47 protein-coding genes and 1 riboswitch (1 of these 48 running past the window's edge) are annotated in these 57,671 nt (G+C 61.2%); of the genes, 22 read left to right on the forward strand and 25 right to left on the reverse strand.

Annotated elements, in window-relative coordinates; all coding sequences use genetic code 11:
* The 9 genes from NX775_RS22400 to NX775_RS22440 all read left to right on the forward strand — a co-directional run.
* The coding region (locus tag NX775_RS22400) for a DUF305 domain-containing protein (protein WP_258837995.1) at positions 1-427 on the forward strand (427 nt) is incomplete at its 5' end.
* Between the two features lie 91 nt (positions 428-518).
* Positions 519-947, forward strand: a complete 429-nt coding sequence (locus NX775_RS22405) for a YybH family protein (RefSeq protein WP_258837996.1) — start codon at positions 519-521, stop codon at positions 945-947.
* 23 nt (positions 948-970) lie between these two features.
* Positions 971-1,339, forward strand: a complete 369-nt coding sequence (gene copC / locus NX775_RS22410; RefSeq protein WP_258837997.1) for a copper homeostasis periplasmic binding protein CopC — start codon at positions 971-973, stop codon at positions 1,337-1,339.
* Entirely contained in the window at positions 1,340-2,239 is a 900-nt protein-coding gene (locus NX775_RS24215; RefSeq protein ID WP_258837998.1) for a CopD family protein, read from the forward strand.
* Between the two features lie 700 nt (positions 2,240-2,939).
* Positions 2,940-3,656, forward strand: a complete 717-nt coding sequence (locus NX775_RS22420) for a DUF305 domain-containing protein (protein WP_258837999.1) — start codon at positions 2,940-2,942, stop codon at positions 3,654-3,656.
* A gap of 86 nt (positions 3,657-3,742) precedes the next feature.
* A complete protein-coding gene (locus tag NX775_RS24280) occupies positions 3,743-4,066 on the forward strand; it encodes a four-helix bundle copper-binding protein (protein WP_502572609.1) in 324 nt (107 codons plus the stop codon).
* A gap of 239 nt (positions 4,067-4,305) precedes the next feature.
* Positions 4,306-6,651, forward strand: coding sequence for a heavy metal translocating P-type ATPase (locus tag NX775_RS22430; protein WP_258838001.1), 2,346 nt, complete (start codon positions 4,306-4,308; stop codon positions 6,649-6,651).
* Positions 6,652-6,658: 7 nt separating this feature from the next.
* Complete coding sequence (locus tag NX775_RS22435) at positions 6,659-8,053, forward strand: hypothetical protein (protein WP_258838002.1); 1,395 nt, start codon at positions 6,659-6,661, stop codon at positions 8,051-8,053.
* Between the two features lie 360 nt (positions 8,054-8,413).
* Positions 8,414-8,830, forward strand: a complete 417-nt coding sequence (locus NX775_RS22440; RefSeq protein ID WP_258838003.1) for a hypothetical protein — start codon at positions 8,414-8,416, stop codon at positions 8,828-8,830.
* Between the two features lie 1,007 nt (positions 8,831-9,837).
* Here the strand turns inward: NX775_RS22440 and NX775_RS22445 are convergent.
* Positions 9,838-10,131, reverse strand: coding sequence for an H-NS histone family protein (locus NX775_RS22445; protein WP_258838004.1), 294 nt, complete (start codon positions 10,129-10,131; stop codon positions 9,838-9,840).
* Positions 10,132-10,731: 600 nt separating this feature from the next.
* Here NX775_RS22445 and NX775_RS22450 point away from each other — a divergent pair.
* Both NX775_RS22450 and NX775_RS22455 read left to right on the forward strand, forming a co-directional pair.
* Positions 10,732-11,262: an HAD domain-containing protein gene (locus NX775_RS22450; protein WP_258838005.1), complete on the forward strand. Its 531-nt coding sequence runs from the start codon at positions 10,732-10,734 to the stop codon at positions 11,260-11,262.
* Positions 11,263-12,203: 941 nt separating this feature from the next.
* Positions 12,204-12,788, forward strand: a complete 585-nt coding sequence (locus NX775_RS22455; RefSeq protein WP_258838006.1) for a recombinase family protein — start codon at positions 12,204-12,206, stop codon at positions 12,786-12,788.
* Between the two features lie 131 nt (positions 12,789-12,919).
* On the opposite strand, the gene NX775_RS22460 is transcribed toward NX775_RS22455, so the two are convergent.
* From NX775_RS22460 to NX775_RS22470, 3 genes are all read right to left on the reverse strand, one after another.
* Positions 12,920-13,222, reverse strand: a complete 303-nt coding sequence (locus tag NX775_RS22460) for a hypothetical protein (protein ID WP_258838007.1) — start codon at positions 13,220-13,222, stop codon at positions 12,920-12,922.
* Between the two features lie 78 nt (positions 13,223-13,300).
* Positions 13,301-15,055 (reverse strand): hypothetical protein, encoded by a 1,755-nt coding sequence (locus tag NX775_RS22465; RefSeq protein WP_258838008.1) that lies wholly within the window; start codon positions 15,053-15,055, stop codon positions 13,301-13,303.
* Entirely contained in the window at positions 15,052-16,227 is a 1,176-nt protein-coding gene (locus tag NX775_RS22470; protein WP_258838009.1) for a dsDNA nuclease domain-containing protein, read from the reverse strand. The genes NX775_RS22465 and NX775_RS22470 overlap by 4 nt, the downstream gene beginning before the upstream one ends.
* Positions 16,228-17,296: 1,069 nt before the next feature.
* Here NX775_RS22470 and NX775_RS22475 point away from each other — a divergent pair.
* On the forward strand, positions 17,297-17,578 hold the full coding sequence (locus tag NX775_RS22475) for a helix-turn-helix domain-containing protein (RefSeq protein ID WP_258838010.1): 282 nt from the start codon (positions 17,297-17,299) through the stop codon (positions 17,576-17,578).
* A 154-nt stretch (positions 17,579-17,732) separates the two neighbouring features.
* Here the strand turns inward: NX775_RS22475 and NX775_RS22480 are convergent, their stop codons facing one another.
* Genes NX775_RS22480 through kynU form a run of 3 tightly spaced genes read right to left on the reverse strand, consistent with a single transcriptional unit; the run spans position 17,733 to position 20,323 of the window.
* The gene (locus NX775_RS22480; RefSeq protein ID WP_258838011.1) at positions 17,733-18,113 is read right to left on the reverse strand and encodes a VOC family protein; all 381 of its coding nucleotides are present in this window, start codon (positions 18,111-18,113) and stop codon (positions 17,733-17,735) included.
* Between the two features lie 26 nt (positions 18,114-18,139).
* On the reverse strand, positions 18,140-19,027 hold the full coding sequence (gene kynA / locus NX775_RS22485; RefSeq protein WP_258838012.1) for a tryptophan 2,3-dioxygenase: 888 nt from the start codon (positions 19,025-19,027) through the stop codon (positions 18,140-18,142).
* 33 nt (positions 19,028-19,060) lie between these two features.
* Positions 19,061-20,323: a kynureninase gene (gene kynU / locus NX775_RS22490; RefSeq protein ID WP_258838013.1), complete on the reverse strand. Its 1,263-nt coding sequence runs from the start codon at positions 20,321-20,323 to the stop codon at positions 19,061-19,063.
* 272 nt (positions 20,324-20,595) lie between these two features.
* Positions 20,596-20,814: riboswitch (cobalamin riboswitch) on the forward strand.
* A gap of 176 nt (positions 20,815-20,990) precedes the next feature.
* Between kynU and NX775_RS22495 the strand changes: the two genes are divergently transcribed.
* The 5 genes from NX775_RS22495 to NX775_RS22515 are packed head-to-tail and all read left to right on the forward strand — an operon-like array spanning position 20,991 to position 29,689.
* The gene (locus NX775_RS22495) at positions 20,991-25,376 is read left to right on the forward strand and encodes a cobaltochelatase subunit CobN (protein WP_258838014.1); all 4,386 of its coding nucleotides are present in this window, start codon (positions 20,991-20,993) and stop codon (positions 25,374-25,376) included.
* Entirely contained in the window at positions 25,373-25,816 is a 444-nt protein-coding gene (locus tag NX775_RS22500; protein WP_258838015.1) for a MotA/TolQ/ExbB proton channel family protein, read from the forward strand. The genes NX775_RS22495 and NX775_RS22500 overlap by 4 nt, the downstream gene beginning before the upstream one ends.
* The gene (locus NX775_RS22505; RefSeq protein WP_258838016.1) at positions 25,813-26,139 is read left to right on the forward strand and encodes a DUF2149 domain-containing protein; all 327 of its coding nucleotides are present in this window, start codon (positions 25,813-25,815) and stop codon (positions 26,137-26,139) included. Before NX775_RS22500 ends, NX775_RS22505 begins: the two co-directional genes overlap by 4 nt.
* Before the next feature lie 5 nt (positions 26,140-26,144).
* On the forward strand, positions 26,145-28,241 hold the full coding sequence (locus NX775_RS22510; RefSeq protein ID WP_258838017.1) for a TonB-dependent receptor: 2,097 nt from the start codon (positions 26,145-26,147) through the stop codon (positions 28,239-28,241).
* Between the two features lie 11 nt (positions 28,242-28,252).
* The gene (locus NX775_RS22515) at positions 28,253-29,689 is read left to right on the forward strand and encodes a PepSY domain-containing protein (RefSeq protein WP_258838018.1); all 1,437 of its coding nucleotides are present in this window, start codon (positions 28,253-28,255) and stop codon (positions 29,687-29,689) included.
* Positions 29,690-29,945: 256 nt separating this feature from the next.
* Here the strand turns inward: NX775_RS22515 and NX775_RS22520 are convergent, their stop codons facing one another.
* From NX775_RS22520 to NX775_RS22580, 13 genes are all read right to left on the reverse strand, one after another.
* The gene (locus NX775_RS22520; protein WP_258838019.1) at positions 29,946-30,713 is read right to left on the reverse strand and encodes a ThuA domain-containing protein; all 768 of its coding nucleotides are present in this window, start codon (positions 30,711-30,713) and stop codon (positions 29,946-29,948) included.
* 10 nt (positions 30,714-30,723) lie between these two features.
* The gene (locus NX775_RS22525) at positions 30,724-33,771 is read right to left on the reverse strand and encodes a glycosyl hydrolase family 28-related protein (RefSeq protein ID WP_258838020.1); all 3,048 of its coding nucleotides are present in this window, start codon (positions 33,769-33,771) and stop codon (positions 30,724-30,726) included.
* 20 nt (positions 33,772-33,791) lie between these two features.
* Complete coding sequence (locus NX775_RS22530; RefSeq protein WP_258838021.1) at positions 33,792-35,108, reverse strand: gluconate:H+ symporter; 1,317 nt, start codon at positions 35,106-35,108, stop codon at positions 33,792-33,794.
* 12 nt (positions 35,109-35,120) lie between these two features.
* Complete coding sequence (locus NX775_RS22535) at positions 35,121-38,084, reverse strand: TonB-dependent receptor domain-containing protein (RefSeq protein ID WP_258838022.1); 2,964 nt, start codon at positions 38,082-38,084, stop codon at positions 35,121-35,123.
* A gap of 97 nt (positions 38,085-38,181) precedes the next feature.
* Entirely contained in the window at positions 38,182-38,697 is a 516-nt protein-coding gene (locus NX775_RS22540; RefSeq protein WP_258838023.1) for a gluconokinase, read from the reverse strand.
* Between the two features lie 285 nt (positions 38,698-38,982).
* Complete coding sequence (gene mnhG / locus NX775_RS22545) at positions 38,983-39,357, reverse strand: monovalent cation/H(+) antiporter subunit G (RefSeq protein ID WP_183555196.1); 375 nt, start codon at positions 39,355-39,357, stop codon at positions 38,983-38,985.
* Positions 39,354-39,632: a K+/H+ antiporter subunit F gene (locus tag NX775_RS22550; RefSeq protein ID WP_183555197.1), complete on the reverse strand. Its 279-nt coding sequence runs from the start codon at positions 39,630-39,632 to the stop codon at positions 39,354-39,356. Before NX775_RS22550 ends, mnhG begins: the two co-directional genes overlap by 4 nt.
* Positions 39,616-40,134: a Na+/H+ antiporter subunit E gene (locus tag NX775_RS22555; RefSeq protein WP_183555198.1), complete on the reverse strand. Its 519-nt coding sequence runs from the start codon at positions 40,132-40,134 to the stop codon at positions 39,616-39,618. The genes NX775_RS22550 and NX775_RS22555 overlap by 17 nt, the downstream gene beginning before the upstream one ends.
* Entirely contained in the window at positions 40,131-41,813 is a 1,683-nt protein-coding gene (locus NX775_RS22560; protein ID WP_258838024.1) for a monovalent cation/H+ antiporter subunit D, read from the reverse strand. Before NX775_RS22560 ends, NX775_RS22555 begins: the two co-directional genes overlap by 4 nt.
* On the reverse strand, positions 41,810-42,154 hold the full coding sequence (locus tag NX775_RS22565; protein WP_183555200.1) for a Na+/H+ antiporter subunit C: 345 nt from the start codon (positions 42,152-42,154) through the stop codon (positions 41,810-41,812). The genes NX775_RS22560 and NX775_RS22565 overlap by 4 nt, the downstream gene beginning before the upstream one ends.
* Entirely contained in the window at positions 42,154-45,069 is a 2,916-nt protein-coding gene (locus NX775_RS22570) for a monovalent cation/H+ antiporter subunit A (protein ID WP_258838025.1), read from the reverse strand. Before NX775_RS22570 ends, NX775_RS22565 begins: the two co-directional genes overlap by 1 nt.
* Before the next feature lie 5 nt (positions 45,070-45,074).
* Entirely contained in the window at positions 45,075-45,356 is a 282-nt protein-coding gene (locus NX775_RS22575) for a hypothetical protein (protein ID WP_258838026.1), read from the reverse strand.
* A gap of 130 nt (positions 45,357-45,486) precedes the next feature.
* Positions 45,487-46,074, reverse strand: a complete 588-nt coding sequence (locus NX775_RS22580; RefSeq protein WP_258838027.1) for a hypothetical protein — start codon at positions 46,072-46,074, stop codon at positions 45,487-45,489.
* A 158-nt stretch (positions 46,075-46,232) separates the two neighbouring features.
* On the opposite strand from NX775_RS22580, the gene NX775_RS22585 reads away from it, so the two are divergent.
* Complete coding sequence (locus tag NX775_RS22585) at positions 46,233-46,517, forward strand: hypothetical protein (RefSeq protein WP_258838028.1); 285 nt, start codon at positions 46,233-46,235, stop codon at positions 46,515-46,517.
* Here the strand turns inward: NX775_RS22585 and NX775_RS22590 are convergent.
* From NX775_RS22590 to NX775_RS22605, 4 genes are all read right to left on the reverse strand, one after another.
* Entirely contained in the window at positions 46,493-48,670 is a 2,178-nt protein-coding gene (locus NX775_RS22590) for a heme-degrading domain-containing protein (protein ID WP_258838029.1), read from the reverse strand. The genes NX775_RS22585 and NX775_RS22590 overlap by 25 nt on opposite strands.
* Positions 48,667-50,007 carry an MFS transporter gene (locus tag NX775_RS22595; RefSeq protein WP_258838030.1) on the reverse strand — a complete coding sequence of 447 codons (1,341 nt, stop codon included), beginning with the start codon at positions 50,005-50,007 and terminating at the stop codon, positions 48,667-48,669. Before NX775_RS22595 ends, NX775_RS22590 begins: the two co-directional genes overlap by 4 nt.
* Before the next feature lie 15 nt (positions 50,008-50,022).
* The gene (locus NX775_RS22600) at positions 50,023-51,366 is read right to left on the reverse strand and encodes a GH1 family beta-glucosidase (RefSeq protein ID WP_258838031.1); all 1,344 of its coding nucleotides are present in this window, start codon (positions 51,364-51,366) and stop codon (positions 50,023-50,025) included.
* Positions 51,367-51,452: 86 nt separating this feature from the next.
* Positions 51,453-53,876, reverse strand: coding sequence for a TonB-dependent receptor (locus tag NX775_RS22605; RefSeq protein WP_258838032.1), 2,424 nt, complete (start codon positions 53,874-53,876; stop codon positions 51,453-51,455).
* Between the two features lie 268 nt (positions 53,877-54,144).
* Between NX775_RS22605 and NX775_RS22610 the strand changes: the two genes are divergently transcribed.
* The 4 genes from NX775_RS22610 to NX775_RS22625 all read left to right on the forward strand — a co-directional run bounded on the left by NX775_RS22610 (position 54,145) and on the right by NX775_RS22625 (position 57,542).
* Positions 54,145-55,155, forward strand: coding sequence for a LacI family DNA-binding transcriptional regulator (locus NX775_RS22610; RefSeq protein WP_258838033.1), 1,011 nt, complete (start codon positions 54,145-54,147; stop codon positions 55,153-55,155).
* Between the two features lie 213 nt (positions 55,156-55,368).
* Positions 55,369-55,794, forward strand: a complete 426-nt coding sequence (locus NX775_RS22615) for an organic hydroperoxide resistance protein (protein ID WP_183555210.1) — start codon at positions 55,369-55,371, stop codon at positions 55,792-55,794.
* A 3-nt stretch (positions 55,795-55,797) separates the two neighbouring features.
* Complete coding sequence (locus tag NX775_RS22620; protein ID WP_258838034.1) at positions 55,798-55,941, forward strand: hypothetical protein; 144 nt, start codon at positions 55,798-55,800, stop codon at positions 55,939-55,941.
* A gap of 440 nt (positions 55,942-56,381) precedes the next feature.
* The gene (locus NX775_RS22625) at positions 56,382-57,542 is read left to right on the forward strand and encodes an MFS transporter (protein WP_258838035.1); all 1,161 of its coding nucleotides are present in this window, start codon (positions 56,382-56,384) and stop codon (positions 57,540-57,542) included.
* 94 nt (positions 57,543-57,636) lie between these two features.
* On the opposite strand, the gene NX775_RS22630 is transcribed toward NX775_RS22625, so the two are convergent.
* On the reverse strand, positions 57,637-57,671 hold the final stretch of the coding sequence (locus NX775_RS22630; protein WP_183555212.1) for an AraC family transcriptional regulator. The gene runs 790 nt beyond the window's last position; only the last 35 of its 825 coding nucleotides appear in the window; its start codon lies off the right edge, out of view — the gene reads right to left on this strand; its stop codon occupies positions 57,637-57,639.

Genomic DNA, 57,671 nt, shown 5'->3' on the forward strand with positions numbered 1-57,671 from the left:
CCATCAGATGGCAATGCATATGGCCAGCTTGGTTGAAAGTCGCTCAGCCAACCAAGAACTTAAGGACATGGCCAAGAAGATGATGGCCGAGCAGGAAAAAGAGATTGCCCAGCTCAAAGGGTGGAAAGAACAGTGGTATCCCGGGAAGCCAGAAGCGATGAACATGAAGATGCCTGGTATGCCCGAGTCAATGAAAGGCATGAGCGGTGACAAGCTGATGTCAGCCAAGGGTGAGCAGTTTGACCGCATGTTTGTAGACATGATGAGCCAGCACCACAAAGGCGCCATCAAGATGGCGCAGACCGAAGCTCCAAAGCTCCAGCACGCCGACGTTAAGGAGTTCGCGAACAGACTCGTCGAAATGCAGAAGAAGGAAGTGGCGCACATGGCCGAGATGAAAAAATCTTGGGCAGCGCCGACGAAGTAAGTAGTTCGAGAGCAGTTAAGAGCACGACAAGTCTAGTAATCGAAAATCGGCTTGTCGGCTGTCCCCGACCATCACAGACATATAAAAATCTATGCGCCAAACACTTTTTGCCATTGCGCTCTCTGCCGCGTCCTTCCAGGCACTCGCTGCGACCCCACTTGAAACCGTCTCTGCGTTTCATGAAGCGTTGTCAGCGGGGAAGGCCGACACGGCTACCGTCTTCCTTTCCCCAACTATCCAGATTTTCGAGTCTGGTTATGTTGAGCGCTCACGCGATGAATATGCTGGTCACCATCTCCCAAGTGACATGGCCTTTGCTAAAGCGACGAGCCAGACGGTCATTCGCCAGAACGAGCGAGTGGAAGGAAATATCGCCATCGTCACACGCGAAACGGAGACAAAGGGCAAGTTCAAAGGAACGAGCGTCCACTCGTTTGGAACAGAGACTGCCGTACTAGAAAAGCAGGGCGACAAGTGGCTCATCACGCACGTCCACTGGTCCTCCCGTAAAGCTAAGTAATCAATAACTACTAGAGGTTGAACATGAAAACTATCCAAAAAATCGTCGCAGCCTGCGTTTTTTCAGCAGCTACCATCGCAGCCCCACTCGCGATGGCACACGCGAAGCTCGCAGCTTCGAACCCGACACCAGGAGCTGTTTTGGAAGCGGCGCCGGCCGAAATTTCCCTGACCTTCAACGAGAAAGTCGAGCAAGCGTTTAGCACCGTTACGTTGACTTACACCGACGGTAAGGTCGTCGAGACCGAGAAGGCGAAGGTCGATGCCGCCAACCCGACAATAGTACGCCTCCAAACCAGAGGCCTGTCCACAGGCACTTATACCGTTAAATGGGCCGTTGCCGGCCATGACGGTCACCGCCGTACGGGCACGTTCTCATTCTCGGTGAAATAAGTGGATAGCGTCCTGAGCCTTCAGGTTGGGTCAGTCGTCGCCTTGAACGCCGCGTTCGCGTGGCTTGTTGGCTCATGGCTTGCCCGCCGTTGGTTTTCGGCATCCGGGGTTCCGCGCGCTGACGCTGAAGCTTTACTGCGGTCCGGAGATATTGCCGCCGCTGTACTTGGGGTATTAGCGACTGGCGCCATGGTGTGGGTGTCCGCTGCGGTTATGGGCGGTGTTGGCTTACAGGAAGCCAAGGACGTCGTCTGGCAGATGTTGACCATGACGAGCATTGGACGCGCCGGCTATATCTCGTTTTTTGCGATTAGCCTGGTACTGGTCTTTCGACTACTTCATTCGACAGCGAAGTGGCGTGAGTTGACAGTACTTGCCGCCTTAGGTCTCTTCGCGTTTGTACGCGCATCAATGGGGCATGCCGGTGAAAACGGTTTCTGGACGCTTCCTTTCGCAGTTGAGGTAATCCACCTCACTGCTATGGGCGCATGGACGGGCTTAGTAGCTGTCTCAGCGTGGAAAGCGATGGGCAGCGGCGCAGGGCAACCTGACTTGAACCGAATAGCTCACTATCTGGAATCGATGTCTGCAGCAGCTATGGTCGCAGTCGTAGCAGTGTTCGTAACTGGGCTGCTCAACGCTTGGAACAGGGTTGGGACCGTGGACAATCTGCTTGCCAGTAGTCTGTACACGACTGCACTCTTAGTGAAGCTTTGCTTTGTAAGCGTGGCACTTGTCCTCGGTGGATATAACAAGGTGTTCGGGCTTGCACGTGCACGGCACTCTACGCCGGGGCTCCGGACTGTGAGACTTGTTTTGATTGTTGAGAGCGTTGTTCTACTAGCCGCATTAATTGCGGCGGCTGTCCTGACCTCACAGCAGCCACCAGCGGCCATGTGACGTTAGACGGCAGCAGGCTGCTTGGCGGGCGAGGCGCATAGTTCACAGTAAGCGACGAGTACTCGCCAAGTAGTTGCCTGGCGCCAGTCTAGCTTCAAAGGACGGACTTCAACCTAGCGTTTTCGTATCTAGGTTTTCCTGACAGTACGGTGTGCCCCAGGTTTTTTCTCGCTGCTAGACTGCCAACATGAAACAAGGTCTTTCCCGCGTGTGCGTGCTCTGGCTCCTACTGGTGGCGGTCCCTCTACAGGGACTAGCTGCTGTGGTAGGAGGGTGCTGCGTACGCGCACAGACACAGTCGATGATTTTGGCGCCTGGTGGCGGTGAAGCGAGAGTAAATTCGAAGATGCCGTGCGAAGACACAGGCACCATGCAGATGGTTGAGGATGACTCGACCGGCGAACCTTCCCAACTGCATTTAAAGAAAACCGGCTCATGCAAGCCTTGCGCAGCATGCTGTCTAGGAGCAGGTGCTCCCCCGTCAGTGCACTCGACCAAAATTCCGTCCTTCAAAAGCGACTCCCACGTAGTAACTCCCCTTGGCATATTCGCAAGCCACATCTCAGCTGGCTTAGAGCGACCGCCGAAATTCCTCTCCGTAATCCTGTAAGCATTCCAGCTTGTCCCTGGCTGCCGTTTTCGTTATGACGGCCGTCGAACTTGCATGCACTTATCGCTTTCATTACGTTAAGAGGAAATCATGAATTCCAAACTCTCCGCAAATACCGGAAGGGCAGGTCGCGCCCATCGCTCAGGCTGGAGTCAGGCGGCTGTTGCTGTCACGGCTGCCGGCGCTTTTCTTCTCTCGTCCGCGGCGTCCGCTGAAGGCCCAGGCGATGGAAGAACGGCACGATTTGAAAAAAACTATTTAACCTTCATCATTGACCACCACTACTCGGCCCTACGTATGACTGAACTTGCGGCAGGTAGTGACCGTGTCCGCGACCCGGCCATCACTAACCCTGACGAAGGTACGACACCTACGCCAGGCTACGCAGAAAGCATCCCTAAGGCATCCGCCGAAGAAATTCGTTCGATGTCGCGCCAAGCCAACCGCGGTCAGCGTGAGGAAATTGCAAAGGCCCAGCGAATGCTGCGTGAGTGGTACGGCGTCTCGTACGTGCCTAAGCTCGCCCCCTCCGGGATGCAGATGATTCAAATGCTTGAGCGTACCCCTGCTGGACGCCAGTTTGATGAGCAATTTCTCAAGGTATTTAGCAGCCACCACTTTGCTGCGCTAAGCCCTAGCCTCGAATGCCAGGTCAAAAGCGACCTGTCTCACGATGGTCTTCGCCGGTACTGCGACAACATCGTAACGATGCAGAAGAACTCAATTAACGACATGAGGGAAATGCTGTGCAAGCAGTTCCGTGACTGTGACTTCGTACCCGTTGCAAACGTACGCAGACTAGATTAACTGTCACCCCGCTTGGGTCGTTTCCGAAGCGACCCAATTTCGTACTACGAGTAACTTGACCCTCACATTTGGAGAACGACATGGAAATGAATTCTTTTCAAAGCTGTATCGATGCATGCAACGCATGCGCCAACGCATGTGACAACTGCGCAGCAATGTGTTTAAAGGAAGAGCACGTCGCCGCGATGGCAAAGTGCATCGCTTTGGACATGGACTGCGCCCAGGCCTGCCGCTTCGCTGCAGGATTGATGGCGCGTGGGAGCGCATACGCGGCGGCAGCTTGCCGCATGTGTGCAGAAATCTGCGAAGCCTGCGCCGATGAGTGCGGACAGCATCAAATGGACCATTGCCAAAAGTGTGCAGAAGCCTGCCGACAGTGCGCGACTGAATGCCAGCGAATGACAGCTTAAAGCTAAACCCTCTCATAAATAGGAAGTTCAGATACCGCATCTCACGCGGTATCTGAATGTCTGAAAACCGCTTGACCTTCCAGCTATGGGAGGGTTTACAGTGAGTCTTCACGCTTTGGTTCAATGAGCTAACTGCAAGTCTTTAGGAGCTACGTATGACGACCGAAACGCATGGCGACCACAAAGCGCATAAGCACTCTGGAGTGCAGCTCACAGGTCATGTTCACGTAGGAGACAAAATGCCTTCTCCTAACCAGCCGACAGACGCGAAACCGTTCACTGACCCAGTATGCGGGATGAAGGTTGGTCCAAACCCTGAACGAGAAATTACGTTTGGGGGCGAGGTCTATCGCTTCTGCAGCTTAAAGTGTATGGAGAAGTTTAGAGCTGCGCCGGAGAGTTATTTGGCAGCCGCGAAACCGGCAGATGTTCGTTCAACGGACGCTCCTACAGGGACGATGTACACCTGTCCGATGCACCCCGAGATTCGACAGGCCGTGCCAGGTAACTGCCCAATTTGTGGCATGGCGTTGGAGCCTGAACTTCCTTCCTTGGACGACGAAGAAAACCCGGAACTAGTCGACTTCCGTCGGCGCTTCTGGTGGACCCTACCTCTGACAGCAGTTGTCTTTGCGCTGGCAATGTTCGGTCATGTCCTTTTCCCGGCAGGCGTAGCTGGGCAAAACTGGATTGAGTTAGCGCTAAGCACACCGGTCGTTCTCTGGGCCGGCTGGCCATTCTTCGTGCGATGGTTCCAGTCCCTCATGCGCATGAGCCCGAATATGTGGACGCTTATTGGCTCAGGGGTCATGGCTGCGTATGGCTACAGCGTCGTAGCCACGTTAGCCCCGAACGCTTTTCCGGTCACTTTTGCAAGCCACGGGCGTATCGGTGTCTACTTCGAGGCGGCGGCAGTAATCGTTTCGCTGACGCTGCTTGGCCAAATCCTCGAACTGCGTGCGCGCTCGCAAACCTCTGCTGCCATCAAATCGTTGCTGGGTCTGGCGCCCAAGACGGCGCGACGTATTGCCTCAGACGGGAGCGAAGAAGATGTTCCCCTAACCCATGTACACGTCGGAGATTCCCTTAGAGTTCGCCCAGGCGAAAAGGTTCCGGTAGACGGAATGGTGTCGGAAGGGGAAAGCGCGGTCGACGAGTCGATGCTTACAGGCGAGCCCGTGCCCGTAACAAAACGACCTGGCGACCGGCTGATAGGCGCAACGATTAACACAAGCGGAAGCCTCGTGATGACCGCAGAGAAGGTTGGGTCAGAAACAATGCTGTCCCAGATTGTGCAAATGGTCTCGCAGGCTCAACGTTCGCGCGCGCCAATGCAGCGCCTGGCTGACTCCGTGGCGGGGTACTTCGTAGTTGTTGTCGCGGCAATTGCGCTTCTGACCCTTGTGGTCTGGGGACTGTTCGGCCCGGAACCAAGCTGGGTCTTTGGGTTCGTTAACGCGGTGGCAGTGCTTATCATTGCATGTCCCTGTGCGCTCGGCTTGGCCACGCCTATGTCCATCATGGCGGCAACCGGCCGTGCGGCATCGCAGGGTGTGTTATTCCGCGACGCTGCAGCTATCGAAGACCTTCGAAAGGTTAATACCCTTATCGTCGACAAGACGGGCACGCTAACAGAAGGAAAGCCGGCGTTCAACACCGTTGTCGCGGCGCCAGGGTACAACGACGAGTACGTCCTTCAGCTCGCCGCCAGCCTCGACCAAGGCAGTGAGCACCCGTTGGCTCACGCTATCGTAGCCGAGGCAAAGACGAGAGGTATTTTGCTATCGAAGCCCGAAACCTTCGAGTCTGCCAGCGGTATTGGGGTGACCGGTATCGTAGACGGAAAACGGGTTGCACTAGGAAATACTGCACTGATGGAGTCTTTGAGTGTCAACTGGCACGCCCTCACGGGGCCTGCTGAGAGTTTGAGAGCCGAGGGTGCCAGCGTAATGTACCTCGCCGAGGGAGGCGTGCTGGTAGGCCTCCTGGCAGTATCTGACCCTATCAAAGCCACGACAATAGAGGCGCTGACGAATCTCCGTAACGATGGGATAACTGTTGTGATGGCTACCGGGGATGGAATCACCACAGCGCGCTCGGTTGCCTCAAAGCTCGGGATAGACGAGTTCTATGGCGAGGTGAAGCCGCAGGACAAGCTTGCATTGGTAGACAAATTACAGAAAGAGGGGCGGGTTGTCGCAATGGCTGGCGACGGTATCAACGATGCGCCGGCGCTCGCCAAAGCAAACGTTGGCGTAGCCATGGGTACCGGAACGGACGTGGCCATCAATAGTGCCCACATCACCCTCGTGAAGGGAGACCTACGCGGCATTGCGGTCGCTCGTTCCATTTCTGTCCAGACGGTGCGAAACATGTGGCAAAACCTCGGCTTTGCATTTGTCTACAACGCGCTTGGGATTCCACTGGCGGCCGGGGTGCTGTATCCCTTCACAGGACAGCTGCTGTCTCCCATGGTTGCCGCCCTTGCCATGAGCCTCAGCTCCGTCTCCGTAATTACTAACGCGTCACGCCTTCGCGGGCAGGCGGCGCCGAGTACCCGAGCCATAAGCTCGCACCAAGGATAGGAACCGTATGCGAAATTCCGACATCGTTACTGACAACCCGGCAAGCAACTATGACTCGACCAGGTTGCCAGCAGAACAGCTCAACAGTTCCTGCTTTTGCAGCAGCTTGGACAAGTCTGCCTTGAAGTCGGCGCTGTCCGGTGAAGTGCATGACGATATGCTATTTGAACTGATAGAGGAGCGATGTCCGTTCCTGTTCTCCGCACGGCCAGTATTCATTTCGCGCACGCAGGCGGACAGAATCGAGGAAGTAGTACGTGCCCTTGAGTCTGTCATTGAGCTGCCCGCATACCGAGAGCTTGTACTGGCCGATGCGCCCGATATTGCCAAGAGAGGGGCCGGCGGTGCGCGAGGAGTGTTTTTCGGATATGACTTTCACCCGGACGGCGCGAATCTCGGCCTTATCGAAATAAACACAAACGCTGGGGGCGCGATGCTCAACGCTGCTATGGCAAGGGCACATCGAACCTGCTGTCTGGACGATAAGCAGCTAGCACAAGCTATCCTTTCCAGCGCTATGTTCGAGGACAAGATAGTGCAGATGTTCCGGGCAGAATGGGCAGCAGCGGGACAAACTGCGCCTCTGCGAACGATAGCAATAGTCGACACGCAACCTCAGCAACAGTTCCTCTACCCTGAATTCCTCCTGTTTCAGCGGCTGTTCGCCAAGAACGACATCAACGCCGTCATCGCAGACCCGGGCGAACTTACTTTCAAAGACAGCGTGCTGTGGTTTGGTGAGATGAAGATTGACCTGGTCTACAACCGGCTTACCGACTTCATGCTCGAGGCGCCTGAGTCGCGCGCTCTGCATGACGCGTACTGCCAGGACGCGGTTGTACTCACTCCGCACCCGCACGCTCATGCCGTCTATGCAAACAAGCGAAACCTCACGATATTGAGTGATGCCACCGCACTCGAAGCACTCGGAGTACCCCAGGCGACTATCGACATATTGATTGCCAACGTGCCTTTTACCGAGAGCGTCACGAGCGATAACGCTGAACGATTGTGGAACGAGCGACGCAATCTGTTTTTCAAGCCTATCGCTGGATACGGAGGGAGAGCCGCCTACCGGGGCGACAAGGTAACGAAGCGGGTTTGGCAGGAAATCTTGTCGGGCGAGTACATCGCTCAGCGAGTAGTCACTCCTGGGGTTCGAGTCGCCGGTACTGCAGACAATCCTGAAACTTTGAAGTTTGACTTGCGCAGCTATGTGTACAACGGCCAAGTCCAATGGACTGCGGCCCGTGTTTACCAAGGCCAAACTACGAATTTCAGGACCCCAGGCGGCGGGTTCGCACCGGTCTACAGTCTGGGCGATACAGACGTGGCTACGAAGTTGGCCGCGATTAGTGCAGCGGTAGATGGGACGGGCTGCTGCGCGAGTGAATGCAAATGACTCGGCAGCGCTTCCTAGCTGGGGATAAACCGCCGCCCTTCGCATCTATGAAGTGATACACGAGCTTCACCCGCTAGTCCGCGCGGGAACGGTGTCCCACTAGAGGACCCACTTACATACAACAGAACTAGTTTGACACTGACTAGCCAGGAGAACAATAGTTCTACTTACTAACAAGGGACGGTCCAGAGTGTCAGCTTAGGCTGAGTGTTTAATTTCATGCGGAGAGAGTAGGGCTTCCATGCAAGTGAGCTAGCACCCCTTGATAAATCCGTTTTAAGCATAAAATAAAAATTAGTACATTGACATGAGTGCGATGTTGCTTATATATTCAGTCCTCTTATATTTCCCGAGAAAAAGATGGGCTGGTTTTTCGTCAACCTCTTTGTGCCGATTTTTGCCCCTATCTTGGCAATGCTGTTCCTGAAGTGCCTGAACTTACCTGCGTTGACCAGCGTACTGAGCCTGGTCAAAGATGGGCAGTTTGGCTGGGCTGCACTTGGATTTTGCGTCTCAGCGAAGTACGAGATTGCTACCCAAGGGCTTATCCTGAGTCAAAGCGCTACAAACGCATTAGATGGAGGATTCGTCATCCTCATCAGCGCTTCTGCGCTCATGGCGGCTGTTGGGACGGTCTTCCCCGTGGGGCCCTTCCTTGGAGGGATGCGTTGGTACCAACACTATAAAACGCTAGCTTCCTCCATAGTCGTAACAGTGTTTGCAGGTGGTGCCTACACAGTAGTACACTACTGGCTACTGAAGCCTGTTAGCAGCTAGGAGGATTTATGTCAACATGGATAAAGAGTCGTTTCGATAGCAAAGAGAGCGCTTTGGCGACCCTGTCTGGCCTGGGTGTCACGGCAAGTGTCATCGGATTCACATTGGTAGTGCTAGGAATCGTCTTAGCAAGCTAACATCTCACAACAAGCGAGCTACGGCTCGCTTGTTCGTTAGTAGCTGCATGTAGTTTGCGAGCCTCTCACTTCTAGTAGTACTAGCTACTTCGACTCTCCTTACCACTGGTCAGTTAGGTCGACGTCTCTCGTCGGCATCGTGTTTTGCTGTCTACTACGTGGCTTCCTCCTCTAGTAGAACCTTCTTCTTTCTTCCCTACCGTACTTAGTCAAGTTCGCTTGAACAGTTACTCAAGTCTTTGGACTTCTTGCATTTCTTGTAATCGTTAAGCTCTGACAAGACCTGTCCAACCGTTAGTAGCTGAACTCTCAACTGTTTTTATATACAGCTTGTCTTCTGAAAACACGGCTGTGCTACACTACATATAGTAAATTTCTTCAGCTCGATACTATATGTTGTGTATTCACTAGATAAACGTTGTTTTTAAGCAATGAATTTCGGGAGAGTTTTAGCATGAATGCTAATGAAGAGCTAATCGAAAATAGTGCTGAGGTCCCGGTATATCACGTCTTAGCTTTGTCAGGAGGCGGCTATCGACTTGCGCTGCTACGTGTACAACAGCCGGGTTCAGTGGACTGCGGCCCGCGTATGCCAAGGCCAAACTACGAACTTCAGGACCCGGGCGGCGGGTTCGCACCGTTCTACAGTCTGGGCGATGAAGAAGTGGCTACGAAGGTGGCCGCGATTAGTGCAGCGGTAGATGGGACGGGCTGCTGCGCGAATAAATGCAAATGACTTTGCTGCGCTTCCTAGCTGTAGACGACCCGCCGCCCTTCGCATCTAGGAAGTGATACGCGAGCTTCACCCGCTAGTCTTTGCGGGAACGGCGCCCTATTAGAGGGCCCACTCACATACAAGAGCTAGGGCCATCACTTTATGAGGAAGTCCTCTTTGTTTCGGCCGTCGAGCCAAAGTGGTGTCAGGCCGCGTCCCGTCCAGGTTGCTCCAGTGTCCGGGTCTCGATACTTAGCCTGAACCGTTCCCTTCTTCTTCACCTGCGTTGTCTTCTTATTTGATTCGTCAAGGTCAGATGGTGACAGATTGTGCGCATCCATGAGTTCGCGAACTTTGCGGCGGGCTTCAACGAGCTCATCTTGGCGCGCTTGCTCGGCTAGCGTCTGCAGCTTCGCAATTTGCTCTTGGTATTCCTGATAAGTTGGCATGGTTGACCTTTGGTGAGATGTAAAAGTGAGCAATTTACCACGCCAACGTTTGAGTCGAGTTAACACACGGGTGTACTCGCTAACCGGGGCTCTTCCGGTCAGCGAAGTTTAGTGACCGTCACCGCGCTCGGCGTTGATGAGTGGGCGTTCGATTTCAACTGGCTACTGATACCTGCTGCCTGTGAGGACGTATGCACGATAGTTCAGCTCAATTGTCGAGTGAACTATCTCCTCGTGTATCGAAGCGGCTCGCGCACTTTGTCTGCAGTGAGGGTCATGTCACGCGTGACAACGCTTAAGGCGCACGGATAGCGTTGCCGGCCGACTCTCCCTACGTGCTTTTGCTGCACGGAAGTCCGCAACCTATGAGGTCACAGCTTTTGAGGTTACGCACTTTACGGTCACGTGATTTGAGTTTATACTGAAAATCTCATATGGCTGTAACTGAGTATGTATAGCCTCAATGGAGGCTTGACCTTGCGATTATCAATACCCGGGGGCTCGCACGTCCCTTCAATACTGAGTTCGCGAACTAGAATACTGAGTTCGCGAACTAGTTCAGCTGCGGATGCAGTAACCAGCCAGCACAATGGAGCAAGCGTGAAGCCAACTGTCTTTCTAGACTTCGACGATGTTCTTGCAGTCCACCAGGTACACAACGGCCACCGGGTTTTGGATGCATTTGCTGGTGACGGGATAGAGGTGATGCCCGAGCTATGGGCTAGCGTTTTTGACGCCGGCGCTCGAAAAAATCTGTTCGCGTTGCATGAGGAGTTTGAACCCAACTATGTGGTTTCTTCGTCTTGGGCATCGCACCTGAATCGCGACCAAATTTGCGAGGTGCTCAGCCGCACGGGTCTGAAATTTGTAGTAGAAAACCTAAGTGAGCACTGGTGTACACCTCGTGATTCGGTGTCCGGCAGGTTGAGTGAGATTGAGGCCTGGCTCGAACAGCATGCGTCGGAAGGTCGCGCTACCTATGTCATCATCGATGACCACGTATCAGGGTGGGCATTATTGGACTCTTGGCTAGAAGATAAAACCGTTTTTTGTGATGCGTGGGTTGGCTTCACGCATCCTAAGTTACGTACGGCGCGAAAAATACTTCAAAGACAATTGGACGCTAGATAAAGTTCTCTATAAACCAAGAATTCCTGTGCAAGAAGCGAGCTTACAAATCATGCGGCGCCTATTTCCCCATTAACGGCTGATGGGATTTCCGCAATTGTGCGCGTCCGGATTGGAGCACAATCTAGCAGTGAGTAGCTTACATTAGCTGACGCCGGCTTTGAAGACTAGGTTTGCGAAGGCCTGACCTAACGAGATAAGGCAAAGGTAGATTGAGACATGGAAAAATTCCTCGAAACTTACTTTTTCACCTCAGCTGGCCGCAAAAAACTTGTGCGCATACTTGAGATAGTAATATATATTGCAACGCCGGTTTTTTTTGTTGTGATGGCGGCCGCTTTCCTTATGCGTTATCTTTCGATGTAATCCTGAGATTACACTTATGTTTGCTTGAGAGCCATATCGCGTGATATGTATTTAATGTGTTCCGATGCTATTACGCAGCTTTCACCCGAAACTGCGGCAGCTCTCAACAGGCTCGGCGCCGACCTAGTCGTTGCCCGTCTGCGATGCAGGGAATCGCTACAAACTTGGCAAGCCGCATGGGTGTCTCAGTCCCCACGCTTCAGCGACTGGAAGCTGGTGACCCGTTGGTAATCATTGGAATCATCAAAGGTATTGGCCGTCATGAGGGTTTTAGCCAAGCAGCGGCGCCGGAGCACGACAGAGGAGCCTTAGAGCTTTATGTCAAGGCAGCAGTAGCGGTGAGTCGCGAACGTTCTAGGCCATCTCTAAAAGAACGTACAAAGCGACGGTAAAATCAAGTCGCTCTTGCCATGTAACTTGTAAACATCGCGGAGGTGAAGCATGAGCGGTGTTAGAAAACGTCCGTTTTCTAACAGTCGAGGGACCAACTGGAACGAACCGTTAGAAAAATAGCCTCTGCGTTTAATAACAGGTCGCTACATTCTGTCACCCATTTCTAACACTTTGACAGGACTTCCATGGCAACCTTCGGTTACGCACGCATCAGCACTAAGGAGCAGACAGCAGAAAATCAACGCCTTGAAATTGAGCGCGCTGGATACAGTGTCGATTACTGGTACGCAGATACCATCACTGGCAAAACGTGTGCTACTCAGCGCCCGCAGTTCGGGGTGATGCTAGGCAAGATACGTAGAGGCGAGACCCTGGTTGTCTCCAAGCTGGATAGGTTGGGACGCGATGCGCAAGACATCATGGCGACAATTCGGATGCTTGCTAGAAGCGAGATTGCCGTCGTCGTTCTGCAGCTGGGCAACCTGGACCTTGGCTCACCGGCCGGCAAACTGATGTTGAGCATGCTTGCTGCGGTGGCAGAGCTAGAGCGAGACCTGCTAGTCGAACGCACTCAGGCCGGGCTAGCCCGCGCGAAGAGTGAAGGAAAAACTCTGGGGCGCCCTTTGAAAACAAATAACGTCCAGCGTACAGACATTCTTAGGAAGTACAACGAAGGGGATAGCGTTAGTTCATTAGCTCGCAGCTATTCCGTGTCTCGCGCTAGCATTTTATCTATCGTAAAAGGCGGGCTCACCATTGATACTCGATAGGAATACCACAGCTAGCGTGAATCGGCCGCTTACGCGGCCTTTGTTCGAACACTCACAAAAGTCTAGTTTTTTGAATACCGAGCCCTGAAAAACTTTTTAAAACTTGAAGTGCGAACAGTGAGACTGCAAATTTATCTTGGCCTTGGAGTTCTATCGTACTTCCGGCTCATATAGTCTGTAAGCGTGTCATCGTAAGCCTTGATGATAGAATCCCAATATTCCTTTCCAATCAGCCGTTTGATTTCGAAATGAATATCCTCAATTTCTTTCTCAACGTATCCAATAAGTTCGCCGAGGGTCACAGGCAGAGTGAACGGAAGTCTAGTATTGATTAAATCCTCTGGAGTCGCTTCGGCATTGTTGCCATTTACTGCAATCTGCGCAATCAAGTATTTCGCTACAGTTAGAAGCTCAAGAAGTTTGCCGTCAAGCATGTGGGTATTTCTTTCATATAGTTAGAGTTAAACTCAATAATTCTATACTGGCACTGTGGCCACGTGTTGCGCTATCAATTATTTTGAATCGGAATTTCGTTCCGATTTCCGTTCCGATTTTTTCGTTGCAATCGCCTTATGCATTGACTGGAGGTGAGCTGAGAGGAATTCCACTTCCTTAAAGTCCTTTTCGTTGAGCAGCTGCCTTTTCTCTGTCAAATGAACGACGTCAAAACCCGAAATGTTAACTGACGGTGGCAACATCTCCAAAGCGAGGATAGTTTGATGTGCTGGGCTTATAGAACCATTCAAAATTTCAATCATCGATGACAAGTTGTCCAGGTCTTGACCAGACTGCTGCAGCGTATCTACAACGAAGGGGAAATGAGGCATATCGCCATGTTCCGTATTAGTTTTCAACATTGCCATGTGAACGGCTAATAATGAGCGAGGCGCGGAGCTTCCTCCGACCTTGCCACGCTCTCCTGGTTTAGCTTTAATAATTTGCTCTTCAGGAGGTATGTTGAGTCTGTCGGAATAGTAGGAAATGCTTCCGTTGTAATATCCCTTTACAGTCTTCAATCGATGTAAGTCTTCATATTTCTTGTAAGCGAGACGATATTTATCAACCTCTTCAGCTAACGTTTGAATTTCCTTTGTCAACTCCAAGGTGACCTTGTCAAAAGCGTTATCCAGCGTTTGGGCACTGTGCGCAGCCAGTAGCAGGTCTTTCGACTCAATGTGTTCAGGCTCCTCTTCAAGAGCAGTCTTTATTTTTCTGCTCTCACCCTCAGTCTCCTGCAATAACTTGAAAATGGTCTGATGTCTTTTGCTCGCAGTGTTTCGTTCATCTCGAAGCTCGCCAACAAGGAGGGACATCGAATGAGCATCCTGTGTCAACTGTAGTCGGGCGTGGAAAGAATTTGTGTGTTGAGTCCCACATGTCGGACATTCAATTGTTGCTTGGTCGAACTCGCTGATGAACCCAAGGTCATCGGTAAGTCCACGGTGAGCCTCTACGGCGAGCCTCAACTCAGCATCAATTTTTTCTTTTAAGTTGATAGCTATGACAAGCTTTTCACGAAGTTCGCTCTGCCGCCTTTGCAAGTCACGCGCCTTCTCACCCAGGTCAACCAGCTCGTTTTCAAACCTTTCAGTGTTAAGCACTGGTACAGTTTTCGGAAGGATTTGGCGTACACGGGAGAACGCAGTTCGCTGGGTCTCAAACTTATCTTGCATCACTTTTAACTGGTCGTTCGCGACTTCCCAGCGTTGATACTCGGTAAAATAGCCGTTAGGCCGCAGGCCAATGAACGCTTCAAATACAGGCTTCTGCCACTTCCGGAACTGGCTCAAGGTAGAATACGAACTCCACGTTGCACCCCAGCCGCCGTCTTGGTCAATGTAGAACGGCAGGGTAAGGTAGTCAATTCCAACCCGTGATGGGGTCGTGTTCGCACTCCGGCGGAGCATCAGCCTATAGCCAAATAAGTTGGCCATGATTTTGTCCCACTCGCCTAATGTGTCGGCAGCGGCGATGAGTTCGCCTTCAGATGAAAACAAACCCAAGTCCTTCCTTTGACGGACGACCAAGTAATTCTTTCCGGCGAACTCTAGCTCCAAGGCGCCGATGGTATCTGGGTCCCATCGTGGCGCGATATGCTTCTCTGGCGAACAACCGAGTGTCCAGAAAAGATTTTTTGTAATGCGAGACTTACCTGTTCCGTTCGTCCCGTACAGAATCGTCTTTGCTTTCGAGAAAGTTTGTTTTTTCGCTTTTTGTTCGCTCTCCGATACGAGCCAGAGCGTCTTGAAGGTCACGTTGCGGCTCATTTTGTAACCTCAGATTGCGGATTAGCCGTAGAAGTGAATACGTTGATGTCGATACCATTGCGGATAACCATGAGGACAAGTGCGTGGAGGAAAGGTGGGGTAGCCATCGAAAATGCTTCAGGGTTTATGATGAGCGCGTCACTAGCTACTCGTTTCATGTAACTGCTAAGTTTTTTCTTCTCTGGACTGCTAGAAATTTTGATAATTTTATAGCATTCGACGAGGGTCACTAACTGTCTTTTGACCTGAGTATTTGTCCTGTCTGCAAGTGCCAGCATCACTGCAGCCCGTTCGTCCTGAATTTCTTCTACTTCACCATAATCGTGGCCAGGCTCTTTACGCAGAAGCTCTACTCCTTCGTCAAAGATGTCAGCCGTCGACTTTGAAGGATTTGAAAGAAGAGAAAGCGTTGCCAAGGCATCGCTGCGGGCAATGAGTCGTTTGGCTCGCAGTTCCTCAAACGTCGCAGCATAGCTAGTATTTGAGCCTTTGATTCGTACTTCTGAAGCAAGCATTAAAGCCGCGACAACTGGCTGTGGAACTTGGAACGGGATTAGCTGTTTATATGCGAGGTCACTGAGCTTTCCACTAATAAACAATTGTTGTTGACCAAGTGAAAGGTCCGACCGGTGTAGTCTTACGTCTGTCAAGTCGATATCGGTTTCAGCTAGAGCGAGCTGGCTTGCTAGCGCTTTAGCGATTAGCTTTTTACCGCCATCACTCAAACTGTTGAGATGGTAGTCATGAGAGTTAACTGCGTCATCCACGCCGTCTTTGATTTTAAAACTGGTATTGGAGACAAATCGCAGCTTTGAGGGATATCCGCTGAACTCATGCCGGCGTTTGTAGAGCTTTCCCAGTATTGATGGCGGATAAGTCCCATCCTTGAGTTTCTTACCTTTCTTGTGAAGCTCGGAAAGCGTCCAGGCAACGACCTGTTCGTTAGTCTTTACTTGGCAGAATTCGATTTTCGTTGGGTCAGTTGGGGAGTCGAGAACTGATATATCTTCTTTTACTTCGATGCCTATTGCAAAATCTTCTTTTTTTTCGAGGAGCTCGGTAATAAGCAGAACAGCATACCATTCCTGAAATGTGAAACCTTGCGACGCAACTTGCCCTGCATTGTCGTCGTTGGCGGTGTCTGCAAGCAATGCAGTCAGTGACTTTTGCACCGTGCTCTCCCTAGTAGCTTAGTGTTCTTGTGATGCCGTATCACTGTCGTTCATGCGCTAAAGATATGTCAGCCCGTTACAAACAGTTCCGCAGGAATTGTAAAGGAAGAAATGTATCTCGTGGTCTAAATGTTGATTCTTTGTAACCTGGAGAGCGCCAAGTACGTTACTGAACGCGATATGTCAGTTCAAATGGGGTGTACACAGCAAGCGAACCCTACGTAGAGCCCTGCTCACAGGAGCTTTTGCGACCCTTCAAGCCAGCTAACAGGTGTGTGACCAGCATTGTAGCCAACTGTAGAATTAGATGAGAACGTGCTAGATTCGTGCATGTGCAGTAACAAACAGGAGGCCTGATGACTGAAACAACGAAGTGCAACTCTGGACAACCTAAGGTTGAGGTGGAATCGATGCAAGAGGACGGTCCTTGCATTGAACAAATACAACCGACCAAGGAGAAGGATAGGTATCTCGTTCAAGCCTTTGGGACCTGCCCGGCACCGAACCAGGGTCACGAGCGGTCTCAAAAGGATTGTTTGACTGCTGGTCCGTATGTCGCCCCAGCGGTGGCCGCCGAGGAGCTGGAGCATCCAGTACTGCGTAGGGTAAGGTACCTTCACTAGCTGAATGCCATAGCCAGCCGACTGTGACCCTACATCGTGGGTAAGCTTAGTGGACAGGGAGTCATGGGAAAAGTGTAAACAACAGCACCAAGAACGGCACTTTGTTTACTTTTTTTTGAGAGGCTTCATTAAAACGTCAGTCACTCACTCACTCGCTCGGCTGTTTACGGTTTTTGTTGGGTATAACCATTCTGATATAGAAGTTTCAAGGAACTAAAACAAAAACCCACTTCCTCTTTGAGGAGTGGGTTTTTTTGTAGAGGACTAACGGAATCCATGACCTGGCGCGTTTCCTCTGGCATGCCATAACGTTTTGCCTTTGTATACACTGTGACCGCTCGTCCCAAGGCAATCATAATTTTTACATTAATATGTTTAATGTAAAAATTATGATTGAGGATGATATGATTAAGCGTGCCCGACCTACTTCTGAGATACCAACTCTCGTGGCAGAACGCCTCAAAATTTGGGGCAAATGCATCCGTAAGCAGCGAGTTTCGCAGAACATTACTGCTCAAGACCTTTGTGAGCGTCTGGATATCTCCCGTCCTACCTTGGTCAGGATGGAGCACGGCGAGGGCAACGTGAATGCAGCGCTGTATCTAGCTGCGCTCAACATATTAGGTGTGCTGGCCTTCGCCGTACCGGAGCTCGATATAACGTTGTGGCAGATGGATCACGGGGGCAAGAGAGCTAGACCAGATGTCGACGGAAGTGACTACTTCTAACCGGATGCAACCTCCTCTACACGTTTACTTGCAGCGCCCAAAGACTGCCGAGTGTTTAACGGTTGGACGTTATATACATGATTTAAACTGCTCTACCGTACGCCCATGACGCCGCGTATAGTCGGCGTTTACGGCTGCTCATGCAGCGAAGCCGTCAGCCAATCATCTCTGAAATTTCGATCAGATTCAGATCCGGATCGCGCACATACACCGAGCGGATCTTGCCGGTCGCCCCAGTCCGCTCGACCGGCCCTTCGACAATCGGCCAGTCGCAGTTGCCAAGACGTGCAATGACCTGATCAAGCGGCACCGATGCAATAAAGCATAGATCCAGCGCCCCTGGCACCGGCAGGTGCGCCTTCGGCTCGAACTCCGCCCCGCGCTGGTGCAGGTTGATCTTCTGGTTGCCGAAGGTGAAGGCGATCCGCCCCGCACCGAAGGTTTCCAGCCCCATGCCCATGACCTTCGTATAGAAATGCTTCGTGGCATCGAGATCAGTGCAGGTCAGCACTAAATGGTCGAGGTGGGAAATCATGGCAGGCGGTCCTTGAGTGAAGATGATTACAACTCGGTACGCAACTCGAACAATTCCGGGAACAGCACGACATCAAGCATCTTGCGCAGATACCCCACGCCGTCCGTGCCACCGGTGCCAGTTTTAAAACCGATCACGCGCTGCACGGTCGTCATATGCCGGAAGCGCCACAAGCGAAACGCCGTCTCGATATCGACCAGCTTCTCACCCAGCTCATACAGCGGCCAGTACCGGTCAGTGTCGCGATACACGACCATCCACGCTGCCTTCACCGACGGATCCGACTGCGTCGCCTGATGCCACGGCCCGGCAAGCCGCGCCGCATCTACCGCCAATCCACTGCGCGCCATCACCATGATCGCTTCGTCATACAGGGACGGCTTATCCAGCACGTCCTGCAGCGCTGCGTGTGCTTCAGGCTTGTGCTGATGCACCTGCAAATGCGTGACGTTCTTGTTCCCCAGGATGAATTCGATCTCGCGATACTGATGCGACTGGAACCCCGACGACGCGCCCAGGTACGGGCGGATCGCCGTGTACTCGGGCGGCGTCATGGTCGCCAGCACATCCCATGCATGCACGAGCTGGTTCATGATTGCGGCCACGCGCGCCAGCATCTTCATCGCCGCCGGCAGCTGGCCTCGCGCGATGTTGTCGCGCGCGCCGTGAAGCTCGTGCAGCATCAGCTTCATCCACAGTTCGCTGGTCTGGTGCTGGACGATGAACAGCAGCTCGTTGTGCTCGGGCGACAACGGATGCTGGGCGTTGAGGATCGTGTCGAGCGACAGGTAGTCGCCGTAACTCATGTCCTTGCTGAAATCGAGCTTGGCGCCGTGGTAGCCGGGCTGCGAGACAGGGCAGCCGCCAACATCCACATTGTTGTTGGACGAATCCGGGTTGACAGGGCAGGGCATCGTGTCCTCTCTTGAGAATCGCTCGAAAATCGCTCAGGTCACCGCCGTGCGCTTGGCATCGACCTGATAGTCGCTGCGGTCCAGGATATCCTTGAGCACCATCACCGCCTGCCACGCATCGTCATATCCCGTGTACAGCGGCGTGAAGCCAAAGCGCATCACCTGCGGCTCGCGGTAGTCGCCGATCACGCCGCGTGCGATCAGGGCCTGCATCACCGCGTAGCCGTGCGGATGCGTGACGCTTACCTGGCTGCCACGGTCCGCATGATTGCGCGGCGTGATCAGCTCCAGCGGATGCGCGGCGCATTCCTGTTCGAGCAGCGCCAGGAACAGGTCCGACAGCGCCAGCGACTTCTTGCGCAGCGCCGCCATCGTCACGCCCTGAAACACGGCCAGCCCGCATTCGATCAGCGCCAGCGCCACCACCGGCTGCGTGCCGCACATCGCGCGCTTGATGCCGGCCACTGGCGCGAACGCCGGCTGCATCGCGAACGGCTGGCGGTGCGCCCACCAACCGGTGAGCGGCTGCGTGAACTGCGCATGATGGCGCTGCGGCACCCAGATGAATGCCGGCGCGCCCGGTCCGCCGTTGAGGAATTTGTAGGTGCAGCCCACCGCGAAGTCGGCCTGCGCGCCATTCAGGTCGACCTCGACTGCGCCGGCCGAATGGGCCAGGTCCCAGATCGCCAGCGCGCCAGCGGCGTGGATCTGCGCCGTGATCGACTTCATGTCGAGCATGCGCCCGGTGCGGTAGTTCACGTGCGTGAGCATCACGACGGCCACCTGGGCGCCGGCGTCGCCTTCGAGGGCGGCCGGCAGGTCGGCCCAGCTGTCGAGCAGGCGCAGCTCGTAGCCGCGCTCGAGCCAGCCGATCAGGCCTTCGGCCATGTAGATATCGCTCGGGAAGTTGTCACGCTCGGTGAGGATGATGCGGCGGGCCGCGTGCGCCGGCGCATCGGCCTGCATCTTGAGCGACGCAGCCAGCGCCTTGAACAGGTTCACCGAAGTCGAGTCGGTGACCACCACTTCATCGGCCGCGGCGCCGATCAGCGGCGCGATCAGGGTGCCCAGGCGCTGCGGCAGGTCGTACCAGCCGGCCGTGTTCCAGCTGCGGATCAGGTCATTGCCCCATTCGGCGGCGATCACGTCCTGCGCGCGTTGCAGGGCTGCGCGGGGACGGGCGCCGAGCGAATTGCCATCGAGGTAAATCACGCCGTCCGGCAGCGCAAAGGCATTGCGCTGGGGAGCCAGCGGGTCGGCCGCGTCGAGGGCCAGGCAGTCTTGTCGTGTGATCATGTGAACGGTCGCGAAGAAGTAGTGGGTGCCGGCCTGGCCGGACGATACCGCCATTCTAGGCTAGGGAAGCACTGATTTATTCTGGGGGATGGAATTGGCTGCGGAAAAAGCCGCCATGCAAGGCGCAAATCGCAGCAATCGCGAGCTATTGCGAGAATTTGCAACGCCGCAGGGTGGCTATTTTCCGTGCCAAGTCCGCCTCCATGAATTAATCAGTGCTTCCCTAGAGGCCAAAGAATGCGGTGACAGTGGCGCACCCGGGCTGTAGAATCGCGCCCAATCAAGTGAATGGTGCCGTCCTGCTCGTCTGCAGGAAGGTGAAACGGGAAGCCGGTGACGTGTGCGAATCCATCGCACGCCAGTCCGGCGCAGCCCCCGCTGCTGTATGCCTGACGACCCTCGTCGAACGCCACTGTGCCCCGTGCACGGGAAGGCAGGACCCGGGAAGGATGACGGCAAGCCAGAAGACCGGCCTTCACGATGCATTGCGTACGTCCCGGGGTGTGGGCGTGCCGGTTGGTATTCGTCGTTCCTTCCGTGTTGCTACTGCGCTCGCGCAGGCGTTCGCACGTGCGCATGCGCATGGCTTGTCGCGTCCAGCGTGGAAGGAAGACGTCTGCCCGTTGTCATGCGCGCCCTGGCGCGCAGCTGAAAGGTCGACGTTCACATGAACACTGCTTCGCTCCCCCGCGCCTGTACTGCGCTGGTGCTTCTGCTCGCGTCCCTGCTTGCCTGCGCCCACGGCCACGCCGCCACCATGTTCGCCGTGGTCACCGAGCGCGCCGCGCCGGGCGCGATCGAAGCCGCTCACCGCCACCTGGCCAGCCACCCGCGCGACCGGATCCAGTTACGCACACCGGCCCAGTTGATGGCTGCCAGCGAACGCGAGGTGGGCCAATGGATCGCGGGCGCCGACACGGTGCTGGCGGTGTCGCTGTTCGGCGATCCGGCGCGCCGCATGAAGGATGCGCTGGCGCGCCACGCCAAGCCTAACACCGCGGTGCTGGCGTTCAATGGCGAAGCAAGCCTGAACCTGATGACGCGCGCCGCGCACGGCAGCCTGGCCGGTTTCGCGCCCGAGCTGCTGCGCGAACTGGCGGCCGAAGCGCCGGCGGCGGCCGCGCTGCAGGCGGCAGAGGCCAATCCCGCCGCCCGCCACTGGCTCGCGGCGCGGCGCGTCTGGCAAGCCGGTGGCGTGGACAACACCACGGCCCTCATCGCCCACCTGCTGCATCCGTCGACAGCGCTGGGCGCGCCGCTGCTAGAACCGACGCTGCGCCTGCGCGTCGGCCAGAACGAGCTGCAGGATGCCGCTGCCTGGGGCAACGCCGCCAAGCTGGGTCTGAAGGACCGCCCGACCGTCGTCGTGCTCGACCTGGCGAATATGGATGGCATGGTGCCGGCTGCGCTGTGCCGCCGCATCGAAGAGCAGGGCCAGGCCTGCGTGCAGCTGCTCACGCGCTGGGGCGGCGCCTCGCGCGAAGCGCTGGTGCGCCTGCCGGAGCTGATCGCGCCAGCGAAGCCCGCGGCGCTGGTGGTGCTGCAGGACTTCGTCGTCGGCGCCGCCGAAGGCCGCGAAGTCGTCAGCGAAGCCTTCAAACGCCTCGATATCCCCGTGTTCAAGGCGATCCGCCTGTCGGACCGCACCGCCATTCAGTGGCAGCTTTCACCCGATGGCCTGCCGCCGGATTCGGTCCAGTACCGCGTCGCGTTGCCCGAGCTGCAGGGCATCGGCCAGCCGATGGTGGTGGCGGCGCTGGGCGGGTCGCAGCGCGACCGCCTGACCGGCATCGAGAACCGCCCGCCGGTGCTGCTGCCGGCCGAAGTCGATCGCATGACGGCGCGCGTGAGCCGCTGGCTGGCGCTGCGCGCCAAGCGCAATGGCGACAAGCGCGTCGCGATGGTCTATTACAACCACCCGCCGGGCCGCCAGAACATCGGCGCCGACAACCTGAACGTGCCGGCGTCGCTGTTCGACATGCTGCATGCGCTCAAGGCAGCCGGCTACACGGTCGGCGATTTACCCGCCACGCCCGAGGCGCTGCTCGACATGATCATGGCGCATGGCGTGAACCTGCCCGAAGACCGCGCCGCGCTGCGCGAGATGAGCGCCACCGTCAATAGTGTCAGCGCGGCCGACTACGCGCGCTGGTTCGCGACGCTCGCACCGCGCGTGCAGGGCGAGATGAAGGACGGCATGCTGGGCCGCCTGCATGCCGACGTGCTGGTCGCCGAAGCGCAGGGCGAGCGCGCGCCGGGCCGCAAGCAGGTCGAGACGATCATCAAGGAATTGCTGCACCTGGTCGAGGGCGTCGACCATCCGCAGCGCGTGCAGGCCACGCGCGACCTGCATGCGCTCGAAGACGGCTACCGCGCCTGCCTCGATGACAGCAAGCCGAGTCCGTGCAAGGCGCTCGCGCCACTGTATCGGCGCCTGATCGGCTACGGCATCGAAGGCATGCGCGGCTGGGGCCCGGCGCCGGGCAAGGTGATGGTCGACAGCGGCAAGCTGCTGGTGCCGGGCCTCACGTTCGGCAATGTGTTCATCGGCCCGCAGCCGCCGCGCGGCTGGGAAGTCGATGAAGAACTGCTGCACGCGAATACCAGCATCACGCCGCCACACCAGTACCTGGCCTTCTACCACTGGATCCGCGACCGCTTCAAGGCCGATGCCGTCGTGCACGTAGGGCGCCACTCGACCTTTGAATTTTTGCCTGGTAAAGCAGTGGGCCTGTCGAGCGATGACTATCCCAGCCTGATCGCAGGCGACCTGCCGGGCATCTACCCGTACATCGTCGACGGCGTGGGCGAAGGCACGCAGGCCAAGCGCCGCGGCCTGGCGATCATCGTCGACCACCTGACGCCACCGCTGGCGACGACGCCGCTGTACGACGAGCTGCTGTCGCTGCGCCAGATCGTCGAGAGTTTCGAAGCTGCGTCGTCCGAGTCACTCAAGACGCAGGCCGCGCAACTGATGCGCGAGCGCGTCGTGGCGCTGAACCTGCGCGCCGAACTCGAAGCGTCGATGTCCGACGTGCTCGAAGTGCGGGGCATCGGCTTCGATGCTGCCGATGACGATTTGCTGGCGCACGAGGTCGGCCACTACCTGACCAAGCTGCAAGAGAAGTTCATGCCGTTCGGCCTGCACGTGTTTGGCCGGCCGTGGGATCAGAAGTCGCACGACCTGATGCTCGATTCGATGACCAAGAGCGGCATCGACGACCCATCCATCGCCGACAAGCTGCGCGACTCGCCGCGGCGCGAAATGGTGGGTTTGCTCGCGGGCCTGGATGGCCGCTACATCGAGCCGGGCAAGGGCAACGATCCTCTGCGCTCGCCCGAGGCGCTGCCGACTGGCCGCAACTTCCACGCGGTCGATGGCGATATCCTGCCCACGCGCCTGGGTTTCGGGCTGGCGCAAAAGATGGCGGCCAAGGCGATGGCGCGCAGCCGGGGCGACGCCGCGCGGGAGCAAGGCAGCGAAGGCATCATCCTGTGGGCGTCGGACGCCGTGCGTGATGAGGGCGTGATGGTCGGCTTCGCACTGGCCATGATGGGCGCGGAGCCGGTCTGGAATGCGCGCGGCATCGTCACCGATGTGCGCCTGGCGCCGGGCGCCGTGCGGCGCGACGCGCTGGTGACCACGTCTGGCCTGTTCCGCGATTTGTACCCGAACCTGATCCGCCTGATCGACCGCGCCGGCCGGCTGGCGCTGGCGGCGTCCGCCGAGACGATGGCGCGCCAGGACCCGGCCCTGCGCGAGGCGCTGCAAGCGGCGCTGGCGCCGCTCCAGGGCGCCGCCTGGGGCACTGAAGCCGTGCAGGACAACCGGGTCGCGCGCGAATGGCTGGTGCGCCAGCGCGCGCTGGTCGCCGGCGGTGCATCGACCATCGAAGCGGGGCAGGGCGCTGCGCTGCGCGTGTTCGGCGATGCGCCGGGCGCGTACGGCACGGGCGTGAACCGCCTGACCGAACGCTCGGGCGCCTGGCGCGAGCGCGAGGAAATCGGCCGCGCGTATCGCAACCGCATGGGCCACGCGTACGGCCTGGACGCCGACGGCGATGCGCAGCACCGCGCCTTCGACGTGGCGCTGGACGGCATCCACCGCACCTACCACGGCCGCGCCAGCAATCTGTACGGCCTGCTCGACAACAACGATGCCTTCGATTATCTGGGCGGCCTGTCGCTGGCCGTCGAGACGCGCACCGGTCGCGTGCCGGACGCGCTGATCCTGCAGCACGGGCGGCCGGGCCAGGCGGACGTCGAGCCGCTGGCCACCGCGCTGCTGGGCGAATTGCGCGGGCGCTTTTTGAATCCCGCGTGGCTGCGCCCATTGATGAACAACGGCTACTCGGGCGCACGCACGATGGGCCAGGAATTCATCGAGAACCTGTGGGGCTGGCAGGTCACGCGCCCGGACCTCGTGAAGAACTGGGCCTGGGACGAGGTCAAGGCCGTCTACTTCGACGATGCGCACAAGCTCGGCCTGCCGGCATTCCTGGGCCAGCGCCACAACGCGCACGTCAAGGCGCACATGCTGGCCGTGTTCATGGTGGCTGCCGAAAAAGGCTTCTGGAAGACCGACCCGGAAACGATCCGCACGATGGGCGGCGAGCTGGCACGCCTGGTGGCCGCCAACGGCTTACCGGGCAGCGGCCACACGTCGCCCGATCACCCGATGTGGGGCTGGCTGGCGCCGCAACTCGATCGTGGCGATGCGCAGCAGCTCGGCGTGACGCTGGCAAAAGCGCGCGGCGAGATGCTGCCGGCGCTTGCGGTCCCGGCCCCGGCCGGCGCGCCGGCAGCGGCGGAATCACCGGCCGCGGCGCCGCCACGCGCTGACGCACAGCAAGGGCAGGCGCCTTCCGCTCCCGCACCGGCGGCCCCACCAGCCATGCGCGTGTATGAGCTCAACCAACAACCCGAACCCGCGCCGCACCCTGGCCTGCGCATCGTGCAGGTCCTGGTCATTCTCGTCGCCTGCTTCGCCCTGTTTGCGCTCGGCCTGTGGCGCGGCCGCAGCATCCCTCAACCTGTAAGGAGTACTCCATGATTGATCACTTGTCCTATGCCTGGTTGCACGACGCCGTCAGCTGGCTGCTCACGCCTTCGCTGGTGGCGCTGCTGGCCGGCTGCGCCATTGCGCTGGTCGAATCGGGCATCGCCGTCGGCGAGCGCTTCCACGGCCTGGCCCGACTGCGCGCATCCGGCAACGTCGAGCATGTGCAGAAGCTGGCCCGTCACCGTCTGGAGCGCGCCGACCTGCTGGCGCGCATCCCGCCGATGCTCGGCCTGATGGCCACGATCATTCCGCTCGGGCCTGGCCTGGCCGCGCTGGGTGAAGGCGATCCCGCCAAGCTGGCCAGCGCCGTGACGGTTGCCTTCGACGCGACCGTGCTGGGCCTCGTTGCCGGCATCGCCGGTCTGGTAATCGGCAAGCTGCGCCGCCGCTGGTACGAAGAGACGCTCGACGCGATGGAGTCGCTGGCATGAGCGCCCCGGCACGTGGCCGCCTGCGCCTGTACCGCCATCTCGACGCGCGCTTCGACCAGAGTGACGAAGACCCGCGCGCGAGCCTGGTCAACCTGGTCGACGTGATGCTGGTCTTTGCCTGCGGCCTGATCGCGGCGATCGCCGGCTCGCAAGGCGCCATCAAACCGTCACAACCGGTCGAGAAAGGCCGCCAGATCGAGCGCCCTGCGAGCGGCGTGACGCAAGACGGCAGCGGTTACGACCGCGTCGGCGAAGTCTATCGCGATCCCAAGACCGGCAAGCTGGTGCTGATCGAGCCCACGGCAACCCCAGTAAAAAAGTAGAGTAGATGATGAAACAAACCTTGTTGCGCGCGCTGCCGGCCACCATCGGCCTGCTGTGCGCCACCGGCGCCTTCGCCCAGGCCGTCCCCACCGTCACCATCCACGCCGGCGCGGGCGACGATGGCCTGGCGCTCGACCGATTCAACAGCACCGGCAGCCGCCTGGATATCAGCACGCTCGACCTGCCGGCCAGCGCCGAGACCATCAGCGCCGCGACGATCGCAGCGCGCGGCGACCTGTCGGTCAAGGACGCCGTGACCCGCACCACCGGCCTGACCGACAGTAGCTCGCCCGGCAGTGGCATCAGCTATTCGGCGCGCGGGTTCAACGGCAACAACTCGGTCGCGCTGCTGGAAAACGGCCAGCGCCTGCTGGTCGGTTCCGGCACGGCCACCTATCCGTCCGATCCATGGGGTTACGAGACCATCGAGGTATTGCGTGGCCCCGGTTCGGTGGTCCATGGCAGCGGCACGACCGGCGCCATCATCAATGCGGTGCGCAAGGCGCCGCGCCGTGAAGCGTCGCTTGAAGTGATGGGCGGCGTTGGCGGTGGCCAGGCGCTGCGCGCCGGCGTGGGCGCCACCGGCGCACTGGGCGAGCAGGGCGCGTTTCGCATCGATGCCTATGCCGGCCGCAGCGACGGCTTCATCGAACGCGGCGAAGCGCGCCACGGCAAGGTCCTGACCAGCATGACCACGACGCTCGCGCCAGGCATGACGCTGTCGGCGCAACTCGATCACGCCGAGCAGGAACCGGTGCGCTACTTTGGCACGCCGCTGGTGAACGGTGACCTGGCCAAAGCGCTGCGCGACGAGAACTACAATGCCGGCGACGCCGTGCTGCGCTACGTCGACGACAAGGCCGTCGCGCGCCTGGACTGGCAGGCAGCCCCAAACCTTGCCATCAGCAATGAGCTGGCGTACTTCAAGGCGCGCCGCGACTGGCGCAATATCGAATCGTATTCTTACAACCCGGTGCGCAACGTGGTCGATCGCAGCGACTACATCGGCATTCGCCACAACCAGGAGCAGACCGCAAACCGTCTGGAAGCGCGTTACCAGCACGGCGCCAATCAGATCGTCGCAGGTTGGGAAGTCTCGACGATCAACTTCCGGCACACGAACAATGCGCCGTACGGCGGCGCGTCGACCGTGGCGCCGACCGGCTTCGATCCGGGCAGTTTCAGCGACACGACCGATGCCTTCGTGCCGAACTTCGCGACCGACACGCTGACGCACGCGTTCTACGTGGAAAACGCCTACCGCGTGAACGAACGCCTGCTGCTCACGGCCGGTGCGCGCCATGACCGCTACAAGGTTGACTTTCAAGACTTGCGTGCTGCAAGCGGCAACCACAACGCGATGCTGCGCTCGACCGCCGTGCGCCTGGGTGCGAGCTGGAAGCTGGACCCGTCCACATCCCTGTACGGCCAGTTCAGCACCGGCAGCGACCCGGTGACGAGCCTCCTGTCGATGAACCTGGCCAACAGCCGCTTCAAGCTCACCGACGCGCGCCAGGTCGAGGCGGGCATCAAGGGAATACTGGATGGCGGCGCGGCCGAATGGACCGCAGCGCTGTACCGCATCGAGAAGGATGACATCATCACGCGCGACCCGGACAACGCTGCCATCTCCAGGCAGGGCGGGTCGCAAACGTCGCAGGGTGCGGAAGTCAGTGCCAGTGTGCGGCTGGTGCAGGCCTGGCGGATCGAGGGCAATCTGGCGTACACGAAGGCCGAATTCGATGCGCTGCTCGAGCCGGGCGGTGGAGGAAGCAGCGTCTCGCGCGCCGGCAACCGGCCTGCCGACGTACCGAAGCTGTCATCCAACCTGTGGCTGACGCACCGCGCCGGTGCCTGGCGCACGAGCGCGGGCGTGCGATACGTGGGCGAACGCTTCATCAGCAACGCCAATACGCAAACGCTGCCGGCGTACACGACGCTGGACGCGTCGGTCGGCTGGACCGTGAACCACAACGTGCAGGTGCAGCTCAATCTGCGCAACCTGACCGACCGCCTGTATGCGATCACCGGCTACGGTCCGACCCAGTCGCTGCTGGGTGACGAGCGGCATGCCGAGCTGACGGTCCACTGGCGCTACTGATCGGGATTGCGATGGCTTCGATGAAGCGCCAGCTGCACCTGTGGCATCGCTGGCTTGGGATCGGTATCGGCCTGCTGGTGCTGCTGTGGTTTGGCTCGGGCATCGTGATGATGTATGTCCCGTATCCCGAGCTGACCGAGGCGGAGCGCCGCACGTGGCTTGCGCCGCTCGATCCGGCGCGGGTCCAGGTGAGCGCGGATGCGGCCTGGCGCGAGACGGCATTGAAGGGCATGCCCGATGCGGTGCGCTTGAACACGGTGGCGGGCCGCCCGGCCTGGCATTTTGGCCATGACGCCACCTGGAGCTCGGTGTGGGCCGACAACGGCGCGGTGCTCGTGGTCGACGAGCAGGTAGCGTCGAGCAGTGCGCGCAGCGCAGCGCCGGATGCGCGTTCGCTGTCGTTCGAAGCCATCGACGTGGACCAGTGGACGTTCGGCGCAGTGCGCGTGCACCAGCCGCTGCTGCGCGTTACGGCCGACGATGACGTTGGCAGCGTGGTGTATGTCTCGAGCCGCACCGGCGAATTGGTGCGCGACACGATACGCAGCGAGCGTGCCTGGAACTGGGTCGGCGCCGTCGTCCACTGGATCTACGTCACGCCGCTGCGCAAGCAGAACGAAGCATGGCGCCTGGCCGTGATGTCGACGTCCGGCGTCGCACTGCTGCTGGCCGTGACTGGCATGGTGCTGGGCGTCCAGCGGCTGCGCGTGCAGCGCCGCTACGCGGGCGGGCGCATGTCGCCGTACAAAGGCTGGCAGGGCTGGCACCACTGGCTGGGCTTGAGCGGCGGTGTGCTCGTCATCACCTGGTTGTTCAGCGGCTGGTTGTCGGTCGGCCCGTTCGGCTTTCCTTCCGACCCTGGCGCGACCGCGCAGGATCGCCTCGCATTTGCAGGCGGGGCGTTGGCCAGCGATGACCTTGCGATCGATGCGGCCGCATTGCTGCGCGCGCATCCCGGCACGCTCGAACTGGAATGGCGCCGCGTGGGCGGCACGCTGTACCTGAGCGCCCTGGGCCGCACCGTGCGCACGCTGCTGCGCGCGCAGGATGGCGCCGTGTCCAGCGTGCTGCCGCAAGCGCTGCTGCTGCGTAGTGCGCAAGCCATCCGGCCCGGCGTGGCGATGACGACGACGATGCTGGGCGATGCCGACGACTATTACTATGGCCACCATCGCGAAGCCACCTTTCCGGTGCTGCGCACACGCTTCGCGCTGCCCGATGCGCCGGTCTTCTATATCGACGCGGTGCATGGCCGCGTGGCCGGTTTCGTCGACCGCAACACGCGCTGGAACCGCTGGCTGTTCAACGGCATGCACCAGATGGATTTCGCGTTCCTGCGCAACCGGCCGGTATGGGATGTGGCCGTGATTGCCCTGTGCACGCTGGGGGCTGCGTTGACGTCGACAGGGCTGGTGCTGGGCTGGAAGCGTCTGCGCAAGCGCCGGTGAGCATCATCTTGTTGCGAGATTTCCACGGCCTGGATGATGCCGATGAAGTCTGCTAAACTTGGTCCAACAACTAATCCGCGACACCGGTGTGGCTAGACCATCTGGAGCGCGGGGGAAAAAGCCGGCGCAAGCCGGTTTTTTCATTTCTACGGAGCGACTCAACGTAGGGTGGACGCGGCCGGCGAGGCGGGTTTCACGTCGACGCGTCCAATGGCCGTTACTGCACCACAAAAGCGAGCTCGGTTTGCACGCGTGATCAGCGCTTCTGCCCCAGCCCCGTCGCACTCCAGTAAATCCCACCCAGCAGATGATTCAGGTACTGCGGATCGCGGTACATCTCGCCGTTGTGGCCCAGCGTGGTAACGAACACGCGCCCCTGTTCGTACCGGTGGTGCCAGGCGATCGGGTGGTCCTTGCCCATGCCCTTGACCGTTTGCCCCGGCCAGATCTTCGTCGTGTCGTAGCTCGACTCGTCCACGCTCAGCACCGTGTCGATCTTCACCTGGTACGGATTGGTCGTGACGTAGAACTCGTCGCTCCAGATCCAGCGCGCGGGCAGGCCGAAGGTGGCGGGGAAGTTCTGGTCGACGACCGTGACCACGCCCGTCTGCAGCTTCGGGTGCGGGCCGACCGAGCGCCCCACCATCTTCTCGTACCAGACCCAGTCGTTCGGCGGCGTGATCGCGGCGCGGTGCACGACGATCGCGTTGCCCCCGCCGCGCATATAGGCCTCGAACTTGGCGCGCTGCGCCGCGTTCAGCTCTTCGCCCGGCGTGTTCAGGAACATCACGGCCGCATACTGGGTCAGATCACCCTCGAACACCTGCGGCTTGTTGGTGTAGGTGAGTTCGAACGCATGCAGCTTGGCCATGCGCTCCAGGCTGTCGCGCGCAATCGGAATGTATTCGTAATGATATTTGCCGGGCATGGCCAGGACCAGCAGCTTGAACTGGTCCTCGGCCATGCCATCCGCTGCCGCTGCCAGCAGCAGCGCTGCGCCCAGCGCCCTGGTGATGCGTCTCATAGTGGTGTCCTCAGTTGATCTGCGTTGCGTACAGCGCATGGTGGGTCAGGATGAACAGCGTGTGTTTGTTTGCGCCGCCAAACAGCAGTTGCAGCGGACGCTCCGGCACGTCGATACGCCCCTTTTGCTTGCCGTCCTTGCCGTAGATGAAGACCTGGCCATTGGCCACGTACACGTCGCCATTTGGCGCGACTGCCGCGCCTTCGCCGCCGCGATTGGCCACGAGCTTGAGGTCAGTGATCCCGCCGCCGGCGCCCACCACGCCGCTGAAGGTGCGGTTTTCCGAGCCGTTGGTGAATACGACGCGGCCACCCACCGGGGCCGTGACAAAACCGTGCGTCTGCAGCGAGTCGGCCCAGCGCCAGCCCAGGTGGTCCGCCGCGCCCTGGCGCAGAACGCGGTAGGCCGGCAGCGCCAGGCTGCCGTCGGGCGAGACGTATTCATTGGCTTTCGGGAGCGCCACGTCGCGGGCGAACATCTCGGCCAGCGTCGTGAATTCGTAGGTATCGGGATTGAGCTGGTCCTTGAATTCGCCGTTCTGCCAGAAGTTGACCGGCACCGCAATGCGGCCACGACTCGACGCAATGCTGCGCGCCGCCACCGGCGTCGGCTGGATCATCGTCATGTCCAGGCCAGGCTTGCGCGGATCGAACGCATACACGCTCGCCTGCGGGCCATAGGACGACAGCACCATCAGGTTGCCGCTGTTGTCGATCGCCAGGTTGACCGGATCGAGCGGCGCATCGCGCACCACGACCAGGCCTTCATCCTTCGTCCAGCTGAAGATGCGTTTCCAGTGACGGTCCACGAAGTACAGCTTGCCCTCTGCATCGACAGCGCCGCCGGCGATCGAATAGAAGCCACTTTCAAGCTTGGCCACCTTGCCCAGCGGCGCAGGCGCCTTGCGCTGCGCGCCGCTGTAGTCGAACACGGCGAACTCGCGTTCGCGCACGTCGAGCTTGTTGGTCACGTCGCGGATCGCGTTCTCGTAGGCGAACTTGCTGGCGCGCAGATAGGTGGCGCAACCGGCATCGTCGCAGCTGGCAAAGCCGCTCTCGCCGTTCACGTGCACGTTACGAAAACGGATGTTGCTGGAATTGGTGATCAGGATCGCGGCCGGCATTGGCTTGTACGAACGCGTCACGCGGTAGCCGTGGTAGTTGGCAAACAGGATGTTCTTCGAGTTGCGGATCTCGACCGATACCGCGTCGGCGCCGTCGCGCACTTCTTCCTCGGTCTGCGGCGCCAGGAATTCCCAGTTCTGCACGTTATCCAGCACGATCTCGGCGCGGATGTGGTGCTCGGCCGAGAGCTCGTAGACCTTGCCGGGCGTCGTGGTGTTGGTGACGTAGAAGCCGGCCTGCGCATAGCCGCTGGGCGACCAGATGCCCGAGAACGTGCCGCCGCCGCCGTCGGTCACCCAGACGCTTGGATACTGGCGGTCCCAGTGCGCGGTGGTGTCGAATTTGGCGTCCTTCTTGTACGGGTCGGCGCGGCTGCCGTCGTACAGGCGCGTGCCATGGCCGCCCTGGATGCGCACGTCGTCCACCAGCGACTGCTCACCCGCGCGCCACAGCAGCGCCACGGCGCGGTTGTTGACTTCACCGGTGGCCAGACCCAGGCCCGAGACGATGCCGTCGCCGCCGCGCGCGCTTTCCAGGAGCGCCTTCGGGCTGCCGATGCCCTGGTACTGCGACGCGCCATTCGGAATCACGAGTTGTGTCAGGCCCGGATGCAGCGCGATGAGTACCGTGTCCGGCTTCATGCGGATCGTGTCGTTGACGACGTAAAAGCCCAGCGGCAGGTACACCGTGCGCTTGCTGTCGATGGCTTTCTGAAGCGCCGCCGTATCGTCGGTGCTGCCGTCGCCCTTCGCGCCGAAGTCCAGCACATTGGCCCAGTCGTTCGACGCCGGCAGGGCGCGCAGTGCGCGCGTTGGCGCCGCACTGGCCGGCAGCGCCGCCGTCTTGTAGTTGGTCGAGAACTGGCCGGGCTCGCCCATCTGCTTGATGAACAGGCCGTAGTTGAATTCTTTCACCAGATAGTCGCGGCCCTTGCCGGCCAGCGTCTTGCCACTGTCGCGAAAGCGCACGAACGTCGGCACGTTGCGCGCGCTGGCGTTTTCCATGCCGACCTGCGTGTACACATTGTTCTCGTTGCTGACGATGAGCGCGGCGCGGCTGACGTTCTCGAAGCGCACGTCCTTGCCCCACAACCAGTCGCCATAACCGCGGTTGATCTCCACGCCCACCGGCGTATTGCGGATGTCGACATTAACCAGCGTGAGGCTCGCTTCATGTTCGCGGATCGCGGCGTCGCGCTGGCCGTCGAAGGTCGAATCGAGCAGCGTGAATTGCCAGGCGGGCGAGGTCTTCTCGCTCAGGATGCCGTAGCGGCCGCCGTGAAAGCGCAGGTTGTAGGCCACGTTGCCCACCTGGTAGACACCTGCCAGGCCCGAGCCGATATGGAAATCGATGTGGCTCAGGTTCGAGTGCTGCGCCGTGTGCATGCGCACGGCCGCAGCGGCCGGGTTGCCGTCCTTGATCTCGAAGTCGACGTTCGACAGCGCCGAATAGAAGGTCGACGAATTGGCATTGCGCACCGCCTTGCCATCTTCAGCACTGAACGGCACGGCGCTCGGCACCGGCATCGGCACCTTGCCCACGCTGTACTGGTCGCCGCCGGTGAAGATCACCATGTTCGCGACGCCCTTCTGGAAACCGGGCGTGTTCTCAGCCAGCACGAACACGGGGCGCGTCGGGCCCACGCCATACACGCGCACCGCCAGCGGAATCAGGATCGAGCGCGTGATGCGATAGCGTCCGGACGGCAGGAACACGACGCCGCCCTGGCCGCCGTTGGCCGCGCTGTTGATCGCCGCCTGCAGCGCGGCGCTGTCGTCGGTGACGCCGTCGCCGGTGGCGCGCACGACGATCGCGCGCGGGTCGACCGGCATGGCAGGGTAGGCAGAGAGGGAAGCAGCGCCGGCGGAGACACTGGCGGCCAGCAGCAGCAAGAAGGCCAGTGCACGGGGAAGATCGAACAGCCTTGTCATCATGGTGGTTTCCTTGAAACGGATCACAGCGATAAAAGTTGGGACAGCAGCAGGACGAACAGCAGGCCGAAGACACCGACCAGCGTTTCCATCAGCGTCCATGAGCGGAACGTGTCCTGCAGCGACAGGCCAAAATATTCCTTGAACATCCAGAAGCCGGAGTCGTTGACGTGGCTGCACATCAGGCTTCCGGCGCCGATGGCCAGCACCATCAGGTTCGGGTCGACGCCCGAACTCTGGACGAGCGGCGCGACGATGCCGCCGGCCGTCACGCCGGCCACGGTGGCCGAGCCCAGGCAGATGCGGATCACGGTGGCAACCAGCCAGCCCAGCACCAGCGGCGACACCGGCAAGCCCGAAAGCAGCGCGCCCAGATCGGCGCTGACGCCCGATTCGACCAGCACCTGCTTGAGCGCGCCGGCGCCGGCGATGATCAGGAGGATCGGCGCGATCTCGCGCATCGCCTCGGCCGGGCCCTGCATCACGGTGACGAACGAGCGGCCCTGCGCCAGGCCGAGCGAGACGATCGCCACGGCATACGACACGAGCATCACGACCAGCGGATTGGCAAAGAACGCCAGCACGCCATTGAGGTCCGGCCGCGCCATCGTCAGCAGCGTCGTCGCGCCCAGGAGCAGCACCGGCAGCAGCGCGGTGGCGAAGCTGTTGAACGCGCCGGGGAGCTGCGCAATTGGTGCCTGCTGGCTTTCCTGGAAGATGGCGGCCGGCCTGGCCTGGATGCGCGTGAGCGTCATGGCGAACACCGGCCCGGCGATGATCAACGTCGGCACCGCCACCAGGATCCCGTACAGCAGCGTGGTGCCCATGTCGGCGTGGATCGCCGCCACCAGCGCCACCGGCGACGGGTGCGGCGGCAGGAAGCCGTGCGCGATCGACAGGCCCGCCAGCAGCGGAATTGCCAGCGCCACGGCCGGGCGCGCCGAGCTGTAGACGAGCGAGAAGATCAGCGGCACCAGCAGCACGAAGCCGACGTTGTAGTACAGCGGGATACCGACCACGAAGCCGGTGATCGTCAGCGCGATCGGCAGGCGGCGCGGCCCCAGCGCATCGACCAGGCAAGTGGCGATGCGGCGCGCGGCGCCGCTGTCGGCGATCAGTTTGCCGAACACGGCGCCCAGGCAGATGATCACCACCAGGGAACCCAGCAGGTCGCCGATGCCTTTTTCGATGGCGCCGGGAATGCGCGCCAGCGGCACCCCCAGCAGCAGCGCCGCCAGCAGCGACGCCGCCACGAAGGCCAGCAGGGGCTGGACCTTGCCCCACGCGATCAAGAGCGTGAGCAGGCCCACCGCCAGCAGTACCGAGACGATATCGAGCATGCCGCCGGCCGGTCAGAAGCCGTAGCGCAGGCCGGCCCGGTACGTGCGCCCGACCACGTCGTACAGCGCCGGGTTGATGCCGTAGCTGGCATTGGTCTGCGGCGCCGGTTCCGGGTCCTTGTCGGCCAGGTTGTCGATCTTGAAGTAGAGCTGCAATTGCTTGGACACGTTGTAGCTGCCGCCCAGGTCGAAGTAGGTCGCGCCCTTCATCCGGTTGTTGTAGATGGTCGGGTGGATCAGCGTCGACACCGGGCAACCGGTCTGGCACTCGATGAAGTCGTTGCGGTAGGTGCCGTCGCTGACCCAGCGCTCGGTCAGCGTCAGACTGAGCTTGTCGTGCTCCCAGCTTTGCTGCGCCAGCACTTTCCACTTCGGCGTGTTGCTCATGTTCGAGCCGGCGGCGTCTACCGGGATCGTGCCGACCACGCCCGTATCGGTAATGAAGTGCAGGTTGCGCGTGCCCAGCGCGCGGAACGTGAAGCGTCCCGGCAGGTTCACTCGTTCGAGTCCTGTTCGGTACGAGGTCTCGATATCGAAGCCCTTGGTCTGCAGCGAAGCGAGGTTGAAGTTCTGCAGCGTGACGTAGTTGTTGCCCGGGCTGTTGAGCACCATCGCCGCGCAGATTTCCTGGTTGCCGGCCACGCACAGGTCGACTTCCTGCTGGATCGTCAGCGCCGCGATCACGCCCTTGACCTTGATGTCGAAGTAGTCGAGCGACACCGAGAAGCCGGGCGCCCACGTCGGCTGGCTCAGGACGATGCCGAACGAGTTGTTGCGCGCGATTTCGGGCCGCAGCGCCGTGTTGCCGACGGTGCGCTCCTGCACGCTGATCGTGTTGCCCTGGTACTGCACCACGTTGTTGACCACCACCGGCGCCGCATACAGCTCGCTCAGGTTCGGTGCGCGCACGTCCTTCGACGTCACGCCGCGCAGGCGCAGGCCGTCGATCGGGGTTTGCCAGGTGGCGCCCATCTTCCAGCTGCCTACGCTGCCGGCGGTGCTGTACTTGGTTTCGCGGTCGGCCAGGTTCAGGTTCGCTTCGCCCCAGGTTGCGGACTTGAACAGCGGGATATTCAGCTCCACGTAGGCTTCACGGACGTTGTAGCTGCCGTCGCCGTTGTGGAAGTTACCGGCGTACCAGTTGTTGCCGACCGTGGTGTCGAGCAGCGGGTCGAGAGGATACATGGCGTTGTTTGGCGAAGCAGGCGACACGCCGTTGCCGTAGGCATCGCCGCGCACGCGGTACTTCTCGCGGCGGTATTCGGCGCCCGTGGCCAGCGAGACCGGACCGGCCCAGCCCTCGAACAATTCACCATTGATATTGAAGCTGCCGACGTCCTGGCTTTGCGTGGTGCGCTGGCGCGGGCCGTTCTCGGGTGCGATATAGGCCCAGGCGGCCGGATCGACCGGGTTGTTGCCGATGATATTCAGTGGCACGCAACCCGATGCGGCGGCCACCGGATTGCGGCAGACGATCTGCCCGTTCGGCGCCCGCACGGCGTCGATCGCGGCGTTGTAGCGGCGGTTGATCGTCATGTTGTTCGCATCGAGATTGGTCTTGTTCTCGCCATGCGTGACGTAGGCGTCGTACGCCCACGATTTGCTGAACAGGTCGAACCGGCCTTCGGCCCCGATGACGAAGCGGCGCTGGGTGCGGGTCGGTTGCACGTCGATGTTTTCAGGGAAGATCGCGTTCGCCGTGCCGTACTGGAAGCTGGTGATGTTGTTCTGCGCGCAGGCGGCCAGGATCGACGCCGGCAGGAACGGGTTCGAGCACTGGATGTTCAGGTTGGCATTCTTGGCCGCGCCCGGGTTGGGCGAGAAGCGCGAAGCGACCTGGCCGTAGTTGGCAGTGAAGTAGACCTGGTTGTCCGCATCGAGGTCGTACGAGACGCGGGTGTACGCCACCTGGCGCTTGAAGTTCATGGCCAGGTTGGTGCCCGAGCCCACGCTGCCGCTCAAATCGCCGCCGATGCAGAACGGATTGACGCAATTGGTGACCGCGCCCGTGCCGGTGGGGCGACCGTTGGAGCCATACTGGAACTGGTACGGCAAGCCGCCGTCGCCGAATGCCGTGCCCTGCAGCGGGCCGTTCGTGATCAGGCCGTATTTCGAGTACTGGTACTGCTGCGCGTTCGAGATCACGCGGTATTGCGGCAGGCCGTCGCCGGTCTGGTTCAGGGGGCGCACGGAATAGGCCGGGTTCTGGTACCAGGTGCGGCCGTTCGGCCCCACGCCGCCGATGCCGGGCGATTCGATCCCGTTCTCTTTTGTGAATTCGCCGCTGGCCGTCACGTGCAGGCGGTTGTCGAGGAACGCCCGGCCCCAGGCAGCCTGCACGGTAGCGCCGCGGTCGTCGTCGTACTTGGTCTGGCCTACCTGGACGTTCGACTTGAAGCCGGTGAAGGTTTTATCGGTGACGAAGTTGACCACGCCACCCACCGCGTCCGAGCCGTACGACGCCGAGGCGCCGCCGGTCACCACGTCGACGCGCTTGACCAGCAACTGCGGGAACTGGCTCACATCAGTCACGCCCGTGACGTTGGCGCCGACGACGCGCTGGCCGTCCAGCAGCGTCAGGGTCCGGATGGTGCCCAGGCCGCGCAGGCTCAGGGAGCTCAGGCCCTGAATGCCGCTGCTGGTGCTGTTGGTGCTGGTTGTGCGGCCCGTGCTGCCTTGCAGTGCTGGCAGTTCGGTCAGCGTATTGAACAGGTTCGGCTTGGCCGCCTTTTCGAGGTCGGCCGCGCTCAGGCTGGTGGTGGGCGTCGGCTGGGAGAAGCCGCGCGCGGCGATGCGCGAGCCCGAGATGCGCACCACGGACGTGGAGGCCGGTTCTGCCGCTGCCGGTGTGGCCTCAGGCAGGGTGTCGGCGGCTGGCTCGGTTTGCGCCTGCTGGGCGTGGGCGGCGGCGCCGACCATCCAGCAGGCGCTGGCCACGGCCAGGCTGATGAGAGTGCGTTGAACGGGTGTGCGCATGATGGTTGTCTCCTCGATGCTCGTTGGTTGAAAGCGCGCCGCCTCTATGGGTGGGTGGCTGCGCCTGCTGGCAAATGGGTAAAGGCTGCGCTGAGAATCAGGCGTTGGCCGTGATGCGTTCGATCAGCGCCTGCGGCGCCAGTGTGATGTCGAGGGTCAGGCCGGTTTCGTCCGGCTCGAGAGGCTCGAGGATCTGCAGCTGGCTCTCGAGCAGCGATGGCGGCATGTAGTGGCCGGGGCGGCTTGTCATGCGCGTGGCGATCAGCTCGCGCGAGCCGGCCAGGTGGACGAAGCGCAGCGCCGGATCGGCGTCGCGCAGCAGGTCGCGGTAGCGCCGCTTCAGCGATGAGCAGGACAGCACCAGGCCACGACCCTGTTCGCGCGCCGTGCGGATTTCGCCGGCCAGACTGGCGAGCCAGCCAGCGCGGTCATCGTCGTCGAGCGGGATGCCGGCGCTCATCTTGCTGACGTTGGCGGGCGGATGATAGGCATCGCCTTCGAGGAACGGGACGCCGTCGTGGGCGGCCAGCATGGCCCCCACGGTGCTCTTGCCCGATCCGCTGACCCCCATGACGACCCAGCGCAGGGCCGGGGATGTGCTGCTTGCCGACATCGTATCTCCTCAATTCGTTAGCGCTAACATCGCGCTTTTTTTCAGTGTTGTCGAGGTTGCAGAATTTGTAAACCAGATATCGATGTTGCAACGCAATGCAATCTGACAGGGGATTGTGGGTGTCTTGCCGGAAATTTCGCGGTGGCTCAGGGGCGCTGACTCGGCGTGCAAAGACGTGACTTGATAGCGCTATCATTGCTGCGATGCGCCAACGTCATGACTGGAGTGTTGTATTTACTCTACGAAAGAGGAAGGCCGGGGCGCGTATCGGCCCCGGCCCGTGACTTATTCTTCGTCGACGATCGAGTAGACGTCGCCGGCGGTGGCGCCGGCATCGGGCCGGCGGGCCCGCAGGTCGCGGTAGACGGCGGCGCGCATGATCATCATCGACACCACGGGCGCCGTGAGCAGGATGAACAGCGTGATGATGACTTCATGCACGACGGGCCGCGATTGCGCGACCGTGAAGTACAGCATGGAGGCCAGCAGCAGGCTGCCGGCGCCGATGGTGACCGTAATGGCCGGGCCGTGGATGCGCTGGTAGAAGGTGCGCAGGCGCAGCAGGCCCAGCGCGCCGATCAGCACGATGCTCGCGCCCACGATCAACAGAAGCGAGACGACAAGGGCAGCCCAGTCGGGCAAGTGTTCGATGCCATTCATTCGATGATCTCCCCGCGCATCAGGAACTTGGCGATCGCGATGGTCGAAACGAAGCCGACCAGCACGATGAGCATCGCCACCTCAAAATAGATTTGCGTGCCGAAGCGGATACCCAGCACCAGCGCGAGCAGCATGCCGCACATCCACAGGGTATCGAGCGCCAGCACGCGGTCGTGGGCCGAGGGCCCGATCAGCAGGCGTATGGCGCACAGCAGCATTGCCGCCATGGCGCACACGAGGGCGTAGCCGATCGACAGTTCAAGCAGGGTCGCCATGGGGGCCTTTCTTCTCGAAGATTTCAATCAGGGGTTGCTCGTAGCGGGTCTGGATGGTGTCGACCCACCAGGCTGCATCGTGCAGGTCGAACACGTGCAGGACCAGTTCATGGGTGTCGGGCTGGATCTCGGTCCATACCGTGCCCGGCGTCATGTTGATCAGGCACGACAGCGCGGCCAGGCCGTACTCGTCGCGCATCGTCAGCGGCACGCGGATGAACTCCGATTTGAGATTGGCGTAATCGGCAAACAGGATCACGCGGCTGACGTTGAAGCATGAGCGCACGACCTCGACCGATGCAAAGCCGAGCAGGCGCAGCGCCACGACGGGTGCGCGCATGCGCGGGTAGCCGAGCGGGTTGAGATGCCGCGTCAGGATCGGCGCGGCGATGCCGAGCAGGGCGCCGAGCAGGACGTGGCCTGGGTAGAACGTCTGGTTCAGCAACAGCCACAGGCCGCACAGCAGCAGCGAGACGACGGGGTGGGGGAGCCAGCGCTTCATGGCGCCTCCGGTGTCAGGTTGATGGTGGGGGCGGGCGATGAGGCCGGCCCGGGCAGGCTCGGCTCGGACAGTACGCGGCCGATATAGGTTGCCGGGCGATGGATCGCGTCGCTGGCGCGTGCCAGGTAGCCAAACAGCGCATTGGCCTGGATCGTCATCCCGATCGCCAGTCCCAGCAAGAAGATAATCGGCATCACTTCGGTGCGGTGCAGCTTGGGCGGCACCAACACGCCACTGGCCCAGAAGGTGCGCACACCGAAGCGCATCATCGAGATCACGGCGATCAGGCCCGACAGCACGATCAGCGCGATCAGCACCCAGCCGGCGGTCGGGATCGTCGTCGGCCCCGTCATGACGCCGTTCGCGGCCGTGGCCACGACCTGCGGGTGGAGCACCGCATGGAACATGCCGAACTTGGCGATGAAGCCCGGCAGCGGTGGCAACCCGGCGATCATCAGTGCGCATGCAGCGAAGGCCAGCGACAGGAACGCCATGACGGCCGGCACGCCGCGCCCGACCGGTTCGACCGGTGCATCTTCGACCGCGTAGGCTTCCATGGTCAGCGCCAGCATCGCCGAGCGCGGCGTGCGGATGCGGTCGATCAGCTCGATCAACAGCAGGAACGCGGCCACCGCGAGCGTCGAGCCGATCAGGTAGTAGATGCCGGCCGTGACCAGGTTCGGCTGGCCGTAGCCGATCACCGCCAGCAGTGTGCCGGACGAGATGATCGCCGCGTAACCGGCCATGCGCCCGGCCGTGTCGGTCGAGAGCATGCCGGCGGCGCCGAACACGATGGTGGCCATGCCGCCGTACAGCAGCGCGTCCTGGCCGAAGCCGGCAGCGGCGCCGGCGTCGTCCGAGAAGATCAGCAGCCACAGGCGCAGCACGACATACGCGCCGACCTTCGTCATCAGCACCAGCATGGCCGCCACCGGCGGCGATGCGGCGGCGTAGGTGGTCGGCAGCCAGAAGCCCAGCGGCCACATCGCGCTCTTGGTCAGGAAGGTCAGCGCCATCATCGTCGCGCCGATCTTGAACAGCGCCAGGTCGTCGCCCGCCAGCAGCGGCACGCGGCCCGCCACATCGGCCATGTTCAGCGTGCCGGTGGTCGCGTAGATCAGCGCCAGGCCGAGCAGGAACAGCAGCGCGGCGGCCAGGTTGATCGCGATGTACTGCATGCTGGCGCGGATGCGCTCGGCGTTATACCCGTGCAGCACCAGGCCGTACGAGGCGGCCAGCATCACTTCGAAGAACACGAACAGGTTGAACAGGTCGTGCGTCAGGAACGCGCCGTTGATGCCCATCAGCAGGAACTGGAACAGCGTGTGGAAGTGCACGCCGATCCGGCCCCAGCGCTGCTTGGTGAAGTGCAGCGAGGCCAGGCCCAGCAGGGCGGTCAGCAGCAGCATGATGCTGCTCAGGCGATCGGCCAGCAGCGCGATGCCGAACGGCGCACTCCAGTTGCCGGCGAGGTAGATGCCCATGCCGTCTTGCCAGGCGCCGCCGTCAGTGAAGTGAACCAGCGCCAGTGCGTTGGCCACGAGGCCGAGGATCGACGCGTAGCTGAGCCAGAACTTCAGGCGGTGCCAGCCCTGCGTGAGCGGGGCCAGTGCGGCGCCGACCAGCAGCGGCAGTATTACCGGCACCAGGATCAGGTGCTGTGTCCAGTGCAGACTCATAAATCGGGCTCCTGGCCGTCAACGTGGTCGGTGCCGGTCAGGCCGCGCGAACCGATCATCACCACCAGGTACAGGGCAGTGGTGGCAAAGCCGATCACGATCGCGGTCAGGACCAGCGCCTGTGGCAGCGGGTCGGCCAGGATGGCCGGATTGGGCAGCGTGCCGGCCGGGGTGAGCGGCGGCGCATCGATCCACAGGCGCCCCATCGCGAAGATGAACAGGTTGACGGCGTACGACATCAGCATCAGGCCGCACAGCACCTGGAAGCTGCGCGGACGCAGGACAAGCCAGATGCCGGAGGCGAACACGATGCCGATGGCAAGCGAAAGAACAAGCTCCATCAGAGGATCTCCTTGGCAGGTGGAATGGTGACGCGCGTGGCGTCGGCGGCCAGGCGGTGGCTGCGCAGCGACTGGTGGGCCAGCGCGACGAGCGTGAGCATGGTCGACCCGACGACCACCAGGAACACGCCCAGGTCGAACATGAACGCGCTCGGCGCGTGCAGTTCGCCCAGCACGGGCAGGTCGAGGTGGGCCGTATGGCTGGTCAGGAACGGGTAGCCGAGGAACCAGGCGCCGATGCCGGTGAAGCAGGCGCAGAACAGGCCCCACGAAATCCAGCGGTGCGGGCGCAGGCGCAGGTGCGATTCAACCCAGTCGGTGCCGGCAACCATGTACTGCACGATCAGCGCGGTGGCAAAAATCAGGCCGGCGACGAAGCCGCCGCCAGGCAGGTTATGGCCACGCATGAAGAAGTAGGCTGCCATCACGCCCATCACCGGCAGCAGCAGGCGCAGGTAGACGGCCGGGATCATCAGGTAGCCGTGGCGCGCCTGCGCGGCCGGTGCCTGGTCCTTGGTCGGATCGACGTCGCTGGCCTGCTGCACGGGAATCGCGATCGATTCGGTCGCAGGGCGGAAGCGGCGCAGCAGTGCATACACGGTCAGCGCCACGGCCGACAGCACGGTCACTTCGCCCAGCGTATCGAAACCGCGGAAGTCAACCAGCAGCACGTTGACCACGTTCGAGCCGCCGCCTTCGGTCAGGGCGCGCAGCACGAAGAATTCGCCGATCGACGGCGGCGGGGTGCGCATCAGCACCGCGTAGCTGGCCGCAGCGATGCCCAGGCCGCCGCCGACGGCGATCAGGCTGTCGCGCGAGCGCCGGAACCACGTGCTTGGCGGCGCCTTCGTCAGCTTGAGCACCTTCGGCACCAGACGCGGCGGCAGCCAGCGCAGGCCGAGCAGGATCAGCACCGTGGTCACGGTTTCGACCATCAGCTGGGTCAGCGCCAGGTCGGGCGCCGACAGCCAGACGAAGGTGATCGCAGTGACGATGCCGGTGCCGCCGACCATGCTCAGCGCCGCCAGGCGGTGGTACTTGGCCTTGTAGGCCGCGCCGGCAGCGCAGGCGGCACCGATCAGCCACAGCACGGCGAACAGCGGTTCGATATTCAGCAGGTTCACGGGTGGCAGGCTGAACCATGGGTCGACCAGCAGCAGCGGCACGACGATCATGAACGACATCAGGACCAGCAGTTGCGGCTGCAGGCGCCGGGTGCCGGTCAGGCGGATGATCCAGGTCGCGCCCAGCGACAGCGCCAGCATCGTGCTCTCGTAGGCTTGCGCGCCTTTCAGGCGGTGCAGCACCGGCACCCGCGTGCGTTCGCGCAGGTCGTGGCGGCGCAGCAGCACCCAGTACAGCAGGGCGCCCAGTACCAGCGCCGCGCCGCTCATCCCGAGCGCCAGGTTGAAGCCGTGCCAGATCGCCAGATCGTAGGCCGGCATGGCCGCGCCCAGCACGGAGCTCGACGCCACGGCCAGGATGTCGCCCACCACGCGCTCGGGCATCACGCCCACGGCGATGCACAGCACCACCAGGCATTCGACCGGGAAGCGCATCCAGCGTACCGGCTCATGCGGTTCCTGCGGCAGGTCCTTGGCCAGCTGGCCAAAGAACACGCTGATGAAACGCAGCGAATACGCCACGCTGAAGATGCCCATCGCCACGGCCGCATACGACATCTTCCAGTCTTCGGTGCCGCCCACGTGCGCGGTCTCGGCAAAGAACATCTCTTTCGACAGGAAGCCGTTCAGCAGTGGCACACCGGCCATCGAGGCCGATGCGACGATCGCCAGCGCGGCAGTGACGGGCATTGCACGGCGCAGCCCGCGCAGTACGCGCATATCGCGGGTGCCCGTCTCGTGATCGATGATGCCGACCGCCATGAACAGCGACGCCTTGAAGATCGCGTGGTTCATCACGTGGAAGATCGCCGCCACCACCGACAGCGGCGAGCCGATGCCCAGCAACACCGTGATCAGACCCAGGTGGCTGATGGTCGAATAGGCGAGCAATCCTTTCATGTCGTTCTGGAAGATCGCGAAGAAGGAGCCCAGCAGCAGCGTGATGACGCCGGCCCCGCCGATCAGCCAGGTCCATTCGGGCGTGCCGCCCAGCGCCGGCCACAGGCGGATCAGCAGAAACACGCCGGCCTTGACCATCGTGGCCGAGTGCAGGTAGGCCGATACGGGCGTGGGCGCAGCCATCGCATGGGGCAGCCAGAAGTGGAACGGGAACTGCGCGCTCTTGGTCAGCGCGCCCAGCGCCACCAGGATCAGGGCCGGCAGGTACAGCGAATGGGCGCGGATCTGGTCGCCGGCGGCGAGCACCGCATCGAGCTCGTAGCTGCCGACGATGTGGCCCAGGATCAGCACGCCGGTAAGCAGGCACAGGCCGCCGGCGGTGGTGACGGTGAACGCCATGCGCGCACCGCGGCGGGCATCGTTACTATCTTGCCAGTAGCCGATCAACAGGAAGGACGTGAGGCTGGTGAGTTCCCAGAACACCACCAGCTGGATCAGGTTGCCGGACAGGACCACGCCCATCATCGAACCCATGAACGCCAGCATGTAGGCATAGAAGCGCGCCACCGGATCCTGCTTGGACATGTAGTAGCGCGCGTACAGGATCACCAGGAGGCCAATGCCGAGCACCATGATCGAGAACAGCCAGGCCAGGCCGTCCATGCGCATGATGAAGTCCAGGCCGAACAGCGGCAGCCACTCATAGCGCTCCAATACCACCTGGCCGGCGCCGAGTTCGTCGAATTTGGAGATGGCGATGATGAGCGCCGCCAGGGTGAACACGCCGGCAACGGCGGCGGGCCGGTTGCGCGATGTGTTGGGCAGGCAGGCGGAAATGATGGCGCCCGCGAAGGGGAGAAGGACGAGGAGGATCAGTGGCAGTGAGGTCATCGACATCATCCTTCGGGGCAGTGCGACATGTAACGGCGTGCGCACAGGCGCAGGGCAGGTTGGGGCTGGTTCATGGTGTTCTCCGGCGCGCGCGTGCGTACTGCATGCGCCGCGCCATGGGCGTGCGTCGCCGGCGCCACGGGTACGTTGCGTACCGTCGTGGTCACCGGCGAGGGTGATTGTTGGTTGGTTGCGTGCCAGATGGCATCCGGCAGCCCGGCAAAGCAGGCGTGCAGATGGTTGGCAATCAACGATCCGGGGGGCGTAGTTGGGCTAAATTCTGGCATGCGCCGCCTCGTGAAATACTTCTCGGAATGCGACACTCTACCGTAGTTGACGACCTGACTACAACGCGTTTCGTCGTTTATTTCGATTTTACTGCTTGTAACTTCGGGTGCAGCGCAACAAATTCGGGCATCAGGCCGTGATGTTCAGCACCGGTTCAGCGGCTTCATCGACGCCATACGTGGCGCGCACTTCGGCAGTCAGCGCATCCTGTGGCGCGGCTTCTTTTGCCGCCGCCGCCTTCGTCGCGGCAGCCGCTTCGGCCTGCTGGCGCAGCTTGGTGTCGTAGGCGGCTTGCTCGTCGTCGCTGACGGTCTTGTCCGAATTGGTGTCTGCCTCGGCGACGTAGTCATTGGTCGTTGAAGACGTGGCGGACGTGGACGTTGATGCGGCGGGCGCTGCGCCGCCGGTCGGGGCCGCTGCTGCTCCTGTGGCTGCCTCGCTCGACGCTTCACTCCCGGTTGCCGTTGTCGTGTCGCTTTCAGTGCCTGCTTCGGCTACCGCGCGCTGCACGCGCGACGCATCGGCCTGGGCATTCAGCTGGTCGCCCAGGCGCGCGCTGGCGGCCGATTCGGCGCTCTGGGTCGGCGGCGCAGCGCTGTCCTGCTCGTCCGTCGTGGGGACCGGGCCAGGGGTAGCAACGGTCTCATCGGGCGTTTTCCTGGTGGCCGGTGCGTAGGTGGCCTGGGTTGCGGTGCTGCTGCTGATGCTGGAAACCATGATGTTTGTCCTGTGGCGAATCGTATCTCTTTAACGGCTTGAGACCGACTGCGCAACAGGGCGACAAATGTAAAGCGGCGTAAAGCCGGCCTCTTGGTAGTCGTCCTGGTTCGACACGCAGGCTGGTAGGATGTCAGGCTCGTCCCGCTCAATCCTGCATGGCCGATTCAACCAACCCTGTCCCCGCCATGATGACGTCTCCCTGTACCCGCACGCGGCGCCAACTGGTGCGGCCGCTATTGCTGGCGCTGGCGCCGGTCGTGCTGATCATGATCGCCACCGGCGTCGTGCGCTGGACCAGCCTTGGCATCGACCTGCCCACCCCGGTCTGGCTGTTCATCTGGAGCAAGCTGGTGATCGTGACCGTGGTGGTGTGGCGCTTTGCCTGGCAGTGGTACCGCCAGGAAGCCGCGCGCCGTTACGGCGAACCGGGCGCCAGGTAGTCCTTCAGCGCCGCAACCACCAGCGCATGGTCGTCCGGTCCCGGTAGCCCGGACACGGTGACCGTGCCAACCACGCCCTGGCCGCGCACGATCACGGGGAAGGCCCCGCCGTGAGCCGCGTAGTCGCGCATGTCCAGGCCCGGCAGCGCATCATGGTCGCCCCCGCCCTGGCGCACTTCGTTGTGGGTATAGAACGAGCTGTGGCCGGTGCGCCCCACCAGATTGTTTTTGCGGCGGATCCAGTCGGCGTGATCCGGTGACGCCCCCGGCATCGCCTGTTTGAACAGCACGGCGTCGCCGCGCGTGACCTGGATCGTCACCGTCTTGTGTTCGCGCTCGGCGCGCGCAACGAGCTGTGCGCCAACGGCGCGCGCGGTGGCATCGTCGAAGCGGTCGAATTGGAGTTGCTGTTCTTCGCGCAGCAGCGCGGCAAGCGAGACGGTGGCAGTGTCGGTCATGGCATGGGGCGTGAGCGCGGACAGCGCCGCGGTCACGTACACCAGCGGCGCGTTCCAGTTGATGGCGACCTCGTTGGCGGCGTAGCTGCATGCGTGGTCGAGATAGGACAGCGCGGGCAGCTTGCTCGGATACGGCGGGCAGTCCTTGGCGTCCTGCTGGCCCGGATTGGGGCCGCCGGCGAGCCAGCCTGGCACCGGCGCAGCCACGCCATCGGCCATCGATGGCCGGTGGTGCGGATGCATGACCGGGCGCGCGCCAAAGCCCGTGACGAACGTGTAGCCGGTGGCGTTGCGGCCCAATACGTAATCGAGACTCGACTGCGCCGCCTGCAGATAGGCCGGCGTGCCATTGATGCGGTAGGCCTGCAGCAGCATCATGCCCTGGTTCAGGATCACCGCATTGCTGCCCCAGACGATGTCTTTTGATGCCAGCGGCACCCGGTAGCCGCCATCGGCCGTGGCCGCGAGCTGGCTGGCCAGTGCGTCGATGCGGCGATCGATCAGGGCGCGGTCGATGCCGGGCTTCAGGCGGCCGCGATGGTGCGCCAGCGACATCCAGCCCAGCGCAGCTACATTGTCCCAGCCCGGTGTGGTGAGTGCGGCGTCACGCTGCATGAAGGCTTTCGCATATCCATCCTGCCCGGTCGCGATGAACAGTTCGGCCGCTGCCCAGGCGAATTCGTCGGCCAGCTGCGCGTCGCCGTATTCGCCGGTGACGACATCCTTCGGGTTCTTGAAAACGACATTCGGGTGCGCTTCGGCCCAGCGCCACGCGGCCTGCGCCGCCGCCAGCATGCGCTGCGACAGGCCGGGCCACTTTGCGTCGTACGGCGCCAGCACGCGGCTGGCGGTGGCCATCGTGGCGGCGAAATCGAGCGCCGCCGCCGTGCTCTTGGCCACCACGTAGCGCGGCGTGGTGGATGCCGCATGCGGCATCACGATCCCGTCGAAGCGCAGGTTGGTGAGCTTGTGGTACACGCCGCCATCGGCCGGGTCCTGCATCGTCAGCAGCCAGTCGAGGTTCCACAGCGCCTCGTCGAGGATGTCGGGCACGCCGTTGCCGGATTCGGGAATGCCGATGTCGCGCTTGAAGACATCGGGGAAGTGCTCGAGCGCGGCCAGCAGCGTGTAGGTCGAGATGCCCGAGTTGACCACATATTTGTTGTAGTCGCCGGCGTCGTACCAGCCCTTGGGACTGGCGATGACCGCGCCTTGCGGGCGCGCTTTTGATGCCGCCGACGCGTGCACCAGCACCTTGTCGTCCGGATGGCCGGCGGGCCGCGCCCACGCGCCGGCAAATTGCGGCGTGAGGGCGATCGCACTGCGGTTGAAGTAGAACGCCTTCAGGGCCGCGTCGCCCAGCGCGCGGTAGCCATCCTGGGCGACCGTGAACGGATCGGACAGCAGGCTGCCCACGCGGACGCGGTAGGCGCCGGCCTGCGTCAGCGCACTGAAGTCGGCCACGCGCACGGTCTCGCCCGACGGCGCCCAGCGGCTCGCCGCATCCAGCGCGCCATCCAGCACGACCTTGCCGTCAGCATCGACGACCTCGAACCGGTTTGCACCGACCGCCTGCGGGATGACGGCCAGCTTGTGCGATTGCGGCAGAAAGCCCACCGCATTGACCTTGATCTCTGCAGATCCGGCGCCGGCAGCAAGCGTCAGCAGCGCCGTGGCGAATACCGTGCGCTTCATGCCGGCACCGTCTTGCCATCCGTGCCGACGCCCGCCGCCGGCGTGCTGCCGTCGTCGTGATAGAACGGCGCGTACCAGGTGGCGATGAACGACGGGATCGTCGCGACCATTACCAGGCCGAAGTAGGCGACGTAGCCCATCATCTCCTGCAGGTGGCCGCTGATGACGCCCGTAACCATGCCGCACAGGCCCATCAGGCCAGTGCCGAACGCGTAGTGGGTGGTCGTGTACTTGCCTGGTGCGAGCTGCTGCATCAGATAGATCATGAAGCCGACCGCGCCAAAGCCGAAGAAGAACTTTTCGATGGCCACGCCCAGCGTGATCAGCACCAGGCTCGATGGCGTATAGATGCTCATGACCAGGAAGGCGACGTTCGGGATGTTGATCGCGCAGCACAGCACGAACAGCGTCGACTTCAGGCCGCGCTTGGCGACATACAGGCCGCCCAGCAGCGAGCCGACCAGCACCGCGGCCAGGCCATAGGTGCCGTAGATCAGGCCCAGCATCTCGTTGGACAGACCGAGGCCGCCTTTCGAGGCCGGGTCGACCATGAAGAACGGGCCGATCTTTTCCAGCAGGCCGACGCTGAAGCGAAACAGAAATGCGAACGCGATCATGCGCCACACGCCGCGCTTCTGGAACAGCGTGACGAAGGCATCGACCAGGATGCGGCCGGCGTCCTTCGCGCTCGATGGCGTGTCGGCGGCGCGCGCGCCCTCAGGCATGAAGCGCCAGTGCCACAGCGCCATCAGCAGCGTCAGGCCACCGACGAGCAGGAAGATGATGCGCCAGGCGTCGATCCAGTCCGGGCCGAACACGCCCGGGTCATGGCCGAACACGTGGGTGTGCAGGTAGCCGCTCAGGTAGACCATGCCGCCGGCAGCGACGATCGGGCCGATATTCCACGACAGGCTCTGGATGCCGCAGTACAGCGACTGCGCGCGCGCGTCGAGTGATGTGACGTACACGCCGTCGCTGGCGATGTCCTGCGTCGCGCCGATGAACGACAGCGCAAAGAAGATCGCCATCAAAAAGGTCATGTAGCCAGGAAGTTCCATCAGCAGCGCCACGCCGGCAAAGCCGGCGCCGATGGCGAGCTGCGAACAGAGGACAAAGAACTTCTTGGTGCGGTACATCTCGACGAACGGCGCGAACAGCGGCTTGACCGTATAGGCCAGGATCAACAGGCTCGAATACTGGGCCGCGCGGCCATTGTCCATGCCCAGATTCTTGAACATGATGGCGGTGACGCTGGTGAGCATCACGTAGCCGAGCGCCATCGTGAAGTAGCCGGTCGGGACCCACAGCAGCGGTGATACGGTTTTGGCAGGACGCATGATCGATCCCGTTGATCAAGCCTTGATGCGGCTGGCGATGAATTCGCGGTACCACAGCGCGCTGTCCTTCAGCGTGCGCTGCTGGTTCGCATAGTCCACGTGCACGATGCCGAAGCGCTTGGCGTAGCCCGAATTCCACTCGAAGTTGTCGAGCAGGCTCCAGAGGAAATAACCGCGCACGTCGACGCCCGCATCCATCGCGTCCTTGAGCGCGGTTAGGTGGCTGCGCACGTAGGCGATGCGCGCCGCATCGTGCACGCGGCCGTTTTCCAGCACGTCCGGATTGGCCATGCCGTTTTCGGTAATGTATACCGGCGGCAGGTCGGGATATTCGGCCTTCAGTTTGAGCAGCAGTTCGGACAGGCCTTCAGGGAAGATTTCCCAGCCCATGTCGGTCACGCCGTGGCGCGCCGGCGCCGGTACAGGCGGCGTGCTGGCGCTGCACCACGAGCGGAAGTAGTAGTTCGAGCCGAGGAAGTCGATCTTCTGGTGGATGATGGCCAGGTCGCCGTCAGCAATGACGGGGGCGTTCTCGCCATGGCCGCGCAGCGCCAGTTCCGGATAGCGGCCCTTGAAGATCGGGTCCATGAACCACTGCACCGAGCGTGCATACTCGAACTCGGCCATGTCGCGGTCGGCCTGCGAATCGGTGGCCGCATCGGCCGTCCACTGGTTCAATACGATGCCCAGCTGCGCGCTGCTGCCAACCTCGCGCATTGCGCTCATGGCCAGGCCGTGCGACAGCAGCAGGTGGTGCGAGACCTGGATCGATTGCTTCAGGTCGGCCACGCCGGGTGCGAACTGCGCATTGCCGTAGCCCAGGTTGGCCGTGCACCACGGTTCGTTGTGGGTGGCGATGGCTTCTAACCGGTTGCCGAAGCGGCGCGCGATTTCGCGTGCGTAATCGGCGAAGCGGTAGGCGGTCTCGCGATTGAGCCAGCCGCCATCGTCCTGCAGGCCTTGCGGCAGGTCCCAGTGGTACAGGGTGGCGTGCGCGCGGATTCCTTTGCTCGCCAGTTCGGTCAGCAGACGGTCATAGAAATCGAAGCCCGCTTCGTTCCAGGCGCCCTTGCCATCCGGCTGCACGCGAGCCCAGGCGAACGAGAAGCGGTAGGCGTCCACGCCGATCGAGGCCATGATGCCGACGTCTTCCTGGTAGCGGTGGTAGTGGTCGCAAGCGACAATGCCGTCGCTGCCGTCCTTGATATTGTTCTGGTCCAGGCAGAAGGTGTCCCAAATCGACGGCCCCTTCCCATCGACGGCGGCAGCGCCCTCGATCTGGAAGGAACTGGTGGCCACGCCCCAGGTGAAGTCGGAAGGAAAGTTGTTGCGGAAGTCGAAGTCGGGGCTGTTGGTCATGGAACTCTCGGATCACTGCTGGGGCAGATTCAGGTCAAACAAAAAAAGCAGCGCGCCCACCGGGCGCGCTTGCCATGCTTCAGCTTTTAGAAATCAAAGCCGGTATTCACGCCAACCGTACGGGGTGGCTTGTACTGCGCCAGCCAAGGGCCGAAGCCGTTGAAGGCGCTGGTCTTGATCTTCTTGTCGCCGACGTTGCGCACGAAGGCGTCGACCCACCATTTGTCCTTCGCGTAGCGCAGGCCAAGGTCGGCGCTGGCGTAGGCTTTCTGGCGGTCTTCCGGACCCAGGTCGAACACACTCAGGCTGACTTCATCCTCGTAGCGCGCCGTGATGCGCGGCACCAGGGTAGCACCATCAGCCAGGCGGAACGTGTGCTGGTACTGTACCGTGGTCGAGAACTTCGGTGCGTGCGGCAGCTTGTGACCGCTCACGTCCAGGCAGGTCTCGATGCGGGTGTCGACCGTGCACGGTGGCAGCGCATAGTCGTTCGAGCCGGCGACCAGGTGACCCAGCTTGGTGTCGAGCACTGCCAGCGCGATCGACAGGCGGCCGTCTTTCCCGATACGGGCGGCGATCTCGGTTTCCAGGCCCGTGACCTTGGCGCCATCGGCATTCTCGATGGCCAGGCCACGGCTGCCGTCGGAGAAGCTGACCGGCGAATTGAACTGGAAGTCCTTGAAGTCCATGTAGAACAGCGCGTTGTTGATACGCAGTGCGCCGTCCATGAACGTGCTCTTCGAACCGATCTCGAAGTTGGTCAGCGTCTCTGGCTGGTATGGCAAGCCGCGATCCTGCACGCCGCCGGCCTTGTAACCGGTCGACACGCTCGCATACACCATATTGCTGCGGTCGATGTCGTAGTTCACGCGCACCAGGCCGGTGGCCTTGTTGTCGCTGTAGCGGCCATCGTTCGGCACGCCGGCCTGGTAGCCGTTGACCGGATCGCGCGGATCGATCTGCGGATTGAGCGGCAGTTGTGGCGCGCTGGCGTCGTACGCCCAGGTGTAGCCGCGGCCGCCAATGTGGACGCGCTTGTCGTGGGTGTAGCGCACGCCGCCGGTCAGGTGCCAGGCGTCGGTGATGTTCCAGGTGGCCTGGCCGAAGACGGCCGAGTTTTCCACGGTCTGGTCAGGCTGGATGAACGAGCCCTGCCATGCCACGGTGCCGTCTTCGGTGCCGTTCATGCCGCCGATGTCGAAGCGGATATTGTTTTTTTCCTTGCCGTAGTAGGCGCCGACCTGCCAGTCGATGACGCGCGCGCCGACCGACTGCAGCAGGACTTCGTGGCTGTAGCTGCGGTAGTTGGAGTCGGTCGTGGTGTGTTCCTGGAACTTGCCGCCCGAGATGATCGAGGTCGGGAGGATCGTGCCGCCGTCCTGGTCGAAGCGCATGTCGCCGCTGTACTTGGACCAGCCGGCCACGTATTGCAGCGCGAGGTCAGGGCTGATGTCCCAGCTCAGGCGGCTGCGCACGTTGTCGCTGTCACGGTTGACCCATGGCGACGAATCGGACAGCGTCGACCAGTGGTCCTGGCCCGCCCGTGGCGTTTGCATCAGGTTGGCGCTTGGGGTGCCGCGGTCGATGAATTTTTCGTAGGCGATGTTCCAGCGCAGGTTCGGCGCCAGATGCCACAGCAGCGACATGCGCGCTGCAGTCTGGTCCTGGGCGCTGTACTTGTCGCCGCCGGAGACGTAATTGTTCGGATTGATCGGGCGGAAGCCGGCAGCGGCGCCGCCGGCGGCCAGGTAGGCAGCGCGCTGTTGCGCGATCGACGGGTTCGGGAATTGCTGGTAATCGACGTAGCCGTCATGACGCTCGTGCACGACGGCAAAGCGCAGTGCTGCCGTTTCGGACAGCGGCACATTGACCGCACCGCGTGTGCCGATGCGGTTGTAGTCGCCGATACCGCCTTCAACATAGCCCGAGCGGCTGTTCAGCTCTGGCTTGACGGTCTGGATATTGACGGCGCCGACGGTGGAGTTGCGGCCCCACAGCGTGCCTTGCGGGCCGCGCAGCACTTCGATGCCTTCGACGTCGAACAGCAGGGCAGTGGCGCCTTCGGCGCGTGGCGAATACACGTTGTCGACGAACGAAGCGACTTCAGGATCGGCGTATTCGGTCTTGGCGCTGTCGTTGCCGATGCCGCGCAGCGTCATCGTGGTTACGCCGTGGTCACCCTGGGCCGTGGCCTGGAAGCCCGGCACCAGTGCGACGACGTCGAGCAGGGTCTGGACATGGTTGTCGGCCAGCGTGGCGGCGGTCAGCGCGGTGACCGCGATCGGGGTGCGTTGCAGCGAGGTCGAGCGCTTGGTGGCGGTCACGACCACTTCGGCGATGCGGCCATTGTCGACGACTGCTGCCGGGGTGGCGGCGGCAGGCGACGCCGGATCGGCAGCCGATTGGGCCTGCGCCGTGCCGATGCTGGCGAGCAGCGTCAGGATGGCCAGGCGGATAGGGGCGGACGAGGGCGTACGGACCCCTGCCAGTTGGGGCGTCATGGTTGTCATGCTTGTCTCCGATATAGTTTTATGGATGCTGCTTGCGTTAGGACTGATAAGAAATCGGTTTCATCAATCTTGAAAACGGTTTCATAGTAATTTCATCGGTAAAAAAATGTCAATTAGTATTTATGATAGGGAGTAGCGGGTTTGTTGCAGGTCAACGACGGATTGTTCATGAAAGCGTTTCATAAGCATCTTCCAGCGGCCGTTTTATGTGAAAGCTGCGTGATATACTTCAAGCAACAAATTGCCCCGGACCTGTCCAGAACGCTTCATGAAAAACATCGATAGCGGTATCACCACGCTGTACCAGGTCGCCAGCAGGGCAGGCGTGTCGCCGGCGACCGTCTCGCGCTTTTTGAATGGCACCGCCAAGGTGTCGGACGACAAGCGGCGCACGATCGAGCGTGTCATCGATGAGCTCAACTACAAACCCAACCGTCTGGCGCAAAGCCTCAAGATGGGCAGCACCAACACCATCGGCGTACTCACCCAGTCGCTCGAGAGTGGTTACTTCAACCGCGCCATGGTCGGCATCGAAGATGCGGTCAAGGCCTCTGGCTATGCGCTGTTGATCATGAGTGGCCACTGGCATGCCGACGAGGAAGCCGAGCGGGTCGAACTGCTGATCGGGCGCCGCGTCGATGGCGTGGCGATCCTGACCGGCAATATGAGCGACAAGCAGATCCTCGACTTTTCGCGCCGCGTACCGATCGTGGCGTTCGGGCGCGAAGTGCAGGGCGAGCGCACACAGGCGTTTTGCCTGGACAACTACGGCGGCGCCTGCGAAGCGGTGGAATACCTGATCAGCCAGGGGCACCGGCGCATCGCCCATATTGCCGGGCCACCCGATCATCGCGACGCACGCGAACGCCTGGCGGGCTACAACGACACACTGGCCAAACACGGCATCGCAAGCGACCCACGGCTGGTCGTGACGGGCGACTTCAGCGAGTCCAGCGGTTTGCTGGCGCTGAACAGCCTGCTGGTGGCCAATGTCCGTTTCAGCGCGATCTTCGCGGCCAACGATTTGACTGCATATGGCGCGCGCCTGGCCCTGTACCGCCGCAATATCCGCGTACCCGAAGACATCTCGCTGGTCGGGTTCGACGATCTGGAAAGCTCGATGTACACGACGCCGCCGCTGACCACCGTGCGCCAGCCGCTGTATGAAGTCGGCACCGGGATCGGGCGGCGCATGCTGGCGATGCTGGGGCATCAGCAACCGGCGGCCGATGTGCCGGGGTTGAGTCTTGTTGTGCGGGAGTCGGTGCGGCTGGTGTAAGCGCCATTTTGCAGGCTTGCTCAAGTGACTTCATAAAAATAGCTTGCTATTAAATAGCGAGCTATGTAATATGCTGTTCATGGCAGCGCCGAACGTACCCCGGAACGGGCGAGCGGGTCGGCGGGCCAAGGCAGCAACCCATTTAAATAGCGCGCTATATAATAGCGTTAAACAGTTCGGCGGGCATCCGCCACCCTTTCAAGGAGTCTCATCATGGCAATCGAAAACGTTCTCTACCGCGCCAACGCCACCGCAACGGGTGGCCGCGAAGGCCGCGCCGTGTCGTCGGACAGCGCACTGGATGTGAAGCTGACCACCCCAAAAGAACTCGGTGGTAATGGCCTGGCTGGCACGAACCCTGAGCAGCTGTTCGCTGCAGGCTACTCGGCCTGCTTCCTGGGCGCGATGAAATTCGTCGCCAACCGCGACAAGCTGAAGATTTCGCCGGACGTCGCGGTGGAAGGCACGGTCGGCATCGGCCCGATCCCGACCGGCTTCGGCATCGAAGTCCTGCTCAAGATCAGCCTGCCAGGCGTGCCGGCCGATGAAGCGCAAACGCTGATCGACCGCGCGCACATCGTGTGCCCGTATTCGAACGCGACCCGCGGCAATATCGATGTGACGCTGCAACTGGTGTAAGACATGGCTGCCTGGGAAACCAGGATGGTGTCGATGACGAAAAAGGCTGCCCGAGGGCAGCCTTTTTTTGTGCCGCTGCACGAAAAATATGCGGTACTTTCAAGCAGTGATTTAACAATTGGTGCAGGCATGGTCTGTTTGACCTGACACAATCATTTTATTTCCCAACAAAAATCTTCATGTGGCTCTTTGCTTTGCTGAGCAGGCGATTCAGACACCGCAAAAACATCGATATCCGGCGCATTTTGGTGCGATGCATCAAATGCTTGCCTGCAAACTGCAATCGCCTTGCAACGCAAGGAGCGCAATAAATCGTTGCATATCCTTTGCTTTACAAGCTTTTCGCCTGCTAAATGATATGTAATCGCTATCGTCTGATGTGTTCAAGCTAATGGTTTCGACTTTTATGTGTGAGTGCAAAACAACGGTTGAAAATATTTTTCCGCTCAGAAAACCATAGCGAAAAAAGGTGTTTAGAATTGCGGTCCATCAGATGCCTCAAGTAAATATTCTACGCGCGGCTGGCGTCTGAAGAGCACTTTGCCAATCCTTTGACACCTCAATAAATTTAACATTTCACCGCTTTCATGCACACCTCTGTTTCTGCGCCGCGCCGTTCGTCGTTTGTCCTTGTACAAGCCCAGCAATATTCCCTGCCACTCGTCTTCGCGCTGTTTGGCCTGATCATGGGATCGTGGGCTGGCCGCATTCCCGCGCTGGCTGCCGGCGTCAATGTGTCGCATGCGGCGCTGTCGATGGTGCTGGTTTGTGGTGGCCTGGGCGCCGTGCTGTCGTATCCGGTCTCGTCGTTCATGATGAAACGCTTCGGCGCCCGCAAGACCATTCTGCTCGCGGGCCTGGCGCTGCTGAGCGTGCTGGTGTCGATCGGCATGGCGCCGACCGTGCCGCGCCTGATGATGTCGGTGCTGATGCTTGGCGTGACCGCCAGCATCTTCGATGTGGCAATGAATTCGGCGGCAGCGCGCCGCGAAAAAGTCAGCGGCAAGTCGGAAATGTCGCGCCTGCATGGCTTGTGCTGCGCTGGCGGTCTGGTGGGCGCCACGCTGGGCAGCCTGATGGCCAGCCTCAAGATTGCACCGGCAACCCATTTCCTGATGCTGGCCGGTCCATTGGCCGTCGTGCTGTGGATGGCCTACAGTGTGCTGGAAGCGGATGAAGTCGGTGTCCAGGTCGAGAAGAAATCGTTTGCATTGCCACGCGGTCCGCTGGTGCTGCTAGGTCTGCTGGGCTTCTTCGGTTCGATGGCTGAAGGCAGTATCGCTGACTGGAGCGGCATGTTCCTCAAAGAACACTTTGGTGCGTCGGATGGTCTGGCGCCGCTGTCGCTGTCCGCTTTCTCGGTGATGATGCTGATCTCGCGCATGTTCGGCGACAAACTGAAAGAACGCCATGGCGCCAAGCGCCTGGTCAGCACCGGCGCCATGATCGCGGCCGCCGGCCTGTTCTTCGCGGTGCTGGCCCCGAACGCCTATGTAGCGCTGATCGGTTTCGCTGTTGCGGGTGTTGGCCTGGCGCTGGTGTTCCCGTTCGTGTTCAGCGCGGCTGGTGCACAAGGCCCTGCAGCCCTGGCTGCGGTGGCGAGCATGGCGTACAGCGGCAGCCTCATGGGCCCGCCTGCCATCGGCGCCGTCGCGCACTTTATTGGCATGCAGGCAGCCATTGCCTACATCGGCGGCCTGTCGATCGTGATCGCAATGGTGGCGTGCCGCACCCGCATGCTGAAGTGAGTTGCGTGCGCTGCGGCCTGGATGGCCGCATGCATGAGCTGCAAACACAAACGCAGACGGCGCCGCAAGGCCCGTCTGCGTTGTCGTTTCTGGATCAGCCCGCTGCTTGCTTGAGCCACTCGCGCGGCG

Source organism: Massilia aurea, assembly GCF_024753205.1.
GTDB lineage: Bacteria > Pseudomonadota > Gammaproteobacteria > Burkholderiales > Burkholderiaceae_D > Telluria > Telluria aurea.

What these genes read in the sequence shown, in the direction of transcription:
- NX775_RS22405 (WP_258837996.1), top strand. Translation starts at nt 519, where the DNA reads ATGCGCCAAACACTTTTTGCCATTGCGCTCTCTGCCGCGTCCTTCCAG.
- copC (WP_258837997.1), top strand. Translation starts at nt 971, where the DNA reads ATGAAAACTATCCAAAAAATCGTCGCAGCCTGCGTTTTTTCAGCAGCT.
- NX775_RS22420 (WP_258837999.1), top strand. Translation starts at nt 2,940, where the DNA reads ATGAATTCCAAACTCTCCGCAAATACCGGAAGGGCAGGTCGCGCCCAT.
- NX775_RS24280 (WP_502572609.1), top strand. Translation starts at nt 3,743, where the DNA reads ATGAATTCTTTTCAAAGCTGTATCGATGCATGCAACGCATGCGCCAAC.
- NX775_RS22430 (WP_258838001.1), top strand. Translation starts at nt 4,306, where the DNA reads ATGCCTTCTCCTAACCAGCCGACAGACGCGAAACCGTTCACTGACCCA.
- NX775_RS22435 (WP_258838002.1), top strand. Translation starts at nt 6,659, where the DNA reads ATGCGAAATTCCGACATCGTTACTGACAACCCGGCAAGCAACTATGAC.
- NX775_RS22440 (WP_258838003.1), top strand. Translation starts at nt 8,414, where the DNA reads ATGGGCTGGTTTTTCGTCAACCTCTTTGTGCCGATTTTTGCCCCTATC.
- NX775_RS22445 (WP_258838004.1), bottom strand. Translation starts at nt 10,131, where the DNA reads ATGCCAACTTATCAGGAATACCAAGAGCAAATTGCGAAGCTGCAGACG.
- NX775_RS22455 (WP_258838006.1), top strand. Translation starts at nt 12,204, where the DNA reads ATGGCAACCTTCGGTTACGCACGCATCAGCACTAAGGAGCAGACAGCA.
- NX775_RS22460 (WP_258838007.1), bottom strand. Translation starts at nt 13,222, where the DNA reads ATGCTTGACGGCAAACTTCTTGAGCTTCTAACTGTAGCGAAATACTTG.
- NX775_RS22465 (WP_258838008.1), bottom strand. Translation starts at nt 15,055, where the DNA reads ATGAGCCGCAACGTGACCTTCAAGACGCTCTGGCTCGTATCGGAGAGC.
- NX775_RS22480 (WP_258838011.1), bottom strand. Translation starts at nt 18,113, where the DNA reads ATGATTTCCCACCTCGACCATTTAGTGCTGACCTGCACTGATCTCGAT.
- kynA (WP_258838012.1), bottom strand. Translation starts at nt 19,027, where the DNA reads ATGCCCTGCCCTGTCAACCCGGATTCGTCCAACAACAATGTGGATGTT.
- kynU (WP_258838013.1), bottom strand. Translation starts at nt 20,323, where the DNA reads ATGATCACACGACAAGACTGCCTGGCCCTCGACGCGGCCGACCCGCTG.
- NX775_RS22495 (WP_258838014.1), top strand. Translation starts at nt 20,991, where the DNA reads ATGAACACTGCTTCGCTCCCCCGCGCCTGTACTGCGCTGGTGCTTCTG.
- NX775_RS22500 (WP_258838015.1), top strand. Translation starts at nt 25,373, where the DNA reads ATGATTGATCACTTGTCCTATGCCTGGTTGCACGACGCCGTCAGCTGG.
- NX775_RS22505 (WP_258838016.1), top strand. Translation starts at nt 25,813, where the DNA reads ATGAGCGCCCCGGCACGTGGCCGCCTGCGCCTGTACCGCCATCTCGAC.
- NX775_RS22510 (WP_258838017.1), top strand. Translation starts at nt 26,145, where the DNA reads ATGATGAAACAAACCTTGTTGCGCGCGCTGCCGGCCACCATCGGCCTG.
- NX775_RS22515 (WP_258838018.1), top strand. Translation starts at nt 28,253, where the DNA reads ATGGCTTCGATGAAGCGCCAGCTGCACCTGTGGCATCGCTGGCTTGGG.
- NX775_RS22520 (WP_258838019.1), bottom strand. Translation starts at nt 30,713, where the DNA reads ATGAGACGCATCACCAGGGCGCTGGGCGCAGCGCTGCTGCTGGCAGCG.
- NX775_RS22525 (WP_258838020.1), bottom strand. Translation starts at nt 33,771, where the DNA reads ATGATGACAAGGCTGTTCGATCTTCCCCGTGCACTGGCCTTCTTGCTG.
- NX775_RS22530 (WP_258838021.1), bottom strand. Translation starts at nt 35,108, where the DNA reads ATGCTCGATATCGTCTCGGTACTGCTGGCGGTGGGCCTGCTCACGCTC.
- NX775_RS22535 (WP_258838022.1), bottom strand. Translation starts at nt 38,084, where the DNA reads ATGCGCACACCCGTTCAACGCACTCTCATCAGCCTGGCCGTGGCCAGC.
- NX775_RS22540 (WP_258838023.1), bottom strand. Translation starts at nt 38,697, where the DNA reads ATGTCGGCAAGCAGCACATCCCCGGCCCTGCGCTGGGTCGTCATGGGG.
- mnhG (WP_183555196.1), bottom strand. Translation starts at nt 39,357, where the DNA reads ATGAATGGCATCGAACACTTGCCCGACTGGGCTGCCCTTGTCGTCTCG.
- NX775_RS22550 (WP_183555197.1), bottom strand. Translation starts at nt 39,632, where the DNA reads ATGGCGACCCTGCTTGAACTGTCGATCGGCTACGCCCTCGTGTGCGCC.
- NX775_RS22555 (WP_183555198.1), bottom strand. Translation starts at nt 40,134, where the DNA reads ATGAAGCGCTGGCTCCCCCACCCCGTCGTCTCGCTGCTGCTGTGCGGC.
- NX775_RS22560 (WP_258838024.1), bottom strand. Translation starts at nt 41,813, where the DNA reads ATGAGTCTGCACTGGACACAGCACCTGATCCTGGTGCCGGTAATACTG.
- NX775_RS22565 (WP_183555200.1), bottom strand. Translation starts at nt 42,154, where the DNA reads ATGGAGCTTGTTCTTTCGCTTGCCATCGGCATCGTGTTCGCCTCCGGC.
- NX775_RS22570 (WP_258838025.1), bottom strand. Translation starts at nt 45,069, where the DNA reads ATGACCTCACTGCCACTGATCCTCCTCGTCCTTCTCCCCTTCGCGGGC.
- NX775_RS22575 (WP_258838026.1), bottom strand. Translation starts at nt 45,356, where the DNA reads ATGCCAGAATTTAGCCCAACTACGCCCCCCGGATCGTTGATTGCCAAC.
- NX775_RS22580 (WP_258838027.1), bottom strand. Translation starts at nt 46,074, where the DNA reads ATGGTTTCCAGCATCAGCAGCAGCACCGCAACCCAGGCCACCTACGCA.
- NX775_RS22585 (WP_258838028.1), top strand. Translation starts at nt 46,233, where the DNA reads ATGGCCGATTCAACCAACCCTGTCCCCGCCATGATGACGTCTCCCTGT.
- NX775_RS22590 (WP_258838029.1), bottom strand. Translation starts at nt 48,670, where the DNA reads ATGAAGCGCACGGTATTCGCCACGGCGCTGCTGACGCTTGCTGCCGGC.
- NX775_RS22595 (WP_258838030.1), bottom strand. Translation starts at nt 50,007, where the DNA reads ATGCGTCCTGCCAAAACCGTATCACCGCTGCTGTGGGTCCCGACCGGC.
- NX775_RS22600 (WP_258838031.1), bottom strand. Translation starts at nt 51,366, where the DNA reads ATGACCAACAGCCCCGACTTCGACTTCCGCAACAACTTTCCTTCCGAC.
- NX775_RS22605 (WP_258838032.1), bottom strand. Translation starts at nt 53,876, where the DNA reads ATGACAACCATGACGCCCCAACTGGCAGGGGTCCGTACGCCCTCGTCC.
- NX775_RS22610 (WP_258838033.1), top strand. Translation starts at nt 54,145, where the DNA reads ATGAAAAACATCGATAGCGGTATCACCACGCTGTACCAGGTCGCCAGC.
- NX775_RS22615 (WP_183555210.1), top strand. Translation starts at nt 55,369, where the DNA reads ATGGCAATCGAAAACGTTCTCTACCGCGCCAACGCCACCGCAACGGGT.
- NX775_RS22620 (WP_258838034.1), top strand. Translation starts at nt 55,798, where the DNA reads ATGGCTGCCTGGGAAACCAGGATGGTGTCGATGACGAAAAAGGCTGCC.
- NX775_RS22625 (WP_258838035.1), top strand. Translation starts at nt 56,382, where the DNA reads ATGCACACCTCTGTTTCTGCGCCGCGCCGTTCGTCGTTTGTCCTTGTA.